General features: G+C 47.3%; 47 protein-coding genes (2 of these 47 cut by a window edge). 16 read left to right on the plus strand and 31 right to left on the minus strand.

Annotation, left to right across the window (positions count from 1 at the left end):
• The 4 genes in view from A7981_RS04920 to A7981_RS04935 are tightly spaced (each overlapping or abutting the next) and all read left to right on the plus strand, a layout consistent with a single transcriptional unit that may run on beyond the window.
• Window positions 1-372, plus strand: the end of a protein-coding gene (locus tag A7981_RS04920) for a YjgN family protein (RefSeq protein WP_067264796.1). Its footprint begins 789 nt before the window's first position; 372 of the gene's 1,161 nt are visible here — the last part of the coding sequence; its start codon lies off the left edge, out of view; it ends in the stop codon at window positions 370-372.
• Window positions 372-1,412 (plus strand): M48 family metallopeptidase, encoded by a 1,041-nt coding sequence (locus A7981_RS04925; protein WP_067264798.1) that lies wholly within the window; start codon window positions 372-374, stop codon window positions 1,410-1,412. The genes A7981_RS04920 and A7981_RS04925 overlap by 1 nt, the downstream gene beginning before the upstream one ends.
• On the plus strand, window positions 1,412-4,114 hold the full coding sequence (locus A7981_RS04930; RefSeq protein ID WP_067264801.1) for a PD-(D/E)XK nuclease family protein: 2,703 nt from the start codon (window positions 1,412-1,414) through the stop codon (window positions 4,112-4,114). The genes A7981_RS04925 and A7981_RS04930 overlap by 1 nt, the downstream gene beginning before the upstream one ends.
• Window positions 4,111-7,527 (plus strand): exodeoxyribonuclease V subunit beta, encoded by a 3,417-nt coding sequence (locus A7981_RS04935; RefSeq protein WP_067264804.1) that lies wholly within the window; start codon window positions 4,111-4,113, stop codon window positions 7,525-7,527. Before A7981_RS04930 ends, A7981_RS04935 begins: the two co-directional genes overlap by 4 nt.
• Here the strand turns inward: A7981_RS04935 and A7981_RS04940 are convergent.
• Window positions 7,524-8,147, minus strand: coding sequence for a DedA family protein (locus A7981_RS04940; RefSeq protein WP_067266577.1), 624 nt, complete (start codon window positions 8,145-8,147; stop codon window positions 7,524-7,526). The two genes, A7981_RS04935 and A7981_RS04940, sit on opposite strands and share 4 nt — an antisense overlap.
• A gap of 151 nt (window positions 8,148-8,298) precedes the next feature.
• On the opposite strand from A7981_RS04940, the gene A7981_RS04945 reads away from it, so the two are divergent.
• Together A7981_RS04945 and A7981_RS11990 are read left to right on the plus strand one after the other, a co-directional pair.
• Window positions 8,299-9,219, plus strand: a complete 921-nt coding sequence (locus tag A7981_RS04945; protein ID WP_067264808.1) for a choice-of-anchor A family protein — start codon at window positions 8,299-8,301, stop codon at window positions 9,217-9,219.
• Window positions 9,220-9,399: 180 nt separating this feature from the next.
• Window positions 9,400-13,953: an S-layer family protein gene (locus A7981_RS11990; protein ID WP_067264810.1), complete on the plus strand. Its 4,554-nt coding sequence runs from the start codon at window positions 9,400-9,402 to the stop codon at window positions 13,951-13,953.
• Between the two features lie 24 nt (window positions 13,954-13,977).
• On the opposite strand, the gene mfd is transcribed toward A7981_RS11990, so the two are convergent.
• The 5 genes from mfd to A7981_RS04975 form a co-directional block, all read right to left on the minus strand.
• The gene (gene mfd, locus A7981_RS04955) at window positions 13,978-17,394 is read right to left on the minus strand and encodes a transcription-repair coupling factor (protein ID WP_067266579.1); all 3,417 of its coding nucleotides are present in this window, start codon (window positions 17,392-17,394) and stop codon (window positions 13,978-13,980) included.
• A gap of 232 nt (window positions 17,395-17,626) precedes the next feature.
• Window positions 17,627-17,953 (minus strand): DUF2934 domain-containing protein, encoded by a 327-nt coding sequence (locus A7981_RS04960; protein ID WP_067264813.1) that lies wholly within the window; start codon window positions 17,951-17,953, stop codon window positions 17,627-17,629.
• A gap of 106 nt (window positions 17,954-18,059) precedes the next feature.
• The gene (tldD, locus tag A7981_RS04965) at window positions 18,060-19,535 is read right to left on the minus strand and encodes a metalloprotease TldD (RefSeq protein ID WP_067264817.1); all 1,476 of its coding nucleotides are present in this window, start codon (window positions 19,533-19,535) and stop codon (window positions 18,060-18,062) included.
• Window positions 19,536-19,634: 99 nt separating this feature from the next.
• On the minus strand, window positions 19,635-20,492 hold the full coding sequence (locus tag A7981_RS04970) for a carbon-nitrogen hydrolase family protein (RefSeq protein ID WP_067264820.1): 858 nt from the start codon (window positions 20,490-20,492) through the stop codon (window positions 19,635-19,637).
• 65 nt (window positions 20,493-20,557) lie between these two features.
• On the minus strand, window positions 20,558-24,403 hold the full coding sequence (locus A7981_RS04975) for a YhdP family protein (RefSeq protein ID WP_067264823.1): 3,846 nt from the start codon (window positions 24,401-24,403) through the stop codon (window positions 20,558-20,560).
• A 239-nt stretch (window positions 24,404-24,642) separates the two neighbouring features.
• Between A7981_RS04975 and A7981_RS04980 the strand changes: the two genes are divergently transcribed.
• Window positions 24,643-26,544 (plus strand): ATP-binding cassette domain-containing protein, encoded by a 1,902-nt coding sequence (locus tag A7981_RS04980; protein WP_067264827.1) that lies wholly within the window; start codon window positions 24,643-24,645, stop codon window positions 26,542-26,544.
• Window positions 26,545-26,590: 46 nt separating this feature from the next.
• Window positions 26,591-27,154 (plus strand): hypothetical protein, encoded by a 564-nt coding sequence (locus A7981_RS04985; RefSeq protein ID WP_254258502.1) that lies wholly within the window; start codon window positions 26,591-26,593, stop codon window positions 27,152-27,154.
• A 55-nt stretch (window positions 27,155-27,209) separates the two neighbouring features.
• On the opposite strand, the gene A7981_RS04990 is transcribed toward A7981_RS04985, so the two are convergent.
• Window positions 27,210-27,809: an EF-hand domain-containing protein gene (locus A7981_RS04990; protein WP_082889211.1), complete on the minus strand. Its 600-nt coding sequence runs from the start codon at window positions 27,807-27,809 to the stop codon at window positions 27,210-27,212.
• Window positions 27,810-28,017: 208 nt separating this feature from the next.
• The gene (locus tag A7981_RS04995) at window positions 28,018-28,596 is read right to left on the minus strand and encodes a Spy/CpxP family protein refolding chaperone (RefSeq protein ID WP_067264832.1); all 579 of its coding nucleotides are present in this window, start codon (window positions 28,594-28,596) and stop codon (window positions 28,018-28,020) included.
• Between the two features lie 221 nt (window positions 28,597-28,817).
• On the opposite strand from A7981_RS04995, the gene A7981_RS05000 reads away from it, so the two are divergent.
• Window positions 28,818-29,498, plus strand: coding sequence for a response regulator transcription factor (locus A7981_RS05000; protein WP_067264835.1), 681 nt, complete (start codon window positions 28,818-28,820; stop codon window positions 29,496-29,498).
• Between the two features lie 3 nt (window positions 29,499-29,501).
• Window positions 29,502-30,932 (plus strand): ATP-binding protein, encoded by a 1,431-nt coding sequence (locus tag A7981_RS05005; protein ID WP_067264837.1) that lies wholly within the window; start codon window positions 29,502-29,504, stop codon window positions 30,930-30,932.
• 1 nt (window position 30,933) lies between these two features.
• Here A7981_RS05005 and A7981_RS05010 read toward each other — a convergent pair whose 3' ends face one another.
• From A7981_RS05010 to acs, 6 genes are all read right to left on the minus strand, one after another.
• Window positions 30,934-31,434 carry a YchJ family protein gene (locus tag A7981_RS05010; RefSeq protein WP_254258503.1) on the minus strand — a complete coding sequence of 167 codons (501 nt, stop codon included), beginning with the start codon at window positions 31,432-31,434 and terminating at the stop codon, window positions 30,934-30,936.
• The gene (locus A7981_RS05015; protein WP_165595538.1) at window positions 31,388-31,876 is read right to left on the minus strand and encodes a hypothetical protein; all 489 of its coding nucleotides are present in this window, start codon (window positions 31,874-31,876) and stop codon (window positions 31,388-31,390) included. Before A7981_RS05015 ends, A7981_RS05010 begins: the two co-directional genes overlap by 47 nt.
• Before the next feature lie 197 nt (window positions 31,877-32,073).
• On the minus strand, window positions 32,074-33,105 hold the full coding sequence (locus tag A7981_RS05020; protein WP_067264845.1) for an aldo/keto reductase: 1,032 nt from the start codon (window positions 33,103-33,105) through the stop codon (window positions 32,074-32,076).
• A gap of 70 nt (window positions 33,106-33,175) precedes the next feature.
• Window positions 33,176-34,744, minus strand: a complete 1,569-nt coding sequence (locus A7981_RS05025) for a peptide chain release factor 3 (protein ID WP_371440341.1) — start codon at window positions 34,742-34,744, stop codon at window positions 33,176-33,178.
• A gap of 127 nt (window positions 34,745-34,871) precedes the next feature.
• Window positions 34,872-35,564: a lipopolysaccharide kinase InaA family protein gene (locus tag A7981_RS05030; RefSeq protein ID WP_217234055.1), complete on the minus strand. Its 693-nt coding sequence runs from the start codon at window positions 35,562-35,564 to the stop codon at window positions 34,872-34,874.
• Window positions 35,565-35,699: 135 nt separating this feature from the next.
• A complete protein-coding gene (acs, locus tag A7981_RS05035; RefSeq protein WP_067264858.1) occupies window positions 35,700-37,664 on the minus strand; it encodes an acetate--CoA ligase in 1,965 nt (654 codons plus the stop codon).
• 178 nt (window positions 37,665-37,842) lie between these two features.
• On the opposite strand from acs, the gene glnE reads away from it, so the two are divergent.
• Window positions 37,843-40,578 (plus strand): bifunctional [glutamate--ammonia ligase]-adenylyl-L-tyrosine phosphorylase/[glutamate--ammonia-ligase] adenylyltransferase, encoded by a 2,736-nt coding sequence (glnE, locus tag A7981_RS05040; protein WP_067264861.1) that lies wholly within the window; start codon window positions 37,843-37,845, stop codon window positions 40,576-40,578.
• A 26-nt stretch (window positions 40,579-40,604) separates the two neighbouring features.
• On the opposite strand, the gene A7981_RS05045 is transcribed toward glnE, so the two are convergent.
• From A7981_RS05045 to A7981_RS05115, 14 genes are all read right to left on the minus strand, one after another.
• Window positions 40,605-41,933, minus strand: a complete 1,329-nt coding sequence (locus tag A7981_RS05045) for a sorbosone dehydrogenase family protein (protein WP_067264864.1) — start codon at window positions 41,931-41,933, stop codon at window positions 40,605-40,607.
• 165 nt (window positions 41,934-42,098) lie between these two features.
• A complete protein-coding gene (locus A7981_RS05050; protein WP_067264866.1) occupies window positions 42,099-42,836 on the minus strand; it encodes a TerC family protein in 738 nt (245 codons plus the stop codon).
• A 332-nt stretch (window positions 42,837-43,168) separates the two neighbouring features.
• Window positions 43,169-43,513, minus strand: a complete 345-nt coding sequence (locus tag A7981_RS05055) for a hypothetical protein (RefSeq protein WP_067264870.1) — start codon at window positions 43,511-43,513, stop codon at window positions 43,169-43,171.
• Window positions 43,514-43,573: 60 nt separating this feature from the next.
• Window positions 43,574-43,948, minus strand: coding sequence for a hypothetical protein (locus A7981_RS05060; RefSeq protein ID WP_067264872.1), 375 nt, complete (start codon window positions 43,946-43,948; stop codon window positions 43,574-43,576).
• Window positions 43,949-44,005: 57 nt separating this feature from the next.
• Window positions 44,006-44,269: a hypothetical protein gene (locus A7981_RS05065; RefSeq protein WP_067264875.1), complete on the minus strand. Its 264-nt coding sequence runs from the start codon at window positions 44,267-44,269 to the stop codon at window positions 44,006-44,008.
• A 436-nt stretch (window positions 44,270-44,705) separates the two neighbouring features.
• Complete coding sequence (locus A7981_RS05075; protein WP_165595539.1) at window positions 44,706-45,158, minus strand: hypothetical protein; 453 nt, start codon at window positions 45,156-45,158, stop codon at window positions 44,706-44,708.
• A gap of 126 nt (window positions 45,159-45,284) precedes the next feature.
• Complete coding sequence (locus tag A7981_RS05080; RefSeq protein ID WP_067264884.1) at window positions 45,285-45,614, minus strand: hypothetical protein; 330 nt, start codon at window positions 45,612-45,614, stop codon at window positions 45,285-45,287.
• 64 nt (window positions 45,615-45,678) lie between these two features.
• The gene (locus tag A7981_RS05085) at window positions 45,679-46,209 is read right to left on the minus strand and encodes a hypothetical protein (RefSeq protein WP_082889212.1); all 531 of its coding nucleotides are present in this window, start codon (window positions 46,207-46,209) and stop codon (window positions 45,679-45,681) included.
• 47 nt (window positions 46,210-46,256) lie between these two features.
• Window positions 46,257-46,763 (minus strand): hypothetical protein, encoded by a 507-nt coding sequence (locus A7981_RS05090; RefSeq protein WP_131800937.1) that lies wholly within the window; start codon window positions 46,761-46,763, stop codon window positions 46,257-46,259.
• A gap of 122 nt (window positions 46,764-46,885) precedes the next feature.
• Complete coding sequence (locus tag A7981_RS05095) at window positions 46,886-47,254, minus strand: hypothetical protein (protein WP_067264889.1); 369 nt, start codon at window positions 47,252-47,254, stop codon at window positions 46,886-46,888.
• 74 nt (window positions 47,255-47,328) lie between these two features.
• Window positions 47,329-47,673: a hypothetical protein gene (locus tag A7981_RS05100; protein WP_067264892.1), complete on the minus strand. Its 345-nt coding sequence runs from the start codon at window positions 47,671-47,673 to the stop codon at window positions 47,329-47,331.
• Between the two features lie 56 nt (window positions 47,674-47,729).
• Complete coding sequence (locus A7981_RS05105; protein ID WP_067264896.1) at window positions 47,730-48,020, minus strand: Imm32 family immunity protein; 291 nt, start codon at window positions 48,018-48,020, stop codon at window positions 47,730-47,732.
• Window positions 48,021-48,041: 21 nt separating this feature from the next.
• Entirely contained in the window at window positions 48,042-48,482 is a 441-nt protein-coding gene (locus A7981_RS05110) for a hypothetical protein (protein ID WP_067264901.1), read from the minus strand.
• Window positions 48,483-48,557: 75 nt separating this feature from the next.
• Window positions 48,558-48,971 carry a hypothetical protein gene (locus tag A7981_RS05115; protein WP_067264902.1) on the minus strand — a complete coding sequence of 138 codons (414 nt, stop codon included), beginning with the start codon at window positions 48,969-48,971 and terminating at the stop codon, window positions 48,558-48,560.
• Window positions 48,972-49,110: 139 nt separating this feature from the next.
• Here A7981_RS05115 and A7981_RS05120 point away from each other — a divergent pair, with 139 nt between their 5' ends.
• From A7981_RS05120 to A7981_RS05130, 3 genes are read left to right on the plus strand one after another with little or no spacing between them, the layout of a single operon-like run.
• A complete protein-coding gene (locus A7981_RS05120; protein ID WP_067264904.1) occupies window positions 49,111-50,100 on the plus strand; it encodes an integron integrase in 990 nt (329 codons plus the stop codon).
• Window positions 50,097-51,821, plus strand: coding sequence for a PAS domain S-box protein (locus tag A7981_RS05125; RefSeq protein ID WP_067264907.1), 1,725 nt, complete (start codon window positions 50,097-50,099; stop codon window positions 51,819-51,821). The genes A7981_RS05120 and A7981_RS05125 overlap by 4 nt, the downstream gene beginning before the upstream one ends.
• A gap of 32 nt (window positions 51,822-51,853) precedes the next feature.
• The gene (locus A7981_RS05130) at window positions 51,854-52,495 is read left to right on the plus strand and encodes a response regulator transcription factor (protein ID WP_174545136.1); all 642 of its coding nucleotides are present in this window, start codon (window positions 51,854-51,856) and stop codon (window positions 52,493-52,495) included.
• Here A7981_RS05130 and A7981_RS05135 read toward each other — a convergent pair.
• From A7981_RS05135 to A7981_RS05145, 3 genes are all read right to left on the minus strand, one after another.
• The gene (locus tag A7981_RS05135) at window positions 52,492-53,160 is read right to left on the minus strand and encodes a hypothetical protein (RefSeq protein ID WP_067264909.1); all 669 of its coding nucleotides are present in this window, start codon (window positions 53,158-53,160) and stop codon (window positions 52,492-52,494) included. The two genes, A7981_RS05130 and A7981_RS05135, sit on opposite strands and share 4 nt — an antisense overlap.
• A 145-nt stretch (window positions 53,161-53,305) precedes the next feature.
• The gene (locus A7981_RS05140) at window positions 53,306-54,175 is read right to left on the minus strand and encodes a DMT family transporter (protein ID WP_067264912.1); all 870 of its coding nucleotides are present in this window, start codon (window positions 54,173-54,175) and stop codon (window positions 53,306-53,308) included.
• Window positions 54,172-55,278 (minus strand): SRPBCC family protein, encoded by a 1,107-nt coding sequence (locus A7981_RS05145; protein WP_067264915.1) that lies wholly within the window; start codon window positions 55,276-55,278, stop codon window positions 54,172-54,174. The genes A7981_RS05140 and A7981_RS05145 overlap by 4 nt, the downstream gene beginning before the upstream one ends.
• A 311-nt stretch (window positions 55,279-55,589) precedes the next feature.
• Between A7981_RS05145 and A7981_RS05150 the strand changes: the two genes are divergently transcribed.
• Together A7981_RS05150 and argF are read left to right on the plus strand one after the other, a co-directional pair.
• The gene (locus A7981_RS05150) at window positions 55,590-56,771 is read left to right on the plus strand and encodes an acetylornithine transaminase (RefSeq protein ID WP_067264918.1); all 1,182 of its coding nucleotides are present in this window, start codon (window positions 55,590-55,592) and stop codon (window positions 56,769-56,771) included.
• Between the two features lie 32 nt (window positions 56,772-56,803).
• A protein-coding gene (gene argF / locus A7981_RS05155) for an ornithine carbamoyltransferase (RefSeq protein ID WP_067264921.1) crosses the window boundary here: on the plus strand, window positions 56,804-57,671 show its 5' portion. It continues 53 nt past the right edge of the window; only the first 868 of its 921 coding nucleotides appear in the window; its start codon is at window positions 56,804-56,806; its stop codon lies off the right edge, out of view.

Consider the following 57,671-nt stretch of genomic DNA (forward strand, 5'->3'; position numbering starts at 1 on the left):
ATGAAAGCGTTGATCTTCGTGGGCGTTGTTCTGGTGTATGGGGTGATCCTGCTCGTACCTAGCGCATACCTAAAAGCCAGGTTAGGTAACCTGATTTGGAATACCACTTCTCTAGATCATCTTTCATTCAATAGTACATTGCAGGCAAGAGGCTTGATCTGGTTGTATTTCAGCAACTTCATTTTTATCCTGATTACTTTTGGTCTTTTTACGCCATGGGCCCATGTCCGCATGATCCGTTATCGTATCGAACACTTGGAAGTGTTAGGTGAAGCTGACCTTGACCGTTTTGTTGGAGATAAAAAGGCACAGGTCTCTGCAACAGGTGAAGAGATCGCTGATTTCTTTGATGTCGATTTAGCTTTTGGCTGATGGAATTCCAAGCCGATTATTTTGACGGTATCAGTCCGCGCGCCAGAAAAGTCCTTGTCACAGTTGGCGAGCGGACGATTTCTTTTATTGATACTGATATTGACGCCGATGGCGAGCAACAAGTCACTTTAGATTTTTCTGAAATCCATTTGCAGAGCCGCTTAGGCAAAGCGCGCCGTGTGATTGAGTTGGCTGACGGCAGCAGGCTTGAATCTGACGATATCAATGGATTCGATGCTGTTTATACTCGCGGAGTGCAATCTACATTCCGGCGCTTACTACATTACTTTGAAAATCACTTGGGCTGGGTCGCGGCAGCATTGTTATTGACCATTGCCTGTGGTTGGGGATTCATCAAATATGGTGTTCCGGTCATCGCGGAGTATGTTGCTTATGCCACACCAATTGAAACCGAGCGCAAGATGGGTGAGCAAGTGCTGGCTGGCATGGATCACCAGTATGGCTACTTTAAGCCGAGTGAACTTAAGCCTGAAAGAATCGCTGCCATCAAAGAGGCTGTCCATCATCTCTGTGACAAACAGCGTGAGGCTTGTCCTGATTATCGATTGGAGGTCAGGAACGGCGGCGTGATCGGTGCTAATGCATTTGCTTTACCTGGGGGTATCATCGTATTGACCGATGCGCTGGTTGACATGGCAAAGTCTGACGATGAAATCGTGTCTGTGCTTGCGCATGAGATCGGGCATGTGAAAAGACGGCATGCTTTCCGGCAAACATTGCAAGGAGCCCTTGCAGGGTTGATCCTCGTTGCTGTGACGGGGGATTTTGACTCATTTGCATCTGGTCTTCCGGCGATACTATTGCAGCTTAGCTATTCTCGCGACATGGAACGAGAGGCTGATTACTACGCGCTTGAATCTATGCATAGTGCATGCATTCAGCCACATGTGTTTATTGATATTCTGCAAAGATTGTCCGCGCAATCAGATTTTTCTGTGCCGGAGATCGTCTCATCACATCCTGATACCAATGCACGTTTGAAACCTTTTAAGGTGGAGTGGCTTGACTGTAAATCCTAATGGCTAGTGATGATTTTATGATTGTTTGCTCAACTGCACGGCTAGCCAATGGCTTGCGCTGGGTGCATGGCGCCGAGCAAGTCGCACAAGGTCAGTCGCAATGGCAGCCACTGCCAGCACTTACCTTGTCCCAGTGGCTGGATGGCCTGATCGAGCAGTTAGTGCTGCAAGGTGATATTCCCATTGAGCAATTGCCGCGCAAAGTGCTGACCAACGCGCAGGAACGAGTGCTGTGGGAGCGAGTGGTCGAGCGCATGCTGGATTCTGATGTTGCTTCGTTATTCGATTTATCTGGCCTTGCTGCTTCAGCGGTAGACGCGAATAGCCTGATGCAGGAATGGGATATCGTCATCCAGTCGGCCAACTATGCAGAAGAGGTTGAACAGTTCCTCAAGTGGCGAGATGAGTTCCGTTGTCAATGCAAGGCGGCTGGCTGGCTGGAACCTACACGGTATCTTGATTGGCAGATTGCGCATCTACCTGAAGATGTTGATAAGTTGCCTGCACAATTGTTCTATGCGGGCTTTGATCGTATCAGCCCGCAGGAGCAACGTTTATTCGATACCTTAAAATCACGAGGGGTAGCGGTTGAGCCGTGGCAACATTTGCATTTAGCGCCTGCCATTTCTGTAAAAGCAGGGTTGGCTGACAGCAATGCCGAATGTCGTGCAGCCGTATGCTGGGCTGCGGCCAGATTGGCTGAGAATCCACAGGCGCGATTAGGTATCGTCGTGCCGGAGCTGGATCGTTTAAGGCCATCATTGAGCGCGTTGCTTGATGATGTCTTTCATCCAGCGACGGTTTCTGCAGGCTTCGCTGAGACGCCACGTGATTATGATTTTTCACTGGGCGCGCCACTATCGCGTCATCCGCTGATTGCAACCGCGCTCGACATCCTAAGGCTTGCGGCCAACCGACGAAATGTGAATCAACAAGACTTTTCACGCATACTGCTGCAGCCGTATTGGGCAGCTGGATTTACAGAGGCTGATGCGCGTGCCCAGCTCGATGCGGCTATTAAGGCTCATCTGCCTATCAATATTACCTTAGAGCGCTTACTGCAGTTTACAAAGAAATATGTTGGGCGAGGTTTATTGCTAAATGGCTTTTATACGGCTCTCAAAACTTTGTTTGATGCGCTGCTTAACCTGCCTGTTCGCCAGTTGCCATCCGCTTGGGCGGTTTCGATATCTGCTTTACTTGCACAAGTTGAATGGTCAGCCGAAAGACCACTATCTAGCCATGAATATCAGGCCCGCAAGAAGTTCAATGAGGTGCTTGCTACACTAATCGATTTTGATCTTCTGTTGGGTAGTATCAGTTTTTCGCAAATAGTGCAGCGCTTAAGTCATCTATGCAATGAGCACGTATTCCAGCCAGAGACTGAAGGCGATCCACATATCTTTGTGATGGGCTTGCTGGAAACAGTCGCCAAGCCTATGGATGCGATATGGGTGATGGGCATGAACGACCATGTCTGGCCGCCGCCTGCGCGACCTAACCCCTTGTTGCCCGCTGCATTGCAACGTACGGAGCGTGCACCGGCTGCCGATGGTAACGTGCAAGCAGCGTTTGCCTTGAGCATACATCGCCGTTTGTTATTGAGTGCGGCAAAAATCGTATTCTCATATGCACATAAAGATGGTGAACGTGAGTTACGCCCAAGCCCTTTGATACTGGGCATAGAAGATATTGAGGTTTCGCCAGGCAAGTCTGCCACCCTTGCCGAACAGCTAGTGCTAAATAAGCAGGCGAAAGAATGGATGGACGACCACACTGCGCCGCCTGTGACAATAGGTGAGAAAGTGAGCGGGGGTGCCGGGCTGATTCGTGCACAGGCACTTTGCCCGGCATGGGCCTATTATCGCTATCGCTTGGGTGCTCGCCGACTGGAAGAACCAGTCGAAGGTTTGGATGCGATGGGGCGCGGTAACCTCTTACATGCGGTATTGCAAAGCTTCTGGCAAGGTCATGATTCAGCTTACCTGCATGATCTTGATGATATCGCATTGCATTCTGCGATTGCCCGCGCTGTGGATGACGGTGTGGTGAGATTCAGCGAGACATTAGAAGAACCGTTACTGCCTAATTTCTTAGCACTTGAAAAACAGCGCCTGCATCAGTTGGTTGAAGCTTGGTTGGCCTGTGAAAAAGAAAGGCACCCATTTGCTGTGGTGCATTGTGAGCAACGAGTCACCTTGGATGTTTCCGGTATGAGTGTCCAATTGACCTTGGATCGTGTCGATAGACTGGAAGATGGGCAGCTAGTCGTGATCGATTACAAGACTGGCACCACGGTAAGCCATAAAAGTTGGGCGGATGACCGTATCGCTGAGCCGCAATTACCTATCTATGCCGCAATCGCGCTTTCTGGCGAAAAGGTTGCTGCGGTTTGTTTCGCCCAAGTGCGGGCAGATGTGCAAAGATTTGTCGGCGTGACAGCCGAAAGCGATGTGTTGCCGGGAGTCAAGTCCTTGCAAGAGTCGTCTAAGCTTTTTAGCCCGGCGTCTTTTGCAGATTGGGATAGCTTATTGGATCACTGGCGAACCAGTATCCAGCAGTTGGCTAGTGAGATCATCTCAGGTGAGGCTGCCGTGACATTCTCGGATGAGGATGATCTGCGTGATTGCGACGTTAAACCTTTGCTAAGGCTGCCAGAAAGACAATTGCAGCAGGAAAAATTGATCGGGGCCGATACGTGACCACGCCTGATCTTTTGCAGCAAGATGCCCTCAATCGTGAACGCGCATTAGCGTTATCGTCATTTATAGTGGAAGCCCCCGCAGGCGCAGGTAAGACCGAATTGCTGACGCAGCGTTATCTTGGTTTGTTGGCCGTGGTCAATGAGCCGGAAGAGATCGTGGCGATCACCTTCACCAATAAAGCCGCAGCCGAGATGCGTGGACGTGTACTTGGCAGTCTGCAAGATGCTGCTGACGCAGCGCCGATCACACAACCGCATAAACGCAGGACACGAGAGCTGGCCTTGGCAGCACTTGGTCGATCAGCTTTACATCATTGGGATCTGCTCGCACAGCCTGGTCGGCTGCGTATCAATACCATCGATTCTCTCAGTAGTTTACTGGCGCGCCAGATGCCGCTCATGAGTCGCTTCGGATCACAGCCAGCACTGATCGATGATGCCACTGCACTGTATCAGGAAGCCGCTAGCCGTGCGGTTGCCATGCTGGAGCTTGAAAACACTGCCGGAGATGCGCCTATCAAAGCGGCATTGCAATATTTTGATAATGACGCTGGGCGTCTGACCCAGCAACTTGCGACCATGCTGGCAAAGCGTGACCAATGGCTGCAACATACCGGACAATCTGTGCAGGATGAAGCCCTTGCCGCATTGCGCTATCTGGTGGAGCTTGATATTCGTAGCGCCGCAGTATTGATCCCTGAATCCGTGCAAACAAAGCTTATGCCTATCGCGCGTTATGCGGCGAGTCATCTGCCCTGCGAACATTGCGTTTCACTATTGTTGGATTGGGAAACGCCTATCCCCGCGACACTTGAAGCCCTGCCGATGTGGCTTGCCGTATGTGATCTTTTACTGACCAAAGATGGGGATTTCCGTAGGGAAAAAGGCATCAATATCAAAAATGGTTTTCCCGCGACAGAGGAGGGGAAAACCTACAAGCAGACCTTGCTTGATGTGATGACTATGATTCCCGATGCCACGGCATTAGCTACTGTGCGTAAGTTACCGGATTTACGTAATAGTGAAGAAGATGGGCGTATGGTCGGCGCGTTGGCTAGCTTATTAAAACTGGCAGCCGCGCATTTAATTACCGTATTTCAGGAGTCTGGTGAAGTTGATTTTGTGGAGGTTTCGCAACGTGCATTGCAAGCGCTAGAGGACGATACTGGCCCCACAGACTTGGCATTACGGCTGGATTACCGTATCCAGCATTTGCTGGTGGATGAGTTCCAAGACACCAGCCCGACACAAGTGGCGCTACTGCAAAAACTGACCGCAGGCTGGCAGGCGCAAGATGGCCGTACATTATTCTGTGTGGGCGACCCCATGCAATCTATCTATCGTTTTCGCAAAGCCGATGTCGGTTTGTTCTTGCAAGTTGCAGCGTTCGGTATCGGCCATTTATCTCTAGAAAAGCTCTATCTCACCCGCAATAATCGCTCATGCCCTGCGGTGGTCGATTGGATCAATCATACGTTTGCCAAGGTGTTCCCTCTAAAGGATAGCGTGACACGCGGCGCTATCAGCTATCGCGAGTTTGCAGCCACGCGATCAAGCATGGAGGGAGAGGGCATCGAGATACATCCGGTCATTGCAGACCGGGATGCCGATACAGAAAATATTGCGCTAAGTGAAGCGCAACAAATTGCAGATATCATCGAACGTGAGCATGCCGAAGATGCAAGTCGTACGATTGCTGTATTGGTGAGGGCTCGCAGTCACTTGCATGCACTGGTCGCTGAGATTCGGCGCAATAGGCCTGGCCTTAAGTTTCAGGCAGTCGAGGTCGAAGCATTAGCTGATCGACAAGGGGTGCAGGATATTCTGGCCCTGACACGTGCTTTATTGCATCGTGCCGACCGTGTTAACTGGCTTGCCATCCTGCGCGCACCATGGTGCGGGTTGACGCTTGCTGATATGCATCTGCTTGCTGCCGATGACCATCGATCGACCATCTGGCAATTGATGCATCAGGCTGAGCGGATTGCAATGCTTAGTCAGGATGGTCAGACAAGGTTGCTGCATATTCGCGACATCATTGCGGAAGCTTTTGCCTACCAAGGACGGCAATCCATCCGGCGCTGGGTGGAGTCTGTTTGGCTCAAGCTTGGCGCGCCTGCATGCCTGTGGGATGAAGGTGATGTACGTGATATTCAGGCATTTCTTGACCTCATTGAAAAGCTGGATAGTGCTGGCAGGTTCGACATCACGGCGCTAGAAGCGGAGATGGCGCATCTATATGCAGCGCCTGACGTACATGCTGATGGTTGCTTGCAGTTCATGACAATCCATAAATCCAAAGGGCTTGAGTTCGATACGGTAATCTTACCCGGTCTGCATCGCCAGCCTAATAATCGTGATGCACCCTTGTTGCTTTGGGAAGAGGTTGCGATTGACGATGCAGAGCCCCAGCTAGTTGCCGCCGCATGGCGACCTAAGCATCTGCGAGACGAAAATCCCTCAGCCTATGATTATCTTCAGCGTTTAGAGCAGGAGCGCAGTCATAACGAATCTGCACGTGTGCTATATGTGGCAGCTACTAGGGCTATTCGATGCTTGCATTTGGTTGCCGCAGTCAAGCCCGATAGCAAAAACGAGATCAAACCGCTTGCCAATACCTTTTTGGAACTGCTCTGGCCTAATGTTGGCGGCGAATTTTTGCGTCAGGCTGAGCAAACCCAATCTATAGAATCTCATGATCCAGCACTCGCCGAGCAGGTACATGCTACTGATAGCATTGGTTTTATCCCCAAACTGATTAGATTGCAGTCGCCACGCATCGCTGAGGTATTGATGCACGATGCAGAGCTTAAAGTGAGAGTGAATTACAAGACCAATACGCCTGATGATGAAAGCCCGCTGCAATTCGGTAAACGCTTGGATGCTAGTATTGGTAGCCTAGCTCACCGTTATGTTGAGTTGATCGCTAAAGAGGGTGTGGATGCCTGGCCAGTGCATCGCATTGAATCTTTATCCTCAGTAATGCAATATTGGCTTACCGCACAGGGGCATAGCCATGAGGCGTCAGCACAAGGTGCTACCTTGACTATTCAGGCGCTCATTACTACGTTGAATAGTCAGCATGGGCGCTGGATTCTACAAAAACGTGATGACAATGCCGCTGAGCTTGCTATCAGTAGTCTTGGCAGTAATCTTGATAAACAGCTCCTTGCAACGCATATCATTGATCGTACATTTGTTGAAGATGGTCAGCGCTGGATCATTGATTATAAATCCGCCGCCATGGCTGGCATGAATACAGAAAATCCGGATTCACTAAATCTGGATTCACTAGCCGAGCAGTACCGACCTCAGCTCGAACGGTATGCTGCGCTCTTTAAGAATGAAGGCTTGCCAGTGCGTAAAGCCATCTTCTTCCTAAGTTTAGGCCGTTTGGTAGAGCTTGATTAAGTAGTCTCTTTGACCGATTTGAAGTGTCGGCGTACATACCATACTGCAAATACCAACCCCACAACAGCAATCACATAATGGAATTCGTGAAAGTACACTTCCAGACTTTTCCAATGTTCGCCGAGCTTCATTCCCGCGTAAGCAAGTGCCGCGCACCAGATCAATGAACCTGTGAAGGTGTAGATGACAAATCGTGGCATGTTCATTCTTGCAATACCGGCAGGAAAAGCGATGAACGTTCTTACCACAGGCAAAAGGCGGCCAATAAAGATAATCACCTCGCCATGTTTTGCGAATACCTTGTCAGCAAACTGTAAATCGTGATGAGAAATCAACACCCACTTGCCATACTTCTCAATCAGGGTTCTGCCACCATAGGCACCCAAATAATAAGCTGGAATAGAGCCGATCACACAACCGACTGCACCTGCCAAAGCAACCCCCCATAACGTCAGATCCCCAGTAAATACAAGGTATCCCGCAAATGGCATGATGATCTCAGAGGGCAGGGGGATGCATGCAGATTCAATCGCCATCAACAAGGCGATGCCGCCATAACCTAGTGTTGAGATCGTGACGATGATCCAGCCAGCCACGAGGCCTATTAACTTCTCCAGCATGATGCTCCCGAATATGTGGTCGTGATGAAAGCCGCTATGGTAGCGGCTTATAGCCATGAATGCCAATCCTGATTCCATGATTCAAATAGTTCTGGCATAGCCATTGCATATACCTATGCAATTAAATAGTACTTAAATTATGGGATCATTCATGAAGTTCGGAAAAGTCTTAACAGTTGCTGCCTTATTTTTTGCAAGTCATGTGTATGCTGAAACTATCGATCTAGGCGTTGCTAAAAATTACAACGCATTTGTCTTTAATAACTATCAAACAAGTGGCGGTTGGAGCAGTATCGCTGGAGCAGTCGCGGTTGGCGGCAATGCCAATGTATCCTCCTCTGGCATTGGCAGTTCAGCCACTAATGCTTACGGCTTGGTAGTTGGCAATAATCTTACTAAGTCATATGGTAATGTAACAGGTCAGACTTGGGTAGGCGGCACACTCACTGCACCTCAATATGACGCATACAACAATTACTCACATGCTTCTGCGCCCATTGATTTTTCAGCAACTAAATCATCACTGGTGAACTTGTCTAGCAGCCTTTCTGCGCATTCTGCAACGGGTGCAGTTGAGTATAAATACGGATCAAACGGCTACTTAACAGGTACTGGGTCTAATGTTGAGTATTTCACGCTCTCTGGCTCTGCGTTGTCATCCATTACCAACTGGACCTTCAATAACATCCTGACCGATGCAACATTGATACTGAATATCTCAGGCACCAATATTTCCCTCACTGGTGGATGGTCTGGTTTTAGTAGCTATAACACCCTGCTGAATTTGTATGATGCAACTACAATCAATCTAAGTGGCATCAACTTAAGCGCAAGCGTATTAGCTGTTGGCGCTACTATCACGGGTGGTAACGGTACTGTTACCGGCACGGTAATCGCCAATAATTGGGATAACTCTTTGACATTAGCAACAGGCAATTCATTTGATGCTGTGACTGTTACTAGCCCAGTGCCAGAACCACATACCTATGTGCTGTTGTTGATTGGTTTTGGCATGATGCTGTTTTTCTCACGGTATAGAAAACCACATAAATCAAAGCTAGTAAATATCTGATTTTGTAATTAAGCCTTAATAAAAACGCCGCATGTTTAACACAAAGCATGCGGCGTTTTTATTTCTTGGTATATGGGCTAGATATCTAGATATAAGTGAGTTAAATCACGCACTTCTATAAGAAAAACGATTAGAATTCAAGAAAATATAAAATAACAATAACCTTACTAGGAATAGTCCGTGCCCACATTTATCAGCAACTTTTTATCTTCTGATGCAATAAGGGAAGCCTTCGGAGGCATAGATGCTGTTGACGAGCAAATGGAGTCGCTTGGTGAGGCTCTTGATATTGCTTTCAGCGATGAATATCTTGGACCAGCATATGAAGTGGTGCCATCGTCAATATTGGCTTCAAATAATGCTATGAGCGGCAGGCTTGTTAATGGGGATTCATTCAATATAACTGGTAAAGAGTTGCTTGCTGACTACCCACATATATATAGTTTTATTTACAGATTTCACCAAGGAGGTTCGGTCTCTTTTTCCGGAGATATGAGCTATTACACTAATCCCAATAACTTGCCAGGCTATGAAAATACTTTTGATGGCTATGTGTCAAAATTAATTATTGAGAGTGGGCAGGGCTCTAAAGTAACTTATATTGGCCGTGGAAACATTGAAAGTAATGGGGATATTAATGAGTTTGTAGCAACCAGTATGCAACTCCAGATAGGCAAGCTTTCTTTGGTTGTAAATGGAGAAATAAACCTCTCATTTGTTGACGATATTGATGATGTTTCAGGAATTGTGACTGGCTTTAATCTCACTTCAGGAAAATACAGCTTCTCAATGTCAGGTTTAGTGCTAGATGCTGTGGACTTTGACGCTTACTCCGAATCAGGCTTTGATTTTCTTGATAACTTGCTTGCCGGAAATGATACTTTAGACGGCAACGTTAGTAATAATATGATTTATGGCCTTGTGGGCGATGACTCCATTAACGGCCTAAGTGGTAACGATATTCTCTATGGGGGTGAGGGCTCAGACACACTTGTAGGCGGAATAGGCAACGACACGTTAGATGGAGGCGATGGTGATGACTCTCTAGTAGGTGGTGCAGGCAATGACGTCTATATCGTCGGTGAGTTTGGCGACATCGTTGATGAGACAATTTCAGGATCGAGCGGTCTTGATAGGGTAAAGCTTGGTAGCACTTACGATATGACGCACTATGATCTCACAGACAACGTTGAGAACCTAGATGCCAGTGCTGTCACGACAGTCTGGCCATCAACTTGGCTGGAACTTTATGGTAATAGTCTCGCAAATGTCATCATCGGTAGTTCGAGCAATGACTATCTGATCGGTCTTGATGGCAATGATACCCTGATAGGCGGTGCTGGCGACGACATCCTCTTAGGTGGCGCTGGTGTCGACAATCTCCAAGGGGGCGCCGGAAATGACACCTACAACGTCAATCTCAAAACAATAGGCACAGGCGTCAATATTACTGCCGCACTGGAAGACACCATCACGGATACAGCAGGTACAGCTGACACCCTTGTTCTGTTAGGAGGTTTAGGTGCCAACAAGACCAGTACTATCACTCTGGTCGCGGCACTAGAGAATCTTGATGCCTCTAGCGCTGAAGTGAATAACACGATTGTGGGTGCAGTAGCCCTCAACCTTACAGGTAATGCATCAAACAACGAGATCATCGGTAGTAACGGCAAAAACACGATCTTGGGATTGGCTGGCAATGACACCATCGATGGTTTAGATGGAGATGACTCTATTGATGGCGGGGTTGGTAATGATTCTCTGTCTGGTGGTGATGGCGATGATACCTATGTCGTAGCCTTGAAACTGCAAGGCAGTGGCGCAGGGGCTAACGTCATTATTGAAGACACCATCGATGAAGCGCTTGATGAAGGTAGGGATACGCTAAGACTGGCAGGATCAGCCAAGCTAACGAATGCTTCCACCATCGAACTCACAGGTGATCTTGCCAATATCGAAAACATCGATGCCAGTTTAACGGGTTCCACCCTACTTAACCTCATCGGGAATGGATCAAGCAACTACCTGATTGGCAATAGTGCTGCCAACTGGCTTGATGGCGGTGATGGCGACGATACGCTTGATGGAGGAGGCGGAGCCAATACCATGATTGGAGGTTTCGGTAACGACACTTATGTTGTCAACAATGCCAAAGATGTCGTATTTGATGGTGTGAACCCTAGTATTTTGCGATTATCTATCGACTCGCAAGGCAATGAAGCCAACACGGGTGGGTTCAATGCAATATATTCGATAAATGATAGATATGTGATCTTCGTAAGTGGTGCTAGTAACTTGGTATCAAATGATAATAATCTGAGTGCAGATGTCTTTATTAAAGATATTCAAACTGGAAATGTTACTAGGGTATCAACTAATTCGGCTGACCAAGAGAGTAATCATGTATATGATGCCGTTCCTGAGCTTGCAATCTCTCTCGATGGTAAGTATTTAGTATTCTCTACCACTGACACAGGATTAGTTAATGGTGATGTGAATGACACAAGAGATATATATTTAAAGAACTTACAAACAGGCGAGATTAAACTAGTAGATGTATCTATAAATGGGGCTCATACCGACTCTCATGGATATGAAAGTTTTAACCCCTCTTTTTCTCCCGACAGCAAGTCAGTTCTATTTTCTAGCTTTGATCCTTTATTAGTCAATAACGGGAATGCTAGCAATGTAGGTGTTTATATTAAAAACATTCAGACTGGTGCTGTAAAGCTTGTTTCAACCAATTCACTTGGTGATTCTGCTAATGATGCAACATATGCATACGGATATTCAAGTGATGGCAAAAAGATTTTGTTAGTAAGTTCCGCTAATAATTTTACTGTTGGTGACAGCAATGGTTTTCAGGATGTCTTTATTAAAAATCTACAAACTAATGCTGTTCAACTAATAAATACTGATAAAAATGGGAATCAAGCAAATAATCATAGCTACAATCCACTTTTTTCAAAAGATGGGAATTACGTAGTTTTCGAAAGCCTTGCAAGTAATCTTGTTGAGGAATACACGGATTATGGAAAGCTGCAGATTTATATCAAAAATCTGCAAACAGGCGATATTCAATTAGTATCTAAGAATGAGTTGGGAGAGGCTGGATATGGAGATAGCCTAAATGCTTCGATTTCATCAAACGGCCGTTATGTCGTTTTCATGAGTTCTGCCAGTAATTTAGTGGTAGGTGATACAAATGGCATGTTGGACGTATTTGTAAGAGACTTATACACAAACGAAGTCAAGCGTATCTCAGTTAGTTTGAATGGGCAGGAAGGTAATGGAGATAGTTATACAAATTCTGCCTTGCTAGGCGGCAGTACATTTTCTAGTGATGGTGGCTATATACTATTTCATAGTAATGCTTCTAATCTGGACGCATCGGATAATAATTCAGTGGCGGATGTTTTTCGCGTCGCTAATCCATTTCTAATAGCGGATGGTATAGATATTGTGATTGCCGCTATTAGCTATACATTGGGTGCAGATATAGAAAACCTCACTCTAAGTGGCACTTCTGGCTTAAGCGGTCGTGGTAATGATTTGGATAACGTCATCACGGGTAATAGCGGCGCCAACAAGCTGCAAAGTCTGGTGGGTAACGACACGCTCTTAGGAGGAGCTGGTAGCGATACCTTAGATGGTGGTTTAGGAATTGATTCGATGGAAGGTAGTGCAGGCAACGATGTTTATATTGTTGACGATATCAACGACCTAGTCGTAGAAACTGATGTCAACAGCAAGAGTGGGGGTATTGACACCGTCAGAATAGCCAATACTTTTATTGGCGCATATTATGCTCTCATTGCCAATGTCGAGAACCTCGATGGTAGCGCCTATATTTCAGGCATCGACCTCCGAGGCAATGGGCTCGTCAATACGATTACAGGCGGTATCGGCAACGATACGCTCGCAGGTTCTGCATACGAAACTGATCAATATATCAATGATGGCCTAGTCGACACATTCAAAGGAGGTAAAGGTGATGACACCTATCACGTATTCCTCCAAACAACAGGCAGTGCCAACAAGGCCACTGTTTCCATACAGGACAGTATCGTCGAATCAGCCAACCAAGGTACAGATACTGTCATCCTGCATGGAAGCGACAATAATACGCTGACCAAGGCCAGCAAGATCACCTTGACAGCCAACCTAGAGCACCTAGATGCAAGCGATACTGATAGTACATGGCTCAACCTCACAGGCAATGTCGCAAGCAACCAGATTACTGGTAATGACGGACATAACATCATTCTTGGGCTAGGTGGCAATGATATCCTCTACGGCGGGAATGGTCATGACACGCTAGATGGAGGTATAGGAAATGATGTGCTTAATGGAGGTGCCGACGATGACAAGCTTATTGGAGGCCTCGGAAACGATACCCTGACGGGTGGCAATGGGAGTGATATCTTTCTCTTTAATACAGCCCTCAACGCAACGACCAATGTAGATACAATTACTGACTTTACAAGTGGGGAGGACCATCTCTATCTAGATAATGCGATCTTCAAAAAACTGACAAATGAAAGCGCATTGAGTGCAGATAACTTCTATGTCGTCGGCTCAGGAGCGCAAACAGCGCATCAATTCATTATCTACGATGGTGCGAGTGGTAATCTGTTTTATGATGCGGATGGAAGCGGCTTATTAGCACCAGTTCTATTCGCTAATCTTGAGTCAGCCCCAGCATTGACTGCTGGCGATATTCAAATAGTCTAACTAGAAAAGGCTTGTAAGTAAAAGTTAGCTTAGCTCTTTTAACAGGGCCTCAATAAAATCAGCACGTAAAGCTATCTCTTCAAGTCCTATGGTAATGCGTAGCTTATCTGGCCCATTCATCCGGCATCTTCGGTCACGTTGCAGCATCGCTACGAGTTTTGTAGGGTCTAGCTCGCTATTTTGATTAAAGTGTAGCTGAATCGCTGAATCGCTAGCGTCTATCTTATTGATACCTAGTGGTTTAGAAGTGATGCGCAATCGATGGCAGGCTATCAGCGTTTCACCTTGTTCTGGCAGCAAGCCAAAGCGGTCGATCAACTCTTCCTGCATATTATCCAATTGATCTTCGTCAGTGCAATTTGCTAGGCGTTTATATAAAACTAAACGCTCATGCACATCTGGGCAGTAGTCGTTTGGTAGTAGGGCAGGTGCATGCAGATTAATCTCTGTCGTCACACCTAATGGCGATGATAAATCCGGCTCTTTACCTTCTTTTAAGCGCTTTACTGCATGGTTTAGCATCTCAGAATAGAGAGTAAAGCCAATCTCCTGCATTTCGCCGCTTTGGTTATCGCCTAATAGTTCACCTGCACCGCGTATTTCCAAATCATGCATGGCTAAATGGAAGCCTGCGCCCAAGTCTTCAAGCAACTGGATGGCGTCCAGACGTTTTTGTGCTTGTGGTGTGATGTTGCGATCCGGGTCGGTCAGTAAATAAGCATAAGCCTGATGATGCGAACGCCCTACGCGGCCGCGTAGCTGATGGAGCTGCGCCAAACCAAACATATCTGCGCGATTCATGATGATCGTATTGGCGGTTGGTACATCGATACCAGTTTCGATGATGGTAGTACATAAGAGTAGGTTAAAGCGTTGCTGGTAGAAATCACGCATCACATGTTCCAGCTCACGCTCGCGTAATTGGCCGTGTGCGATGCCGATACGTGCTTCTGGCAGAATACGCTCCAGCTTCTCTTTCATGACAAAGATGGTATCGACTTCATTATGCAGAAAATAGACCTGACCACCACGTTTGAACTCACGCATGGCGGCTTCACGGATAATACCTTCTGAATAGTCCGTAGCAAATGTCTTGATGGCAAGGCGTTTCTGCGGTGGTGTACTAATTACGGAGAACTCGCGCAAACCTTCCATTGCCATGGATAATGTGCGTGGAATTGGGGTTGCAGTCAGCGTCAACACATCGACCTCGGCACGCATGGCTTTGAGCTGTTCTTTTTGGCGAACACCGAATCGGTGCTCTTCATCCATGATGACCAAGCCCAGGTTCTTGAACTTGATGTCTTTCTGAATCAGCCTATGGGTACCGATGATGATGTCTATGCTGCCATCTTCCAGCCCTTTCAATGCTTCAGCTTGTTCTTTTGCGCTGCGGAAACGTGAAATCTCGGCGATCTTGATCGGCCATTCAGCGAAGCGGTCATTGAAGTTGTTGAAATGCTGTTCTGCTAGCAATGTGGTTGGTACCAATACAGCGACCTGTCTACCACCCATGACCGCGACAAACGCAGCACGCAAGGCGACTTCTGTTTTACCAAAGCCCACATCACCACAGACCAGTCTATCCATTGGGCGGCCCGATTGCATGTCACTGATAACCGCTTCGATGGCGGAAAGCTGATCGGGCGTTTCCTCGAATGGAAAGCCTTCCGAAAAGGCTTCATAGTCTTGTAGGCTGAGTTTGAATGAGTGACCACGTCTTGCCGCACGTTGTGCATAGAGGTTAAGCAATTCAGCGGCGGTATCACGTATCTGTTTGAGGGCTTTTTTCTTGGCTTTTTCCCAATGTCCGCTACCTAGGCGATGCAAGGGCGCTGATTCTGGCGGGCCACCTGAATAGCGTGAGATCATGAATAGTTGTGAGACAGGCACGTATAACTTGTCATCGCCCGCATACTCAAGCAGCAGGAACTCTGTCTCGCCTTCACCGAAATCCAGATTGACCAAACCACGGTAACGACCTACCCCATGCTGCTCATGCACTACTGGGTCGTTTTCACGGAGTTCGGAAAGATCTTTGAGCATGCCTTCTGCATTACGCGCTTTTTCTTTTTCGCGGCGGCGCTGCTGGCGTACTGTGGCAGCATATAGCTCGGCTTCTGTGATTAACGCAAAATCGTCAGTGATAAATCCGGCATGCAATGGCGAGATGCCAAGCATGACATGCGCTTGGCTCGCTTGAAAATCAGCCCACGTTTCACCTGTTTCTATACTGATCTGATGATCTGTAAGTAACTGTGAGATGGTTTCTCTACGACCAAGACTCTCTGCCGCAATTAGGATGCGACCTTTAAATTTTTTAAGGAATGATTGCAGTTTATGCAGAGGTTGCTCGGCGCGTCTCTCAATATCTAATGCAGGCAAGCTCTTGATTGAATTATCGATAGTGATCTGCAGGCGTGCATATTTGTGTGTCTGGCTAAAAAAGTCTTCGGCTTTAATCAGGAGCGTCTCAGGTTTGACGATAGGGCGCTCGACATCATGTGCTAGCAGGCGATATCGCGATTGCGCTTCATGCCAGAAACTTTGCGCTGCAAGATCAAGGTTGCCATGCAGACACAGGATCGCATTGTCCGGGATATAGTCTAAAAATGCAGATGTCTGCTCGAAGAATAAGGGGAGATACCATTCGATCCCGCCTGTGGCGATACCTTTGCTGACATCTTTATAGATACGGCTGCGTGATGGGTCGCCCTCGAATGTTTCGCGGAAGTTTTGCCTGAACCGGCTGATGCCATCGTCATCCAGTGGGAATTCACGGGCAGGTAATAAGCGAATCTCGTTGACCGGATAAAGGCTACGCTGATTATCGACATCAAATGTGCGGATTGTTTCGATCTCATCATCAAACAAATCCAGACGATATGGCAGGGCACTACCCATCGGGAATAGATCGACCAAGCCACCACGCACACTGAATTCACCAGGGCTCATCACTTGGCTGACATGATGATAACCCGCTTCTGCACATTGCTTACGCAGGGCATCAAGGTCTAACTTTTGCCCTTTTTTCAGCATGAAGGTATTTGCCGCCAGATAGGCTTGTGAAGGCAGGCGCAATAATGCGGTACCAGCAGGCACAATCACAATATCGCATGCATTCTGGTTGATCTGATAAAGCGTGGCCAACCGCTCTGATATTAGATCAGGGTGCGGCGAAAAATGGTCGTAAGAGAGTGTCTCCCAATCAGGCAGCAGATTAACGACGAGCGATGGTGCGAACCATGGGATTTCTTCAAGCAGGCGTTGGGCATCAAACGCGCTGGCGGTGATGATGACTAAAGGCTGTTTTTTTGAGCCAGCAGATTGCTTGGTCAGCGCGAGCGCGTAGTTGGCTAATAAAAGGCTGTCTAAGCCGTTGGATATAGGCGAAACGCGTTCAGATTGCCCTTGAGCTGGAATGGGCAGGGAATGCTGCATCAAAGAAAAGCCATCGATAATAAACGCCATATTATAGCCGTTGCGCAGCAGCTACGGCTATGTTGGTCAGGCTTTAATATGGGTTTGAGTAGGTTGGCTTTTAGAAAGTGAGCTTTTAGAAAACTGGTTAGCCAAGCGACAAGCCATCTAAAGCGAAGCTAAAACGACTTTCTAAAACAAAGCTAATGGCCTATAAAGCAAGGCGAAAAACTACTTAAAGCAAAGCGCTCGGCTACTTAAGTAGTGCATTAATTTGAGCTTCAGCTTTTGTCCAATACTCAACTGGGTTACCTGCAAAGCCATTCTTTTCAGCAAGAAAGTAGGCCGCAACCTCTGTCATCTTGTAGCGTTCATGCGGGCTGATTTTTGATGGCTTGGTCTTGGTTGCTTTACTTGCCGTTTTTGCTTTAGCTACGGTTTTCTTGGCAGGTGTTTTTTTAGCAGCAGTTTTTGCTGTGGTAGTTTTTGCTGGCACAGCCACTTTTTTAGCGGCTGTTTTTGTTTTGGGAGCAGTCGCTTTGGTTTTTACAGGAGTACTGGTCTTTGCAGATGTAGCCATTTATGTTCCTTTCGTTAGGGACTTTCAATGCTTCATAAACGTGATAATACTTTGTTCCTAATCATAAACCTTTCATTCCTGTTGGGCTACAGTTCGAGCTTTAATTCTAAACCGTACCGCCAACAGTCAAACCTTCAATCTTGAGTGTTGGCTGGCCAACGCCGACAGGAACGCTTTGGCCTTCTTTGCCGCAGGTGCCCACACCGCTATCAAGCGCCATGTCATTGCCGATCATGGATACACGCGTGAGAACATCGGGCCCATTGCCGATAAGCGTGGCACCTTTAACCGGATACGTGAGCTTGCCATCTTCGATCATCCACGCTTCAGCAGCAGAGAATACGAACTTTCCGCTGGTGATATCTACTTGGCCACCGCCAAAATTCGCTGCGTAGAGCCCTTTTTTGACAGACTTGATGATTTCTTCAGGTGCCATATCACCGTTGAGCATATAGGTATTCGTCATGCGCGGCATTGGGATGTGCGCATAAGACTCGCGGCGCGCATTACCTGTAAGCGGCATGCCCATTAGACGCGAATTAAGACTATCTTGGATGTATCCACGCAATATGCCATCTTCAATCAGCACTGTACGTTGGGTAGGGTTGCCTTCATCATCTATGTTAAGTGAGCCGCGGCGGTTGTTGATCGTGCCATCATCCACAACCGTCACACCGCGGGAGGCAACCTGTTTACCGATCATGCCGCTGAACGCAGAACTGCCTTTGCGGTTAAAGTCACCCTCAAGCCCGTGACCGATAGCTTCGTGCAGCAATATGCCAGGCCAGCCGGCACCAAGTACCACAGTCATGCTGCCTGCGGGTGCAGGACGGGCATCAAGATTGGTTAATGCCTGATGCACGGCTTTCTGCGCGTAATCGTGCAATACCTCATCGGTGAAATAGCTATAGTCAAAACGTCCACCACCACCAGCAGAGCCTTGTTCGCGACGTCCATCCTGTTCGGTAATCACCTGTATGGAGAGCCTTACCAATGGGCGCACATCAGCAGCCATGACACCATCGTGGCGTGCCACCATGATGACTTCATATTCGCCAGCGATAGAAGCCATCACTTGCGTTACGCGTGGGTCGGCCTTGCGGGCATAGGTTTCTAGTTTTTCAAGTAGCCTGACCTTTGCATCTGCACTTAGAGATGCGATAGGGTCTTGGGGGACATAAAGTTGTGGCGCTTCTATCTTTTTAACGACTTGGCCTGCTTGCTCGTTCCCGACAGCAGCAATTGCACGTGCTGCTTTTGCAGCCTGCTCAAGCGCTGGAAGATTGATATCATCCGAGTAGGCAAACGCTGTTTTTTCACCGCTCACCGCACGCACGCCAACGCCTTGATCGATACTGAAGTTGCCTGATTTGACTTGGCCTTCTTCTAAACCCCAACTCTCGGCGCGGCTATATTGAAAGTACAGGTCAGCGTAGTCGACCTTATGCGACATGATGCCATTCAGCACGCCTTGCAGTGCAGGGACATCCAAGCCCGAGGGGGCAAGTAGCGTCTCTGTAGCAGTGCTAAAGTGCGAGCCTGTTTCAGGGCTGGAACTTGTCGGCAATTGATCTGGCTTCATGTAAGACTTTCAGTTAAGTGCATATACTTAATATAACGATGATTCGGGATAAAACAACTAGTGAAATTCTGTAATTTCATCTAATTACGGTGTGATGTTCTAAATAGTACGATGTTTAAGTGCCGGTAAGCTATTTCTCAGACTTTCCTGATAGCCAGAGTTCACTGAGGCTATCACGACACCAGAGCCACGTGGCAATCTATCCAGAATGACGCCCCAGGGATCTACAATCATACTATTGCCATGTGTTTCACGCCCCGAAGCATGGTAACCACCTTGTGCGGGTGCTAATACATAACTTAAGTTCTCAATCGCGCGTGCGCGAATCAGGCTTTCCCAGTGCGCTTTGCCAGTGGTTTCAGTGAATGCAGACGGTACGACGATGATATCTACTTCACCCATCGCGCGATAAAGCTCAGGAAAGCGCAGATCGTAGCAAATGGATAGACCGATCTTTCCAAATGGAGTTTCGACGACGGTGATCTGGTTGCCGGGTTCTATCGTATTCTCTTCACGGAAATGCTCGTTGCCAAGATTCAATCCAAACAGGTGGATCTTGTCGTAGCGAGCGACTTGTTTGCCTTTATCATCAAATACCAGTGTCGCATTTCGCACTTTTTTCGGTGAGTCGCATTCAAGTGGAATTGATCCGCCGATGATCCAGACCTGATGTTTTTTTGCTGTCTTTGAAAGAAAACGCTGGATGGGGCCATTGCCTTCTTTTTCACGTGCCGCAACCTTGTCGGTTTCCTTCAGGCCCATGATGGCAAAGTATTCTGGAAGTGCGATCAGCTTGGCACCTTGCCCAGCGGCGATTTCAATCAGGCGCTCCGCTTCACTGAGGTTGGCCGAGACATAAGGCCCTGATGCCATCTGGATGCCTGCAATCTTGACGATTCCAGGTGTGGCGACCTGTTTTGGTGATTTAATTATCTTTGCGCGCGACTTGATTGGCATCTTCTTAATTTCCAAGTATGACTGGATTATCTAAATATAACGTACTGATTATACTGCTAATAACTTTAATTCCCTGGAATTCCGCTGGCTGGTGTTGGTCCGATCTGTTTCGGTTTCAGGCCGGATTTTAGTTCTTGCGGATTATCCCAAGTGCCGACAATCTCGTAATTATCCGCAGCGAGTTTGTTGATCGGGTCCTTGAGTACTTTTTGCGCGACATAGGCAGCAGCGCCGACAATCGGGCCGCCTGCGAGTGCTGCGATTGACAGGCTATCGCTGATGTAGGGGGTGATATTGACGTAAAGATGCTGTGTTTCTTTTTGCAGGTCGGTTTCGCCCTTTATTTCTACCAGTGCGGTCGGGCCTTCCATCTTAAAATCATCACTGCGCATCACGCCACGGTCGATCTTGACGCTGGCACCTATTTTGTCGAAAGTGAAGCCACTGCTGAATACATCCCTGAAGTCAAAAGTCAGGCGCCGCGGCAGGTTTTGTAGGCTGAGCACACTAAATAGCCGCCCAACCCCTGGTTGAATCTTTAAGATTTGGCCGTGCCGTGCATCAAGCTGCAGATTACCGGCAAGCCCCGGGATGTTAAACTCGTGTGGGCTACCCGGCCATTTGAGCTGTCCTGATAGGTCTGCCTCACCACCTTTAATGGTGTTGGGGTAACCAAAACGCTCCAATGTCTTGCCTAGGTCGTTGATGTCCCAGCTGACATTGATGCGGGTATTGGGGTTGCGTTTCCAGTTATGCCATTCGCCTTCAGCGCTTAAGGTGCTTTCAGGTGTAATCAGCTTTAGTTTTTCAATGCTCCAATCGTCATCCTGTTCGCTTGCCTGAAGCTCAAGTCGGCCAAGTTTCTTTTTGCCGATCTCGAAATTATCAGCAGTGATGTCGAGTGCAGGATATTGCTGCTCCTGTTGTTTAAAGTCACCTTGCGTGCGCAGTTCAGCAGTGCCGGGAACTGCGCTAGGGGCAATCAGGTTCTTCAACTTAGCGGTAACCTTGCCATTGCCTTGGCGATGCCACTGCACATCACCAGTGATCTCCTTGCTTTGCATCGTCATTGCCCAACCATCAGCAGTGGGTTTGGCAAGCAATTTGAGATTGTTGATGCGTTTGTCGAATGCATCTAATACGTTGACTGATAGATCCACTCTGGCGATATTGATCGCATTGTTTGACGGGCTGGATGCAGGCATCTTATCGAAGATATTACGCCACTCATCGACATCCAGATTGTCGAGTGAGCCTCGCACACCAATGCCTGCCTGCGCTGGGATCTCCGGCGCGACATTCAGGCCGATCTCACCTTTGTCTGCATGGAAAGCGCCATTCTGTTGTGACCGTTGAATCTTGGCGGCAATCAACGTGCCAAGGCTGACATTGATAAAGTCTTGATTAGCCGAGGGCTGTTTTTTCTCAAACTTGAGATATAAGGGATCGTTAGCCGATTTGATCAGCGGTGGTGGCAGTGTCGATGCCATGCCAACCAGACTGGATGCGATATTGATATCGACTTTTCCTTGCAGGATGTTGATATCGCCTGACCACTCCGCACTGCCAGTCAGTCTGTCAGTAAACCCAGGACCGAATGCTTGTTTGAGTCCGCTGTCGGTGACACGTCCGCGCGTGGATATCCTGATTGCGTGGTCTTTGCCTGTTGCCAGACTGAATTGCGCTGGGCCACCATAAGCCCATGTGTTTACATTTTGTGCGGATAGAGATGATTCAGTAAAATCGAGTTTGCCATTGATGCGCGAGAGTGCGGGGATGGCATCACTTGCCATCGTGCCATTGCTCACTACATAGCTACCCTTGACCTTGGTAGCTTCGATGTCATGTAAGGGAATGTTTAATCCAAGCGTTAAGTTGCCATTGCCGGATGTCTGCAGGTCATTAGTGAAACCTTCAGTTAATTTGGAGATCGGGCTGTGGTTAATAAATTTGATGCCTTCACTTACGGGGCCGCTTGTTTCGCCGACCACGGTTAATACTGGCTGCTCGACATGTAATTCGGCTATTGCGATCTTGGCTTTTTTGATCTGGTTGCCAAATATCTTACCTTGAGTGGCATTCAACTCCATGCGCATACCCTCGAAAAGCATATCCAGTTTGATGTCTTCAATCTTGGGCCAGTCGATGCCGTACTCGAGCACAGCGTCTGATATCTTGGCGGTTACTTTGAATAAACCCAGCTTGTTGTTAGGGTAGGGGAATTCATCCAGATTGCCTCTTACAATGACATTGATGTCATCCCCTTTGCCGGCGAGGATAGAGGTATCCAGCCAGTTAAGCGTATGTTCACCCAGTATCTTCGGGTAGTAATAGTGGGCATACTTTGCATCTGCATGACCAAATTTAGCGGAAAGATCAAGGTAGCCACCTTTGATGTGGTTGTGCAGGTAAGAGCCGTTGATGGTGCCTGCAAGATGCGCGTTCGATATGGCTAGGTTGCTCAGTTGGACATTTGTGTTACCTTTGTCGTTCTGCCATTGAACCTGCCCCGTGAGTTTGTCGGCAGGAATAGGCCAACGCATGATCTGCTCAAGATTCAGGTCTGCTTTTTGCGAATTGATGTTGAGCGTACCGCTTTTCTCATCCGCATCGATATTGCCACTTAAATTACTGAAACCTGGTATTTGCTTGTAAGGGTTCATGCCTAGGCCGCTGAATTTGCTTCTCACACTGTATTTGCTGAGCGCGGATTGATTGCCTTTCCAACTCACATTGAGATTCTTCAGCCTACCTACCGCGGCAACCTCGGCGACTTGTTTCAAGGTGTCTGCTGGTAATGGTAGGTAGTTTGCAAAGGTGCTGACCGATGCGAGTTCGATATCATCCAGCTGTACTTTTCCTTCTACCCATTCTTTTTCGCCTGAAGCGCGTTCGCGGATACTGATATTGCCATTCTCAAGACTAGGGCCATTCTCAGTGGTGAGTTTGATATGCTCTGCGTTGAACTCATTGCCATCGTCATGCTGAATCCACTGTAACCGACCCTTGAGCTCACCCAAGGCAGCAAGTGGACTGTTTTTCGAGATGCGTGCTTTTACCCGGCTCAAGATCACATCGCTTGTGACACTGTTTATCTTGCCTTTAGAGAATTTCATCCAGGTTTGCGCCGCGCCATAACCTTGGCGCAAATCGAACTCATAAGTTACCCAATGGCGCCATGCTGCGATATTGGTGCCTTCTGCTTTTGCATAGATGGTACCGCGCCAATCATCGAGGTCGCTTACATCCTTACCATAGACATTGCCGCGAATATCGATTGGATAAGATGAACCAGCGGAAGGCGTGGCGCGAAGACCGAAGCGGTGGTTACCGATCAGGCCTTTCCATGCCGGGCTGATGATCTGCAAGTTGAGGTCATTCAGTGTTAATGGCGGTGCTTTGCGCATGTCATCCTGCCAAAGAATGGTGGCTGATAGCACATCGATCTGCGATTGACGTAATAGCCAGTTGGGGAATTCAGGTCGTGATGGGCCGCCCATTGCAATGCCAGCTATAAATATAGTGCCATCTGTTTCACGACGTATAGTGAGCTCGGGTTTATGCACTGTGATGGATGATAAACGCGGCTCAAGTAATGGAATGCTTAACCAGGATAGGCTGGCTTCTATATGGCTCAGCGACAATGCTGGCCTATCTTGCGTATCGTAAAGCTGCACATCGAGGAGTGAAAAGTGTGGGTTTAATCCGTCCCAGCTCGCATCGATATTGCCTATCGTGACTTTTTGCCCGGCTGCAATACTGGCTTCATGCGCGATTTGGTCTTTGTATTGATCGATGTTGGGCAGTATCAGGTAGCGTAGCGACAAGACCGAGATAGCGAGAACGATAATGATCGTCCACAAGGTGACTAATGTGGCACGATAGAACCAGAGGAGAGACTTTTTGACCATATTTTCTAATTGTTATGCCAAACGTTTTGGCATGATGGGCGAGAGGGTTCGCCCTATATACATACACAGTTACATACACACCGGAGTATTTCATTACCTCACTGGTTGGTCAACGTTTAGAAGCAGAAAGTTCGTTAATTTAGCCTGCCAAATGCTTTAGAATGTCAGTCGTTGTAAATATAGCAATTTTTCATGCGTGACCAGTCGATAATGTTGGTCATTGCATAGCAGAGGCAAGCTTGATCCAGTTTAAAAATCTTACTTTGACGCGCGGTATAAAAGTGCTTGTCGAAGGCGCGTCATTCCAATTACATCCCGGACATAAAGTTGGCCTGACCGGTGCCAATGGCGCGGGGAAATCGAGTCTTTTTTCCATGTTGCGTGGTGAGCTGCAACCTGAGATCGGTGATCTTGATATTCCATCACATTGGGTGATAGCGCATGTGGCGCAAGAAACACCAGCATTGGCAGATGCGGCGATTGAATTCGTGCTGGATGGGGATAGCGAATTACGCAGTATCGAGCATGCATTAGTGCTTGCCGAGGCAGAAAACAAGGGCGAAGTAGTCGCGGAGTTGCACGCGCGCTTGGGCGAGGTCGATGGATACTCTGCGAAGGCGAGGGCTGCCGCTTTGTTGTCTGGTTTGGGTTTTACTCATACCGATATGACGAGACCTGTGTCTGATTTTTCCGGTGGATGGCGTGTCAGGCTTAATCTGGCGCGTGCATTGATGTGTCGCTCTGACCTATTGCTTTTAGATGAGCCGACCAATCACTTGGATCTCGACGCGGTGATCTGGCTTGAAAGCTGGTTGAAAGATTATCGCGGAACATTACTTTTGATATCGCATGACCGTGACTTTTTGGATGAAGTCATTAACCATATTGCGCATATTGAACAACAACGTTTAACTTTATATCGTGGTGGCTATAGCGATTTTGAGCGCCAACGCGCAGAAAAACTGGCGCAGCAGCAATCGCTTTATGAGCGGCAACAGCGTGATGTGGCCCATCTGCAGAAATACATAGACCGCTTTCGTGCGCAGGCAACGAAAGCCAGACAGGCGCAAAGTCGCATCAAAGCGCTGGAGCGGATGGAGCTGATTAGTGCTGCGCATGTAGATAGTCCGTTTGGATTTAGTTTTAAAGCACCGCTCTCTGCCCCAGACCCACTATTGGTGCTAGATGATGTGGATGCTGGCTACGGTGACCAACCAGTATTAAAAGACATCGCCCTCACTATCCGCCCAGGGGAGCGGCTTGGATTACTTGGACGTAACGGTGCAGGCAAGTCTACATTGGTCAAATTGTTGGCAGACGAATTGAAACCGATGACCGGCAAGCGTGTGGAAGGTAAAGACCTGAAAATAGGATACTTTGCCCAACATCAGCTTGAACAGCTACGCCCAGAAGAATCACCTTTGCAACACATGCTGCGTCTTGACCCACAAACGCGCGAGCAGGAGCATCGCAATTATCTCGGTGGATTCGATTTCCGTGGCGATATGGTGACAAGTCCTTGTGCGCCATTCTCTGGGGGTGAAAAATCCCGTTTAGCGCTGGCATTGTTGATATGGACACGGCCGAATCTGTTACTGCTAGATGAGCCGACCAACCATTTAGACCTAGAAATGCGGCATGCGCTGACATTGGCGTTACAGGAATACGAAGGCTGTGTAGTGCTGGTATCACACGATAGAGCCTTATTGCGAGCGAGTTGCGATAAATTCGTTCTGGTCGCAGATGGCGCAGCCAAGGTCTTTGATGGTGATCTTGATGATTACAGTAGCTGGCTTGCAGAGCAACGCAGTAAAGAAAAAACGCAGGAAACAACATCGAATCCGACAGTGCAAAAGAATGATCGCGCGCAAAATAAGGCAGACCGTCAGGCACGCCAAGCCGAACGCAGGCCGTTAGTGAAAGAGATTGAGCAGCTGGAGAGTAAGATGGCTATGCTGAACGATCAAAAGAGCCGGTGCGATGAACGTTTAGCCAGCCCTGAATTATACGAATCACAAGATAAGGCAGAGTTGCAGCAACTGCTAAAAAAACAGGCCGAATTAGCACAAGCATTGGAGCAGGCCGAAGATAGCTGGTTGCATATTCAGGAGCAGTTGGAAGCATTGCCACTTATCAATTAACTCGCCTCAATTAATTATTGCCAATTCAAATATCGCTGGAAACCTTATGGACATGACTTATTCGCAACGCCTTTCTTTTCTCTATGCGCTTAGCTTTAATGAGCTAAGGCAGTCGCAAGGAGATCAGCCAAATACTGATCTTGATGACTATGCGCCGCTCGATGCGGCTACCTACCTCGCTTGTTATATCACTTTCAAGGCGATCCAGCAGGCAGAGCGCTCACCAGCGGATGAACGTATAGAGAATTTTGACATGCTGAGTGTCTATCAGGCCTATGCGATGCTGGTATATACCTACCTGACCTTGCCTTTGGGTGAAGAGGGCATTGAGCCGGAATTCGATCAGGCGGCGATTACGATTGCCAAATCATTATTCTCTGCATTATCGAATGAAGAGTTAGTCGAGATCGTCGAATCTGGTAACCGTAAATATCAATTGATTGGCGATGCAGAGCAAGAGCATTGGATGGATTATCGCGAGGATCTGGATAAAACAGTCGTCGCATTTATCGTGGCGGGGACGGATGAGAATGCACCATTCGACCAAGATGACATTATTCCGTTATTAGGTGCTTTACTGAGCATGTTGTGTGAGGCTTTTTCCAGCTAGCACAGGCTGGTCGAATCATTCGACGCAGTCTGTACATGCTAGCTTATCTTATAGCTTAAACTGACTCGGAGATGGTACTTAATGTCGTGCTGTTATCTCCATAAGCTGCAATCAATTTCTTAAGGATTTCCGCCAGATTGCTGGATGAAGCTTCGCTGGTATTGTTGCTTTCTTCCTGTTTATCCTTGTATGCGATTGCTTCCTCAGCATTCACTTTGCCATCCTTGTTCGTATCTGCCGCTTCAAAGTTCTCCGCCAGTGTGCTCATCAGGTCTGATAATTTTGAGTCGTCAGTGGTGGAGGCGATGCTACTCAATTCATCCTGTGTGTAACCTTCATCCTCTCCATCAGCCGGAGGTGGGGGAGGTGGTGGCATTGCACCTTGCATGCGCATACTATCGTACTGGCTATTCAGTTGCCCTACCAAGCTCTCAAGGCCACTAGACATCTCATCTTCAGTGACTTTGCCGTCACTATCACTATCCAGCGTATTGAATAACTCGCTGACATCTACATCGGTACCAGAGTCACTAAGACTATCAAGGGCGCTCTGTAGTGTTGTGGAATCGATATAGCCTTTATTTGACGTATCCAGTTTTGAGAATATCGAACTTGCAGTCTGGGAGATACTGCTTGAAGTGGCACTTATCATCATGACTCCTTACATTCGTTAAAGTTTAATTAAGTTACTTGATCTATTATCGACACCCTATGAATGGAATTTCTACTACATGGTGTAAAGATGCGTAAAGCTATGTAAAGACGATTTATTGCCGGATAAAATGGAAAAGCGCCATCAGTAAAGGTGCTGATGGCGCTTTTCCAAGAGACCAATATGTCGCTGGTTTGTCGATGACCTATGATTAAGCTTTAATGAACTTGCCTGTATGGAGCGATGGCAGTTTAAAGTTAACCGGCCGGTCATTTTTACGTTGATCTGGACCATTGTGATCTGAACCATGGTGATCAGGTCGCTTGTCCTTAAGCTCCAGCGCTTTGCTACGCTGGTCAGGCGTTAATAAGCTGAATATCTTGTATTCGGTCACTGTGCGATTAAGCACAGCTTCTTTGGTTAACGCAGCAAGCTTATCAGCAAGCTGCTGTGCTTTTTTTTCATCAAAAGTAGCAGAGCGTGTTAATCCTGCAAGTTCATCCATGGCTTTGCGTTTCTGCTTTTCGTTGTCGCGCATGATGGGTACCTGTGCATATACCATCGCGAATACCTTATCTTCTTGCGCTTCACTCAAGGCGATGTCTCTAAGGTAGGGAGGGAGCCTTGGTTTATCGTCAAACTGTGGGGGCATTGGGCGATGCTCATCGCAATGGGGCGGTGGATTGCCACCAAGCTCGCCGCGTGGGCCTGGTTCGGCTTGTGCTATCGCAGGCAAGACAAGTATCAGTTGGCTGATGATGAACAAGCTTTTGAGTGATGGTGTTTTCATCTTGTATCCTTTACTGTTAAGGTGATTCTATTGTTAGTGTGATTCGTTATCACCTTCAGAGATGGCTCATCTGGCGGTTAAGCAAGCAACCCTATTTTGGTCTTTCCGCCTGTAAATTGCTGTTAAGGCAAAGTAAAGTTACGTAAATTCAGCACCAATTAGTTGTAAGGGCAATATGAGAGTAGATATGATTCACTCATCGAAAATCCAGATGGTCCCCTATGGCTAAAGTCTTATTAATTGATGATGATGTTGAGCTTGTCAGCTTGCTGAAAGAATACCTTGTGCGTGAAGGGTTTGAAGTAGACCTTGCTCATGATGGCGAGGCTGGTGCAACACTAGCACTCAGCGGTCAGTATGCATTGATCGTGCTGGATGTGATGATGCCGAAATTGAATGGTATTGAAGTGCTACGCCGCATCCGTGCGCAAAGTAGCATTCCAGTATTGATGTTGACTGCAAAAGGCGATGATGATCACCGCATTAGTGGTCTGGAGTTGGGTGCAGATGATTATGTGCCTAAACCATGCCAGCCACGTGAGCTTGTTGCACGTATCCGTGCGATATTGCGTCGACTTGCCCCTTCTGATGATGAGCCCGTGCAGATATCTGTGGGCGAGCTATCCATCTGGCCTGAGCGCCGGCTCGCTGAGTGGGCGGGCATTAATATGGAGCTAACCAGTACCGAGTACAACCTGCTTGAAGTGCTGGTGCGTCAGGCAGGACGTGTCGTCAGCAAAAATGACCTCTCAACGCTTGGTTTAGGTAGACCGCTGGCCCGGTTTGACCGCAGCATTGATGTTCACTTAAGTAGTATTCGCCAAAAGATCGCCGCATTAGCGGATGGCCATCAATGTATCCAGACCGTCTATCGCATGGGTTACCAGTTGGTTAAAGAGTAATATATGGGTCGGTTGTTCTGGAAGTTCTTCTTCTTCTTTTCGTTTGCGCAGATCACTTCGATCATTGCTGTTAGTTTTATATTCTGGTTGAACAGTCCCGTGCCGTCTGCACATAATGTTGCTATCGAAGACAGCCCGCCAGCGCGAATGATGGTCGATGCTGCTACCGAGACTTTAAGGTTTGGCGGTGAATCAGCGTTAAAAAGTCTCTTGACTCAATGGGCTAATGAACCTAGACCGCAGGTATATGCGGTTGATGCTACAGGTAAAGAAATACTCAAGCGTAGCGTGACGCCTACTGTACTTCACGCGCTTGGTGAAATTGAAGACCCACGCGCTGTGCAGAATGTAAAAATTGATACAGGTGGTGAATATACTTTATTTGTTCCATCTAGAAATGCGGGTATCGCTGAGATGGATTCGCCACCTAGCGCTGAGACAGCCCCGCCTAATTTTAATAGTGCAGAAGTGCGTGGAGAACAGCCTCGTCCTAGGCATCGCATATTTCCATTTTTGCCTATGTATGTCGGCTTGGTGGCGAGTCTGATATTTGCAGGTCTACTAGCCTGGTATTTCTCGAAGCCGATCAAAATACTTCGCCGCGCATTTGAGCAGGCAGCAGGTGGCGACTTGAAAGCAACGGTAAGCACGGCAATGGGTGCACGTCGAGATGAGCTTGCCGATCTTGGCCATGGCTTTGACCAGATGACGGCGCAACTGGATGCGCTGATATTGGGGCAGAAAAGATTGCTGCACTACGTATCTCATGAGCTGAGATCGCCACTTGCAAGATTACAGGTGGCGATTGGTTTGGCTAAACAAACACCAGAAAAGCAAAGCCCTGAACATCTGGAATCCACGCTTGATCGTATCGAGCTGGAGTCTATGCGGATGGATACGCTTTTAGGTGAGGTGTTGGAGCTCTCAAGGCTAGAATCGGGCGTGATGAGCCTGAAGAAAGAGCGCGTTTTACTGAATGACCTGCTGGCTACGGTGGTGGATGATGCCCGTTTTGAAGCGAATGCAAAACAGGTTGATATCGCCTATATAGAAGATGCCCACTATGAGCTGGATGCGCAGCCAGACCTGCTTTACCGTGCGATTGAAAATGTGGTGCGTAATGCGATCAAATATAGCCCCCCTAACAGTCGTGTGGTGGTCGAGACGCTGGCGAATGAGCAACTTAACCAGCTTCAGCTGATCATCTCTGACCAAGGAATTGGTATTCCAGAGACTGAGTTAGCCGATATTTTCAAGCCGTTCTATCGGGCAAGCAGTTCAGATGCTAGTGTGACGGGGCATGGCATGGGGCTTGCAATTTCCAGGCATATTATTGAAATGCATGGCGGCGCTATCTTGCTGAGCAACCGTGCAACAGGGGGGTTGCGGGTCAATATCTCATTAGGTTACGCGGCAAGGCATGCATTAAGCTAGGCTAATCTGCAATCTCGCCATCGATATATAACCACTGTTCATTTTGTTTGATGAATCTGCTGATTTCATGCAGTTTATGTGCTTTACCATTGAGTTTATAGCTAGCGATAAACTCTACGATAGCCGTACTGCTATCCAATACTTCATGGCATTTTACTTTCAATCCGATCCATCGCGTGGTTTTCGCATCATTGGTTAAATCTAGTGAAGCAGGGCGCGTATCCGCATGCCATGTACGTAAAAGATAGGCTTCCAGCCCTAATACATAGGCCGAATAACGTGAGCGCATCAATTGCTCTGCTGTTGTAGTGAGTTCATCTTCGTGCAAGGGCTTGCAGCATGCAGCGTAAGGCTTGCTACTTTCGCAATAGCAGGGGAGTTGAGCCGACTGTGGTTTCTTTTTCATCGATTTGTGGATGTGATGTAGCTTGACGATCATTTTACCAGCAAGTACTTCATGCCTGAGGTCTCGGTGGTGATTCTGTGATGATGGTTTGTACATGCTCCATCAATTCGCTGGCTAATAATCGCCCTGATTTTGATTCGCGCATCGCCATATGCCATTGAGACACGCATGCTTTGATCTCAATATGATTGGCCGCATCGAGTATATCTTTTTTGATACTTCTGCCCATGATACCTAAGTGTTCATCAGCGCTGGAAGCCACGATGTGTTTGATGTTTTCCATCTGCGCATTATCAAGATGGATATCTGGTTCTGGCGGGAGTATTTGGGCGATGGGTTCTGCATGCGGTAAGACGATGTCTTCTGTGCGCTTGATATATCCAAGACTTTCCAGCGCTTGGGCAATAGAAGCCACATCAGATGTTTTCAGGTAGTTTTCCAGATGCTCAAGCGTGCGTTGACCATCGATCAATATCAAAACTTGCCGTTGCCTGGCATTTAAAGTGCGTTTGGCCGCAGATATCTCTGCGAGTCCCATATCTGATTTTTTGTAGATGACCAAAGTGTATATTCATTTGAATAACGAATTGAATAGCACACTAATCTTGGATTGTTGCAGGAGTGTGCAAATCTCAGATTTTCGAGATCACATTTTATTTAAAGTATGTTTGATTACAGAGTACGAGGGAAGTCGATATCAGGATAATGACTTCCCTCGGGGATAGAAAAAGCTATTTACCAAGCGGTAGGTTTGGGATTACGTTCATTGAAATCCTTTTGATGCCAGTACGGATAGATAGGTGTCTTGTGGCTGGCTTTGTCAAGAATCGCAATCTGCTCCGTTGTAAGATTCCAGCCGATAGCGCCGAGATTCTGCTTAAGTTGCTCTTCATTACGTGCGCCTATCACGATATTTGAGACAGTCGGGCGTTGCAATAGCCAGTTCAAAGCCACTTGCGGAATCGTTTTACCGGTTTCTTTTGAAATCAGGTCTAAGGCATCTACCACGGTATAGAGATATTCATCATCGACAATCGGGCCACCCGGTGCACCGCCTGATTTAATGCGGCCATCAGGTAGCTCCTGATCACGACGGATCTTGCCTGTTAGGCGTCCCCATCCCAGCGGGCTCCACACCATTAAACCTACACCTTGATCGACACCTAGTGGCATTAACTCCCACTCATAATCGCGTCCGATCAGTGAATAATAGCCTTGATAGACCACATAGCGGGCAAGGCCGTATTTCTCTGAGGTGGCGAGAGATTTCATCAAGTGCCAGCCAGAAAAGTTTGAGGCACCGATATAACCAATCTTGCCGCTCGAAATGAGATCATCCAGCGCACGTAATGTTTCATCTACTGGCGTCAGCGCATCGAAGCCATGCATAAAATACAGGTCAATATAGTCTGTGCCTAAACGTTTTAAACTGGCTTCACAGGCGCGAATGATATGGTGACGTGAAGAGCCCTTGTCATTTGGGCTATCACCCATGGTAAAAGTACCTTTGGTGGAAATTAGGACTTTATCGCGTCGGCCTTTGATCGCTTGGCCTAAAATCTCTTCAGAGGCACCTCTGGAGTACACGTCAGCGGTATCAAAGAAATTAACACCTGAGTCTATGCAGAGATCCACCATACGGCTTGCCTCAGCAACGTCCGTCTCACCCCATTTTTTAAAGAACTCATTGGTGCCACCAAAAGTTGCAGTGCCAAAACTGAGTGCCGGTACTTTTAATCCAGAACGTCCAAGTTGCCTGTATTCCATATGAGACTCTCCTTAAACTAGCGTTTGTTTGTGATATCACTCAATGCAAAAGAACGTTGTTGGATACCGATTAAAAAATTTCGCGCGTTTCCAAAAACTGGATGTCTGGATAACGTTCTTGTGCCATTTGCAGGTTGACGCGATTAGGTGCGAGATAGACATACTCTTCATTACCGTCTATGGCGACATTAAAACCGTATTTGTCGGCAATTGCCCTCAAGTCTGCATCAGAACCGCGTAGCCAGCGAGCGGTTGAGCAATCATAACTTTCAAAGGCGACATCAACACCGTACTCATGCTCTAGTCGATGTGCTACCACATCAAATTGCAATGTACCGACTGCACCTAAAATCATGTCATTCGAGAGTAAGGGACGGAAAAGCTGCGATGCACCTTCTTCGGCTAATTGCTGCAAGCCTTTTTGTAACTGTTTCATCTTCAATGGATTTTTTAGACGCGCGCGACGGAAATGCTCTGGTGCAAAAGATGGAATACCAATGAATTTCAGGTCTTCGCCCTCGCTGAATGTATCACCTAACTTTACCGTACCATGGTTAGGAATGCCGATAATGTCACCAGAATATGCCTCATCCGTGGTATTGCGGTCTTGTGCCATGAATGTGATGGCGTTATTTACGGCTAACATCTTGCCTGTGGCCACTTGCTTGATCTTCATGCCGCGTTCAAAACGGCCCGAACATACACGTAAAAAGGCGATACGGTCACGGTGTTTAGGGTCCATATTGGCTTGTATCTTGAATACAAAGCCTGAGAACTTACCTTCATCTGGTGTCACGCTTCTGCTCGCTGTATTACGCGCAAGTGGGGCAGGGGATAATTCCACAACGGCATCCAGCAAAGACTGCACGCCAAAGTTATTGATGGCAGAGCCAAAGAATACAGGTGTTTGCTTGCCTGAGAGGTACGCGTCTTTATCAAATGCATTTGAAGCCCCACGCACCAACTCTATATCGATGCGTAAGTCTTCAGCTTGGCTGCCGATTAATTCGTCCAAGCGTGGGTTATCGAGGCCTTTGATGGTTTCAGAAGTGCCTTTTTCTGCATGTGGATCAAAGAACGAGATGCTATCGTTGTAGAGGTGATATACCCCGCGAAAGCTTTTACCCATGCCGATAGGCCACGTCATCGGCGCACATTGCATACCGAGTGTGGATTCGATCTCATCTAATAATTCGATAGGTGCACGTGATTCACGATCAAGCTTATTGATAAAGGTCAGAATAGGCGTATCACGCATACGGCAAACGTTTAATAGTTTGATCGTTTGCGCCTCAACACCATTCACAGAGTCAATTACCATCACAGCAGAGTCGACAGCTGTTAATGTGCGATAGGTATCTTCAGAGAAGTCATCATGCCCCGGAGTATCCAACAGATTGATCATGTGATCGCGATAGGGGAACTGCATCACAGAGGATGTGACCGAGATACCGCGTTGTTTTTCCAGCTCCATCCAGTCAGATGTCGCATGACGTGCTGCTTTACGTCCTCTCACTTCACCTGCTACCTGAATAGCACCCCCGAACCAGAGTAGTTTTTCTGTAAGGGTTGTTTTACCCGCATCGGGGTGAGAGATGATCGCAAACGTGCGGCGCCGTTTTATTTCCTGAATACTCATTGTCATTCAAATAGTCATTACGTTAAGCACGCTATTGTACCGCCAGATGGCTTAAACGGATGACTTAAATGCTTGCCCATGAACCTCGTTTATCTATCTCAATCTGGATATTTTAAGGCTTGTACGCCTACTCACGGCCTTCAAAAAACTGAATGATTTTGCGTACTTGCGCTTTGTGCTTGCTATCAAGCGATGGTTGCTGAATATAATTCAGGTAAAAACGTAATCGCTGCATTCTGCTTAGATGATGTTTTGCAATCTTATCCAAACAGGCGATATCTTTGATGATGCGGTATTCAAGAAATTTCCCATACCAAAAATTGCCTGAAGGGCAGTCAATCAAGTAAAGATGGTTTTGCGCATCAACAAGCAGGTTACGCCATTTCAGGTCGTTGTGTGTAAAGCTCTGAGCATGCATTGTGCGCGTGATTTTTGCTAATTGCGCACTGATATTTCGTACCCAGCTTTTATCTTTCAGGCGCGCATCATTGGTTTGGGAAAGTATGGCCAGATCGGTCGTCTCAGGAATGCCCAGCGTGATCATGGCGCCTCGACGGCCGTGTGATAGATTTTTCCAAAAGGGCTGCGTTTCCATTCCCCATGCGACTACTGTTGCGGTGGGGATTCCCCATTCGGAAAAACGTTGCAGATTGAGCGCTTCACCTTTGATGCGTGGGCGACCAAACCATTTTCTTAGGCCTTTTCCCGCTGCATAATAGCGCTTGATGTAGTACTGGGTACCATGATGTTGGACACGGATCACTTCCGAAATTCGGTCATGTGTCAGTGGTTCGCCTTGTAACTTGAAGACGGCATCCAAGCTGCTGAATGTTTGCTTTAAATTTGGATAATTTGAATGAATGTGCCAAAAGGTCATACGTATTTTGTCAGGTCGTTATGCAAAAAAATCAGAAGCAGACTTATACGCATGCTTCTGATTCAATCGGGTTTTATCTCAGGAAATGACCTGTTTCAGTTGTTCAAGCACCGCAGGATTATCCAGTGTGGAGATATCTGAAGTGATTTCTTCACCCTTGGCTAAAGAACGTAACAAGCGGCGCATGATCTTGCCTGAACGTGTTTTGGGAAGATTATCACCAAAACGGATTTCATCGGGCTTGGCGATCGGGCCGATCTCTTTACCTACCCATTCACGCAGCTCTGCAATGATCTTTTTTGCGGCTTCGCCTTCAGGGCGCTGACCTTTGAGCACGACATAGGCGACAATGGATTCACCTTTGATCTCATGCGGCTTGCCCACAATAGCGGCCTCCGCCACAAGCGGGTTGGAAACCAAGGCGGATTCGATCTCCATCGTACCCAAGCGGTGGCCCGATACATTCAATACATCGTCGATACGACCCATGATCCAGAAATAACCATCATCATCCCGATGTGCAGAGTCGCCTGCAAGGTAATAGCCTTTTAGTTCCTCAGGGAAGTAAGACTTGATGAAGCGTTCTGGATTGTTCCAGATGGTGCGTATCATTGAAGGCCAAGGTTTTTTTACGACGAGCAAACCGCCGCCTGTGCCATCGATATGGCTGCCATCTTCATGCACGATATCCATGATGATGCCGGGTAGGGGACGGGTGCATGAGCCAGGTTTCAGATCGATAGCGCCCGGGAGCGGGGCGATCAAGTGAGAGCCGGTTTCAGTTTGCCACCAGGTATCCACGATAGGGCAGCGCTCTTTGCCGACTGTCTTGTGGTACCACATCCATGCCTCAGGGTTGATAGGTTCACCCACTGTGCCAAGCAGGCGTAAGCTGGATAGATCATATTTGTTAGGTAGATCGCCCCCAAGTTTGATGAGGGAACGAATGGCAGTGGGTGCCGTGTAAAAAATACTGACTTTGTGTTTTTCGATGATCTGCCAGAAGCGGCTAGCATCTGGGTAAGTAGGGATGCCCTCGAATACGACCTGAGTCGTGCCAACAGCCAGCGGGCCGTAAGTGACATAACTATGCCCCGTGATCCAGCCGACATCAGCCGTACACCAGAATATATCGGTGGCTTTGTAATCGAATACCCATTTCATGCTCATGATGGCGCCAAGCAGATAGCCACCTGTTGAGTGTTGTACGCCTTTTGGCGTTCCAGTGGAGCCTGATGTGTATAGAATGAATAATGGGTGTTCTGCACTGACCCAAGTCGGTTCGCAATAGTCTGATGCTTCCGCTTCTAACTCATGCCACCAAAGGTCTGTGCCGCTAATCCAATTGACAACGCCATCGGTTCTTTTGAATACAATCACTTTTTGTACGGCATCACAGCCACCTAAGGCGAGTGCTTCATCCACAGCCGATTTGAGTGCAACGGATTTTCCGCCGCGCACGCCTTCATTTGCCGTGATGACGAGCTTTGCACCGACATCGGTGATGCGCTCGTGCAAACTCTTGGCTGAAAATCCGCCGAAAACGACCGAATGTATGGCGCCAATACGTGCACATGCTTGCATCGCAATGATGGCTTCTATGCCCATCGGCATATAGATGATGACGCGATCGCCAAGCGTAATGCCTTGTGTTTTTAATGCATTGGCAAAACGACATACGCGCTGGTGCAGTTGCTTGTATGTGATATGACTTGAGCTGCCATCATCCGCTTCGAAGATGAGCGCGGTTTTGTCGCCGCGTGAAGCGAGATGTCGATCAATACAGTTGTAAGATGCATTTAACTCACCGTCCTCAAACCAGCGAAAAAAAGGTGCTTCAGAGTCATCAAGTGTTTGGGTGAATGGCTTATGCCAAGCGATCTCTGTGGCGGCTAATTTGCCCCAAAAGCCTGCATAATCGCTTTCGGCTTCTGCACATAAGGCATTGTATGCATCCAATCCTGAAACGGTGGCGGCCTGTTTGAATGATTCTTGTGGCGCAAATATTCTGGTTTCGGTGAGAACCGATTCAATCGACGACATGCTATTTCTCCGACAACATATAGTTTTATTGATACTTAAAAACCAAAGATGATATCCGTATACTTGCTAGAACTATCTTTTGGCATAAGTATCTTTATGCGTGGCACGCTCTGTTTTTATTGCGTATGCTTGTTTTATTCAGCAGGACTAATCATAACATTAGCAACAACGATTTTAGATGCTCACACTTACCCAAATTCTCGAAAATAATGATCTTTCTGATGCTACTGGCGCGCTAATCCGATATGCCGTGCTTTGTAGCCCGTTCGTCAAACGTCTGCTCGTGGCTGACGCTGATTTGCTGAATGAGCTTGTAGCGCAAATCAATCAACCTATTACCGAGCAAGAGATGCGCGATTGGCTAACGGCAAATGAGATAGCTGATGAAGTCATGCTCAAGAAAGTGCTGCGTAAGTTAAGGCAGCGGGTCATCTTGCGTGTGATATCGCGTGATTTAAATGGCTTGGCTGATTTGCAGGAAGTCGTGCAGACCATGACTAGCCTGGCGGAAGTGACGGTACAGTTCGCTTTGCAATGCATCACTCCATGGCTAGAGGCTATTTATGGGGAACCGATTGGCGAGACTGGCGAGAAACAGTCGCTGATCGTAGTCGGCATGGGCAAGTTAGGCGGGAAAGAGTTGAATGCTTCCTCAGATATCGACCTGATATTCGCCTTTGAAGAGGATGGCCAAACCAATGGTACAAAAAGTCTGAGCAATCATGAATTCTTTACGCGGCTTTCAAAAAAATTCATTGCAGCGATTGACGAGATCACGGCGGATGGGTTTGTCTTTCGCGTTGATATGCGCCTGCGGCCTTATGGCTCTGATGGACCTTTGGCATGCAGTTTTGCCATGCTTGAAGAGTATTACCAGAATCATGGGCGAGAGTGGGAGCGTTATGCCTGGATCAAAGGGCGTGTTATTGCCGGTGAAGAAAAGAATCTGGCAGCTTTATTAAGGCCCTTCGTCTTCCGTAAGTATCTCGATTTCGGCGCATTTGCCTCCATGCGCGATCTAAAAGTACAGATACAACGCGATGTAAATCGTCGTGATATGCACGACAACATCAAGCTTGGCCGGGGCGGTATCCGCGAGATCGAGTTTATCGCGCAGGTTTTCCAATTGATCCGCGGTGGGCGAGATACGGGGCTGCAAGTACGGCCAACGCTAAAAGTGTTGCATCTGCTTGGCATCAAAGGGTTGTTGCCGCAAGAAACGGTAGATGAATTGACTGCGGCCTATATTTTCTTGCGTAATCTTGAGCACCGTTTGCAGTATGTCGATGATATGCAGATTCAGGATCTACCCGTGAATGAGGAGGGGCGTGCCCGTATCGCTTTAGCAATGGGTTATGCCGATTGGCCTGCCATGCTTGTCGAGCTTGAGAAGCACAGAACGCAGGTGCAATTTCATTTCGATGAGGTATTCAACGACCCGCAAGCTAGCGAAACACCGCAGGATAAATCGCGCTTAAGTAAAACCAAGGATATCTGGCTGGGTGCGGTTGCCGAGCCTGATGCAATCGCCGGTTTGACGCATCTTGGCTACAGGAATGAGGTAGAAACCTTAAGGCGTTTGCGCAGCCTGCACGCCAGCCCAAGATATAAGGCATTGCCTGATCTAAGCCATCAGCGTTTTGATGTATTGATGTCGATGGTTATCGAGCTTGCCGCTCAGGAATCCAACCCTGAAGATACCCTGATGCGAGTTTCTGACCTGATGGATAGCATCTGCCGTCGCGCTAGTTATCTGGCTTTGCTCGCTGAATATCCGGCAGCGTTGAGTATGCTCATCAAGCTCGCGAGTGCGAGTCCTTGGCTGGCACAATATCTCACCCAGCACCCTATATTGCTGGATGAATTGCTTGATATGCATAGTCTATATGCCGTGCCAGATTTTGCGGCGATGCGTGTCGACTTGGCGCAGCGTTTGGCTGAGGTGGAGGGCGATGTCGAACGGCAGATGGATGTCATGCGTCATTTCAAGCATGCTGCGGTATTCCGTTTTGCCGCTCAAGATATCGCTGGCGAACTTCAATTGCAAACGCTGTCGGATTACCTGAGTGAATTAGCCAACCTGATATTGCAGGCAACGATGGATACGGTATGGCGTAATCTAAAAAATAAGCATCGTGAGCAACCGCAGTTCGCCGTGATCGGTTACGGCAAACTTGGCGGAAAAGAGTTGAGCTATGCATCCGATCTCGACATCATCTTTTTATATGATGACGAAGCAGCCGGTGCCGGTGAAGTTTATGCGCGCTTTGGTCAACGCATCAGTAATTGGTTAAATAGCCTAACTTCTGCCGGATTATTATATGAAACTGACTTGCAGCTAAGGCCAGATGGCGCCAGTGGCTTGCTTGTCAGTTCCGTGAAAGCTTTTCAGAGTTACCAGCAACATAAAGCTTGGGTATGGGAGCATCAGGCGTTGACGCGAGCAGGATTTAGCGCGGGTGACTCCAATATCGGAGAGGCTTTTGAGAAGATACGTCATCAAGTGCTGGTGCAAAAACGTGACCTGAAGACATTGCGCGCTGAAGTGGTAGAAATGCGGCAGAAGATGCGCGATGCGCATACATCCAAGCCCAGTTTATTCGATTTGAAGCAAGATGTCGGCGGCATCATCGATGTTGAATTCATCGTGCAATATCTCGTGCTCGCCTCTGCATCTGATTATGACGCATTAACAGAAAACATCGGCAATATCCGATTATTGGAGCGGCTGGCATCGCTTGGTTTGGTAGATGCAGTAAAAGCTGAAGGTGCTGCAACCGCTTATCGAGAGTTCAGACGATTGCAGCACGTTAGCCATTTGCAGGGCAGGTATCAAGCGTATGTTGCCATTGAATCTGTTCAGCCTCATGTCGAGGCTGTTCGTGATCTATGGCAAACTATATTCCGCGAATAACACTCGGGTAAGTGTAGTCCTGCTTGTTATTTTGCAGCCTCTTTTGTGGCCGATGTGACTTTCCAGATGGTATTGCCTACATCATCAGCCACCAGAAGTGCCCCGGCCTTATCGACTAATACACCTACCGGACGGCCTTGCGCTTCACCTTTGTTGTTCAGAAACCCTGTCAATATATCTACGGGTTCACCAGAAGGCTTGCCGTTTGCGAATGGTACAAAGATCACTTTGTAACCGCTGCTCGGGTTTCTGTTCCATGAACCATGTTGTCCGACGAACATACCATTATCGAACTGCACTGGTAGGCTGTTACCTTTGGCGCTAGTTAGCCCAAGCGAGGCAGTATGTGGGCCTAATGCGTAATCCGGCACGATCGCTTTTGCAACCAGTTCAGGTTTCTGGGGTTTGACGCGCACATCGACATTCTGGCCATAATAGCTATACGGCCAGCCGTAAAATCCGCCATCCTGCACGGATGTGATGTAGTCCGGCACTAGGTCGCTGCCTATCTCATCACGTTCGTTTACGGTCACCCAGAGCTGCCCGCTTTCAGGCTCCCATGTCATGCCGTTAGGGTTACGTATGCCGGATGCAAAGATGCGGTGCTCACCGGTTTTGGCATTCACCTCCCAAATGGCGGCACGGCCTTCTTCTATATCCATGCCATTCTCACCGACATTGCTGTTAGAGCCTACGGTCACATAGAGTTTGCTGCCATCTTGGCTGGCAATGATATTCTTTGTCCAGTGATGGTTAAGTGGCAGGCCGGGCAGGTCTGTTAGTTTGATTGGTTCGGCGGTGATTTCCGTTTGCCCTGTCTGGTAGCGGAATGTCACGACCGAATCTGCATTCGCCACATAGAACGTATCCCCGATCAATGCCATGCCAAATGGGGAATGCAGGTTCTTGATGAAAACGGAGCGTGCATCCGCCACGCCGTCTCCATCGGTATCGCGTAATAATGTAATGCGATCAGCGCTTGGTACACCTGCACCCGCTTTGCTCATTAGTTTGCCAGCTATCCAACCTCTAAAGCTAAAGGTGCCACCACCAGTTTCTGGTTTGTTACTTTCAGCAACCAATACATCACCATTCGGTAATTGATAGAGCCAGCGTGGGTGGTCAAGGTCATTTGCAAACACCGCTACGGATGTGCCTGGTGCCGTCAAGGGTTTATCTTCTCCATGCCAGCCTACAACGTTGGCTACATTGACTGTAGGAATGAGTGTCTCGTGTGGTTGAGGTAGTTCGGGTTTGGGTCCGATGCCTGCTGAAACGGGTAGCTTGGCAACATCGCCACATGCACTAAGTGTCATGGCGAGTAATGCTGGCAAAATCAGGTGGTGGCTGCGCATTAGTTTTACTCCTCGAATTGTTTGCAGCGATATTGCTGTGGCAATGATTGAGTAAATTAGTCAACATTCAGTAGTGACAGGTTCAATGAAATTTAACAATATCAATATCCAGCCTAATATTGATCTAAATTAGGCTGGATATTGAGTGTGACTAATGGGTAAAAACTATGGCGTATTTTTGTGCAGCTTGGTTGACGTATGTTTCTTGCGCATGCGGATATTGACCATCTCAACCAGTACCGAAAATGCCATTGCAAAATAGATATAACCCTTCGGCACATGTACATCCAACCCTTCGGCAATTAGCGTAAAGCCGACTAACATGAGAAATGAAAGAGCCAATATCTTGATGGTGGGGTTGGCATCGACAAAGTCACCAATTGATTTTGCTGCCAGCAGCATCACGCCCACTGCAATGATAATGGCAATCGCCATGATAGAAACATGATCGGCAAGCCCCACTGCAGTGATGACTGAGTCTAGTGAGAATACGATATCCAGCAACCCAATCTGTACCAATACCATGCCCATGGTGGTAGCAGCGGTGGGGGTTTCTGATTCCTCCGCACCTTCAAGACTATTGTGAATCTCATGGGTAGCTTTTGCCAGCAAGAATAAGCCGCCGCCGATCAGGATGATGTCTCGCCCTGAAATGCCCTGATTAAACACAGTAAACCAAGATTCAGTCAGCCCCATTACCCATGAAATAGAGAATAGTAAAGCTAAGCGTGCGAACATCGCCAACCCTAGTCCGGCTCTGCGTGCAAAGGCACGCTGCTTTTCTGGCAGGCGACCAACTAAGATCGAAATGAAAATGATGTTATCGATACCAAGCACAATCTCAAGTGCAGTTAATGTACCTAGTGCAATCCAAGCCTCAGGGCTTGCGAACCATTCAAACATCGTGTCTCCAATGAGGGTGATTTAAAAGAGGCTAATTTATTATAGGTTGGTGCGGAATAGGTGCTGTTTGGTTACTGCTAACGCATTCCTCCGCAAGCTGTATGGTAAACCTCTTTAGGAGAGGTTTCCAATCTCTTATGTATGTGTGCTTATTGCATCAACGGGTTTTATCTGCGCTTCCAATCAGTGGCTCACTTTTGCGTTGATCTGGGTCGCTCTCACATTAAACCGAGCTGCTTTAGCAGCGATTTGAATGTCGACACTCCTTGAGGTTGCAGCGGCCATCTCGGCGGGGAATATCCTTGCGGTCTGTGATGAGTTAGGCCGTAAACCTATTGGTACCATTCCGGCTTCCTTGCTTTCTTGCAGAATTGCCGTGCCGCTAATTTGTTTTTTGGTTCAATCTCTAATTCCAGCGCATTTAGTTTTGCAAGAATGTTTTCTTGGTTCTTATATTTGTGTTTGAGTTTTGCTAGCTTTGCATCAGTTCCTGGGCATGCTTGGCAAATTGACCAGTTAATATCGGCTTGCCTTTCTTCATCATAACCATCCTCACCTCGCCAGTGATCGCATGATTCGCGCAGCTTTAAGAAGTTTGAGACATCCCTCGGTAATGCATCGGCTGCTAAGGCAGAGACGCAAACAAAAAGCAGGGTAAATAAACAAAAAAATCTCATATGGCCTAACGTTTGAGTGAAGGGGCACAATACTTTAGCGCGTCCCGCTTGAATGATGGGTTAGGCAACATAGCTAATTTGCTCCAAAGTAATATATTTTTCTTCACCAACACCGGTAACGATTAACTCGATTAATACACTAATCTCTTCGTTTATAGCCGTGACACACTCTACCAATGCATAAAGACCTGTGTCGTTAGATTTGAAGTATTTAACTTGAATTGATGTTGATTTTCGACTTGATGATTTTTCAGCTTCTGAAAGGCACTCTTCAAAATCTTGTTGAATTGCTAAAACTACATCTCGCCCAAATGCGAGGGCGTATCCAAAACGTTCAGCGAGTAATGAGAAGTTCTTGTTAGCAACCAAAGCAACAACCTCCGCCCCAAAACCCGAAAGGGTATTTTCATCTGTTTGTGCGGACGAAATTCTCATATTGCCTAACGTTTGACATAAGGGGCGCGCTTTAGCGCGTCCCGCTTGATGGATGGGTTAGGAAGCATTAGAAAGAGAAGCTAACCCAGAGAGCAAAATACCAAGCAACAAAAGTATAAGAGCTACTTGTGATGCACGAAGCCAGCAGTTTTTAATTTCGACTTTTGGAACACCCTCGAAATAAGCATCTTTATTTTCGGTGATGCTTAGACCATAGAATGAAAATAGAGCTAAAACTAATGTGCCTGAAACTTGCAGAGCTGTGGCTAACAAAGTGATGCAAAACATATGGCTTTTCACAAACTCGAATAACCCGCACATATTGTGTTCCTAACGTTTGAATTAAGGGGCGCCGTTAGGCGTCCCGCTTGAATGATGGGTTAGGCTTATTTTTTTAGGTAGAGAAATTGCATAGAGTAATAAACCAATGGTTCCAATAAATTTAGCTATTAGAGGAGCTAGACCGAATAAAGGCGGATAACTGACAGTGCGAAAGTTTATTGCAAGTTGGAACATGATAAGCGGAGAAATAGTAGCTACTAAAGCTCCAAAGAAAAACATAGCGGTGGGTATGGTTCTTGAGCGCCAATAGAGAATGCCTGCGCCACATAAGAGAACATATTCCACAGTGTGACTTATGAGAAGCATTAAGTAGTTCATTATAGTTATCAAAATGATCATAATTTTTAAAGCCTAACGTTTGAGGTAAGAGGCGCGCGCAAGCGCGTTCTGCTTGACCGAGGGGTTAGCCATTTTTTTATTTAAAAAGTACATGCAGCTCATAACCTTTTCCCGTAGGCCAATTGTCTCGAGTAATTTCGATAGTTGATTTTCCAAGTTTAGCCTGGATTGGTTTGCCAGATTTAATTGCGGTAGAAATTGAAGAGGGCAATTTCTCTCCAGTAATTTTCTTGCTCAAGACCTCTGATGAGTTGATAAGCTCGGAATAAGCAGAAGAAGTCTCTGATTTATTATTTATGTTTAATACTAATTTAGCTTGAGTAGCTAAACTACTTTCGCCTTCTACATAATATGCTAGGTTGTTTGCCATAGGAAAACCCGTACCAATTTCTTTATATCGACTACTGCAGCTAAATTGGTTTTCATATAGATTTTTCCAGCCTCGTGTAGCAAGCCCCACCTCTTTTAAAAATGAGCACACTTTGATTGGAGAGGTTTCTACAAGAGCAGCATTTGCAGTGGCAACCATGAATGAAGTTAGAGTGATTAGTAAGGTTATAAAACTACGCATTGTGGTTCCTGAAATGGCTAACGTTTGAATTAAGGGGCGCGCTTTAGCGCGTCCCGCTTGAATGATGGGTTAGGGAACATAACCTTACCGCCACTCATGAATAGATGGAATTGGCCCGAAAGTTTTTGCCAGTACATAAAATGCGAGCAAGAACAGGGCTGCCAAAAAGACTAGGCCTACAAAAAAGTAAAGCATATCAATTGCAAAATGTTTCGCGCTAAGTCGCACAGCACTTACAAACCCTTTTTGCTTTTTGACTTCTGATTCATAAGAGAGAGAATCAGTTTTTGGGAAACTAATTATATTTAATGAAAGCAAACGTAGAGCAAAGCGACCAATGTCACTCACCCATTCTAGAAGAACAAAATAGAGAGCTCGATCAATAGTTCGAGACTGCATTTTTCTCGTTTCCATGCTTATTATTCCCTAACGTTTGAATTAAGGGGCTGGCTTTAGCCAGTCCCGCTTGAATGATGGGTTAGCCAGCATGCCGAGCCTTGAGCAAAGCACGCAGACCAAGTATAGCCAAAGCAGCCAAGGCCGAGAATACACAAAACAGATGTAACTCTCTGAGCGGGACAAGCTGATAAAGGGCGTTTGTTTCACTGAACGGTGAAAGTGGGACGATATCAGAGTGCATGACACTATCTAGCACGATATGAGAATAGCTACCTGCTGCTGCACCTAACCAAATGGGTATTGGCTTTAAGCTTTGCCAATGAAATAAATTAGGTAACTTTAAACGGGAGGCCAGCTTTAGGGAGAGCATGAAAATAAGGGCTGTAAGCACCATGATGATGGTAGCGCCAACATAGGTATGAAAGAACCGATGCAATGGATATTGGTGAGTAACTATGAAATATAGCGGCTCAATATCAATGAGTATATTAGCTGAACAGAAAGCTAGGAAACTGACATGCTTCGGTGCAACCGCATGAAGTGCAGCGCCAGGGCCAAAATGAAAAGGGGTAAATGGCATCGTTGGTTTTAGAGGGCTAACGTTTGACATAAGGGGCGCGCTTTAGCGCGTCCCGCTTGATGGAATGGTTAGAGGTTTTAAGCCGCATGATTTGTAAAAGGCTTGGTAATGAACTTGGCAATTGAATGAGCCCTAAATAAGAAGGCTAAAGCAATAATTAACTCTATCAATATAAAGCTGACATCTGCTTTGCCTTCGGCACCTAAAGTATCAAGGATTGAGGCAGAACCAGCTTTTAAGCTCGTTTGAAACAGGTACGATACTAAATCGGGTGCAGCATCGACGACTTTCCATAACCCTAGCATTGCAATGCCTACGGTTGCAACTTCATCTGGACGTGTATTGAGCCGATTTTCGAAGGTGGTTTTTGGTACTAGTTTATGAGAGATAACCATCGGGAAAAACCAAGAAAGCACTGCAACTGATAAATATATAGTACCAATAACTAACGAGGCCGAGGCTTTGTCATCCATTCCATGGGACCACAATGCATTGGGCATTCCTGAAAGGTAAGGAATTGAAAATAAAGCCATCGTTATTGAAAACATACGTATAGCCAAACCGACGAATTGCTGCGGAGTCATATTTTCACCTCTAACGTTTGAATTAAGGGGCACGCTTTAGCGTGTCCTGCTTGAATGATGGGTTGGGGCGCTCATAGATTCTGGCTGAGTTTCGAGTTTGCAGTTGTTCTAAAGACGCGAAGCTACCGATGCTTCTTATGGCCAAAAGAAAACAACGCAACGAAACCTGAGAGCCAATAAGTGATTATGCTAAAGGCAAGCAACATTACACGAGACGGATCATTGCTTGCGTGGAATCCCCACTGGATTAAGAAGCCGACAAGAATCGATGTCCACGCGCAGCTAAGTGCAATAGAACGTTCAGATCCGCGAAGTACCGCAACGAACACTGTAAGAAGGGGGGCAGCCGATACGACGGCGAAGACCACTACCGCAGATAAAAAGCCGTGACCACCTTCCGGCAGATTTGATGCCACAAGTATCTCTCCTGCCATAAGTACAAGCAAAAGTACCGCTGTGGTCTTGGTCAACACGTTCGTATCAGTAGACATGTGCGCCCCAACGTTTGAATTAAGGGGCGTGCTTTAGCACGTCCCGCTTGAATGATGGGTTAGACGACATAATTTTACAATGGTGGTGAAGGTGGAAACCCACGATGTAGAAACCAATCGGCGGCGAAGAAAATAAGTGGCGCTACAATAATTGAGATGGTGCATGCAACAAAACGGAATAATTTAGTCTGTTTTTGACCGCCACGGTAAAACAACCAGAAGAAAAACGTACTAAGCCATATAACAAGAGCCACATAAGGCAGTACACCACTTAAAACAACCCATTGCTCTGTATAGTTACTAACACCACCACCAACATTAAGCCAATTGTACATAAAGGCGCTGTATGCACTGCAATACGCAGAGAGAGCTGCAGCAATGTTGGTATAAAATAACAACTTAAATGCTCTATTCTTCATGGCGTTCTAACGTTTGAATTAAGGGGCGCCGCTAGGCGTCCCGCTTGAATGATGGGTTAGAGCTCATGTTTAACTCTCCACTCTTCAGTCCAGGAGTGAATTTTGACGTGATGCACTTGCTTCGAGTTATCAGTACGTTCACTTTTTAGCATGGAGGTAGTTAATTCATTGCTGCCCCAATCTTGAGTAAAAAGATGATTATGGTCGCACACGCCTTTCTCAAGCTTTTGCAGCATATTGGAAAGGGACTTTTGTAAAAGCTCAATTCCCTCTTTATTTGCATGAATATTGACCGTATCACCTTCTGGTGATGTAACAAAACTTAAAAGAGGAGCAACTTTAGTCATTGGTGAGCTCTAACGTTTGAATTAAGGGGCGCCGTTAGGCGTCCCACTTGAATGATGGGTTAGGCCATAACTTTGCTCAGCCATGTTTGCTGAATTTACGACGAGCCACCCAGCGTGCGCCCAAAGTGCGATAGAGATAAAAACCAAAATACCGCCAGAGAAAAATGCCGTAAAGAGCGACGCAAGATTTAAAGCGAGAACTGCGTTACCCAGACTAGGTTTGCTACTGGATGCTAGCTTGTAGGCAAGAACAGTTAGCAAGATGCCGGGGTATATGCCAAGAGTAAGTACGGTGAGAAGTAAGCCCATGCTGGGAGTTGGGAAGTTTGCTTTGTATAGTTTGCCAATTGAACCAGCTTTGAAAACCACCCAGATGGCACCATACAACCCTAAAGTAATACCATTGGCAAAGTAAAACTTTCCACGACTGTGGTTGATATTGCTGAGTAAACCATCGCTCATTTTCTGCCTAACGTTTGACATAAGGGGCTTGCGATAGCAAGTCCCGCTTGATGGACGGGTTAGAGCTCACGCCGTTTAGACCCATTTGGCAATTCCATAGACGATGGTTCCTATGCCAAAGGCAAGCTGCATACCAAAGAGAACACGGAACGCCACTGTATAGCGGATGACGCCCGTGTGGCGCTTGGCGTCAAGCGCAAAGAGGCGGGAGTGCTGTGGAAATTGCTTTTCGTATTCCTTGAGCCCTGGTACGGCAAGCTTAAGAAGACTCTGGCTTCGTACATCGATTACAGCGAACACTACCGAGAGTACGACAACAAAGCCGCCGATGAGGGCGAATACGGCACCATGCGAAGACTTCTCTACGGCGGCAAATACGCCACCATTAGCGAACACCGAAAAGACAACGAAGAAGTTAAACGCTTTCAGTCGCTGCTCGGCGTTGAACGCAAAATGTTTCCAGAGATAATCGAATTCTTCGGTGTTCATATTTGGGCTCTAACGTAAAGTAGACATCCTATTTGACGCTTTATTTTGCGTCAAATAGTGAATTGTCTTGTAATATTTAAATGAAGAGTATAATGAAATCATGTGATTAAATATTTTTAGTACATCCTAAATTTAAAATATGAATACGTCAAATATAGAGCCGCCTAAGCTGTTAGAGCAAGTGCGTGGAAAAATCCGGCTTAAGCATTACAGCATACGCACTGAGCAAGCTTATGTTGATTGGATTAAACGATACATTTTGCATTTTGACAAGCGGCACCCAAAAGACTTGGGGGCGGCAGAAGTGGAGCAGTTTTTAACGCACTTGGCGGTGCATGGAAAAGTCGCGGCATCCACACAAAATCAGGCAAAAAGTGCGCTGCTATTCTTGTATAAAGAGATTTTAGCGCTTGAGCTGCCTTGGTTGGATGATGTGGAACGCGCAAAAACGCCCAAGCGCTTGCCCGTGGTGCTTAGCCAAGCTGAAGTCCAGCAAATACTCTCGCATTTGGAAGGCACGCATCACCTGATTGTAAGTTTGCTTTATGGCACAGGCATGCGGATTATGGAGGCGTTGCGTTTGCGCGTGAAAGACATTGATTTTGCCCGCAAAGAGATTTTGATACGTGATGGCAAGGGTTATAAAGACCGCATTACGATGTTGCCGCTAAGTTTGATCGCGCCGCTGCAAGCGCATATCAAGCGCGTAAAAACTGTGCATGAAAAAGATTTGAATGATGGCTATGGTGCGGTCTATATGCCGTTTGCGCTGAACAAAAAATATCCATATGCAGCACGGGATTGGTCTTGGCAATACATATTTCCTTCTGGCAAGTTATCGGTTGATCCGCGTGCTACAGAAGAAGCGCCTGAAAGCCGACGCCACCATATTCAAGATCAGGCGATTCAACGTGCAGTGCGGCAGGCAGTGATGGACGCAGGCTTAACCAAACCCGCCACGCCGCATACGTTTCGTCATAGTTTTGCTACGCATTTGCTCGAAAGCGGCTATGATATTCGCACTGTGCAAGAGTTACTTGGGCATAGTGATGTGGCAACCACCATGATTTATACGCATGTATTGAATAAAGGTGGTCGCGGGGTTGCCAGCCCATTGGATAATCTATGAGTCTACGGTTCCGTTTAAACTTACTGATCACCTTGATCTTGCTGCTATTTATGCTGGCGGTGGGGTTTGTCGTCATCAAGGGCATGAAAAGTACTACGCAAGAGGGCGTCGAATCCGCAACGCGGGTAACGATACAGCTACTTGATACGGTGATCCTGAGTTCTTACCAGAATCCCGAATGGGGATATACGCATGAAGTCATGCACCGTTTTCTTCAATCACTTGGGCATGTGCGTAGTAATGAAATCACTTTGTCCGATTTACATGGCAACTTGATCTATCGATCCCCATCATCCAAATATCGGGAAGAAGAAACTCCACCACAGTGGTTCATTCACTTGCTGGCACCGGAGCAGGAGGTTGTGATCAGGCGCATTCGCTTTGGTTTGCTTGAAGTGGCTTCTAACCCCGGTGGTGCGATACGCGAGGCTTGGAGCAGGTTTACTTCATTGCTATGGATAGGGGCAGGGTTCTTTCTGGTGCTAAACATCGCGGTTTATTGGATGCTTGGGCGCTGGCTAAGGCCTATTCAGCCGATGCTTGAGGCGATCAGCAAAGTCGAGCAGGGTGATCTGACGACACGATTGCCCGACTTCAAATTGCCTGAGTTCTCACGCATGGCGCGAAACTTCAATCTCATGGGCGAATCTTTACAGGCGAGTACTGAAGAAAGCCGTCGGCTTGCATTGATCGTTAAGCAGACTGCCGATGCCATCATGATTCATGATCTAAATGGCAATATCTCTTTCTGGAACCCCGCCGCACAAAGGATGTTTGGCTATGGCCCGGAAGATATCATTGGAAAATCGGCAGCATTGCTCATACCGCAGGGAGCGGAGGACGAGTTGGCGCAGAATCTTGCGGTGATTGCGGGCAAGCGCCCGGTAGAGCAGTATGATACGCAACGGGTAGCACGTGATGGAAAGCTTAAGGATGTCTCGCTTTCAGCTGCGCCATTGATCGACCCGCATACGGATGAAGTGATTGGCGAGATATGCAGCATGCGCGATATCACTGAGCGTAAACAGGCGGAAGAAACCGCGCAGCAGCTAGAAGAAAATCGCCAGTTAACGTATTTGATTCAACGGCATATCGAAGATGAGCGCCGTAGCCTTGCGCGTGAATTGCATGACGAGCTAAGCCAGTACGTTACAGCAATCAAGACTTTTGCGGTGGGTATCGCCAATAAGACCAAGACGCAGATGCCCGATATCGAGGCCAATGCACAAACTATCGTGGCTGCAGCGAATCATATCTATGATGGGATGCATAATATAGTTCGCCAATTACGCCCCGGCGCGCTTGATAATCTTGGATTGTCCGAGACCTTGCGAGATAGCGTGAATAGTTGGCAGGCGCAAAATCCTAAAATCAAGTTCACCCTACAGCTGTCTGAGAATTTCGATACGTTGGGCGAGACGCTGAATATCAATTTGTATCGTATTGTGCAGGAGGCAGTGACGAATGCGATTCGCCATGCGGAGGCCAGCGAGATCGATATCGCCTTATCCAGAGTCGAAGACACTGTACTTCAGTTGACGATTAAGGATAATGGCTTGGGCATGAATATCTGTAATGTGGATCAGACGCAGCATTTTGGATTACTAGGTATGCGCGAACGCACGCAAGCTTTGCAGGGTAGTTTTACCGTAGATTCGATGTTGCAACAGGGGACTTTGATCAAAGTGCTGGTTCCTGAAATAATCAATTCCCTGAAATAATTAGTTCAAAGTGATCAAATAGAAAGCATGCGATGAGTGGTGTGATTAATGTGATGTTAGTAGATGACCATGCCGTGGTGCGTATGGGATTCAAGATGTTGCTCGAGTCTGCGCCTGACATCAAGGTGGTGGCCGAAGCTGAAAATGGCGAGCAAGGGGTGAAGATGTACATGGAGCATCACCCCGATGTGGTCGTGATGGATATCACCATGCCAGGAATCGGCGGTTTGGAGGCAATCGAACGCATCATGGCGAAAGATAGTCATGCGCGCCTGCTCGTACTTTCAGCGCATGAAGATTCCGTACACCCTAAACGCGTGTTGAATGCAGGGGCACTCGGCTATCTGACTAAGCGCAGTGCAGCTGAAGAGTTAATAAAAGCAATTCGTACTGTCGCAGGCAGAAAACGATATCTTGAGGCAAGCATTGCCCAGCAAATGGCGATTCAGCAACTCTCCGGTGAGACGAATCCGGTAGATGTGCTGTCTGATCGTGAGTTTGAGGTGTTTATGGCCTTGGCAAAAGGCAAGACTACCAATGATATTGCTGAGACACTGAGTCTATCGCCGCGCACTGTGGGTACGCACTTGTATAACATCAAACAGAAACTCAATGCCAATAATTCTGCTGAGATCGCACTTATTGCGATGCGGTCAGGCCTGATAGACCCTTAGTTAGAGGCCAGATATCGTGCGATACTGATTTCGCCTGCGCCCGCAATTTCGACTACAGTATGTGAACCGCTACGTATCTTGCCGAAATCAGGCGGTATCAAAAAGATCACTTGCTTGTTGTTCTCACCGTTCAATGCGCCACTAGCCATTTGCCAGCGAGCCCATTCATTTTCCGGTGGTAAGCTTGTAGCGCCCATCAGGCGTGCTTTTTCAAGGATCGCCTGTTTCTCTTCTCCAAGTATCATGCCCCACACCTCAACTTGTACAAGCTGATTTCCCTGGATTAACCCTGCGGGATAACTGTTTGCTGCGATATCCCGCGTTGGCCTGATCATTTTGATCGGTGGTTGCTCTGCTTCTGCTTTATTGGCAGCAGCATCTTCAATTGGCTGAACGGTTCTGAACCCAGAGGTGACAAATACTGCCCAATATTCATCCGGCACGGTATCTTTCAATTCCACATGCTGATAACGATTCTCTTCTGCCTGCTTTAACAGTCTTGCGTCATAGGCATCTGATATCTTCTGGTCAGCAACGTGTGAAATGATCGATGACGCGACTTGCTGCGCGATGCTGCCACCCATACAGCCTGATAGCGGTACCATAGGCAATAAGACCCAATATTTTTTCAGATCCCAATATTTTTTCAGATCAAGTCTAGCCATGATGCGTAAACGGAAGGTTGCGTTATTAACGCGGGAAGGTAAGCGTATGCCTTCCCTAAGCCCTTGTCTACTAAAAGTAAATCTTTATGTAAGGGTGACAAAAATCGTCACAGAAATAACCACTTTACAATAGCCGCTTTTATGATTAACGCGCAGCCGCTTTAACGCTGATGATGCCACTGATGATAATGAGGCCGATGGCTAACCAGCTATCGAAAGACAAAGTCTCACCCCATAGAACGATACCAAACAAGCTAGCTAGTACGACGGTGGTGTAGGCTAGGCTACCAACGACCAGCGGATGCCCTGTGCGATATGCGCGCGTCAAGGCAAGTTGGGCGATAGTGGCTACCAATCCCAAGCTTAGAAGCAATAATGCATCTAAGCCATCAATAGGCGTAAACCGATGTAGCAGCATCCATAAAGCCCCGCCTATCGTGCAGACTAGTGTGAAATAAAATACGGTGCGCCAGTCAGGCTCGCCTGCACGCCCAAGCTGCGCTACATGAATGTACACGATGCCTGCCAGAATGCCAGAGCACAGGCCTAGTGCCCCGGCGATCAGTTGATCAATATGTAATGTTGGTTTTAGCAGCAATGTTACGCCGATGAACCCCAGAATGATGGCCGCAAATAGTATCTTTTTTGGCCGTTGGTTTAAGAAGAACGGCGTCAAGCTGGCCATAAACAATGGCGATGTGTAATTGAGTGTCACGGCTGTAGCGAGTGGTAATTCGCTTATCGCGTAAAAGAATAACAATAGGGAGATAAAGCCTAATACTGCGCGCCACATATGCTTGCTGAGTAAAGGCGTTGCTAGCGGTAATCTGCGAATACGTGTCAGTGCGTAGATGAAGACCAGACCGAAGAGTGAGCGATAGAAAACCAGCTCAGCGGCACTGAATTTTTGCGCGCCTATCTTGACCAATACGCCCATGATGGCAAAAAAGAATGCTGCGACCAGCATCCATAAGCTACCGAGTTTTGCGTCTTTCAGTTTTGTGAGAATGCTCACAGATGTGGTTCTAGCTGCTTACGCATCCAGATATGAAAATGTTCCAAGCCTGTTTCCATGGGGTGTTGATATGGGCCGCGCTCATCGACACCTAACGCGTACAACGCTTTACGGCCATCATGCATGCGCTGACAAATCTCTTTATCTTCAACCGCGGTTTCATTGTAAGCGGCTTGTTGTGCTTCAACAAATGCGCGTTCAAATAAAGCGATATCTTCAGGATAATAGAACTCAACCACATTCGTGCAAGCATCTGTACCACGGGGGATGATATGTGAAACAACCAATACGTTGGGATACCATTCAATCATCAAAAACGGGTAATACACCATCCAGATCGCGCCATGTTTGGGCGTTTTATTGTTGCCGTATTGCAATACCTGCTCTTGCCATTGCTGATAGATAGGTGAGCCCGATTTCCCTAGTGATTGATTAACACCAATGGTCTGCACGCTGTAGTTCTCGCCAAACTCCCATTCGAGTTGTTTACAGTCAACGAACTTGCCTAATCCTGGGTGGAAAGGGCCTACATGGTAGTCTTCCAGATAGACTTCGATAAATGTTTTCCAGTTGAAATCGTATTCCTCGACCATCACTTTATCCAGCATGTAGCCAGTAAAATCAAAATCCTGCTTACAACCAAGCTGGGCAAGTTCTTTTGATATATCGCGTGAGCTATCGAATAGCAGGCCGTTCCAGTTTTTGAGGGTAGTCTTATTCAGATGCAGGCATGGGTTCTCTTCAAAATGTGGCGCACCCAGCAACTCGCCTTGCAGGTTATAAGTCCATCTATGCAAAGGGCATACGATATGCTTCGTTTGCCCGCGGCCATTCAACATGATGGCTTGCCTGTGACGGCAAACATTGCTGACCAAAGAGACTTGCTTGCCGTTATTTACAAGTGCTTTCGCTTGCTGCATCCAATCCAGTGTATGGTAATCACCCTGATTTGGTACCATGCGCTCATGACCAACGTATTGCGGCGCATTGGCGAATAATACTTTTTGTTCTAAAGCGTAAATATTTGGGTCTGCGTACCACGAGACGGGGAGCTGCGGTAACGATGGTCTTTTCAGCGCGGTAACGGATGCCAATGAAATCATAAGAAGAAACTATTTAAGCGTGTGATCTACAGAGGGAATGGCTGATTCCAGTATTAAATCAGCATAGCCTTTAAAGCCAAATCGGCGTGAAGCTGGAATTTTGCCCTAACCGGATTTTTTTTCAAGCATATTTTATAATTATGCGTATTTTGAAATAACCGTGCAGGCTTGTGTTGGCAGTGTTTCAAGCGGGTTTTTCCTTGCTAAATTCCTTGTTTTAAGATACCCTCCACACTCTTGATGCAAAACGATTTTTTAACTGTAGACGGTGGCATTGGCCGCCGTTTCTGTTTTTAACTTTAGAGTAAAAAATGTCGCAACATTTAATGAATACTTACGCTAGGCAACCAGTCACCTTTGTTAAAGGTGAGGGTGCGTGGTTATGGGATGCGCAAGGTAATAAGTACCTTGATGGTTTGGCTGGCGTTGCTGTCAACGGTTTGGGGCATGCGCACCCAAAACTGGTTAAGGCAATTAGCGAACAGGCTGCAAGATTGATCCATGTGTCTAATCTGTATGAGATCGCGGAGCAATCTGCGCTTGCAGATAAGCTTTGTGCGATTGCCGGTATGGACCGCGTGTTCTTTAGTAATTCCGGCTGCGAAGCCAATGAGGCCGCAATCAAGCTTGCGCGCCTGTATGGGCATCAAAAAGGGATAGAGAACCCTGAGATCATCGTGATGGATAAGGCTTTTCATGGCCGTACTTTAGCTACGTTGTCAGCAACAGGTAACCGCAAGACGCAGGCAGGCTTTGAGCCTCTGGTTAGCGGTTTTGTGCGTGTGCCGTTTGATGATCTTCAAGCAGTTAAGCAAGTTGCTGCACATAACCCCAACGTGGTGGCGATTTTGGTCGAGCCCATACAAGGTGAGGGCGGCGTCAATATCCCTCAGGATGTAAAAGCATACCTAGAAGGCTTGCGCGATATATGTAATGAAAAAGGCTGGCTGCTGATGCTCGATGAAGTGCAGAGTGGCATTGGTCGCACTGGCGAGTGGTTCGCCTTTCAGCACACAAGTATCACACCGGACGTGATGACTTTGGCCAAGGGCTTGGGCTCAGGCGTGCCTATCGGCGCCTGTGTCGCGCTGGGTGCAGCAGCGGATGTATTTACTTATGGCAAGCATGGCTCTACCTTTGGTGGTAATCCATTGGCTACAGCGGCTGGTTTGGCTACGCTGAATATCATCGAAGAAGAAGGTCTGCGTGCCCATGCCGATCAGCTAGGTGCGTGGATTAATCATGCGCTTAGTGGGCAACTTGCCGATGTGAACGGTGTTGTGAAGATACGTAATGCTGGCTTAATGGTCGGTATCGAACTTGACCGCCCATGTGCTGAGCTCGTCAAACAGGCCCTTGAGGCAAAGTTGCTGATTAACGTCACTGCCGATAAAGTGGTGCGCTTATTACCGCCGCTTGTGCTGACGCAGGACGATGCCAAGCATCTAGTGGATACCCTTGTTGGGCTCATTAAGAAATTCTTGAGTCAATAATTCTGGCCTGTAATTAAATTTAGCTGAAAAATATGGCGATCAAACATTTTCTGCAATTTAAAGACTTGGCGCGAGATGAGCTCGAGCATGTGTTTGCGCGCGCGCTGTGGATCAAAAATCAGTTCAAGTCCTACCAGCAATACTGGCCTTTATCTGACCGCACATTGGTAATGATTTTTGAAAAAGCCAGTACGCGCACTCGCCTGTCGTTTGAAGCCGGTATACAGCAACTAGGTGGTTCGGCGATCTACCTGAATACCCGCGATTCGCAATTGGGGCGCGGCGAGCCGGTTGAAGATGCTGCACAAGTGATTTCCCGCATGAGCGATATCGTGATGATTCGTACATTCGAGCAGGAGATCATCGAGCGTTTTGCTGCTAACTCGCGTGTGCCGGTAATCAATGGGCTAACTAACGAATATCATCCCTGCCAGATATTGGCGGATATTTTGACTTTTATCGAGCATCGTGGCCCGATTCAAGGGAAGACAGTTGCCTGGATAGGCGACTCTAATAACGTCTGTAATACATGGCTTCAGGCAGCAGAAGTGCTTGATTTTAATGTGCATGTATCCACCCCGCCGGGATATGAAGTTGAGCCTGAGCGTGCTGGTTTATACGGGCATGCGCATTATGAAGAGTTCGCTGATCCGATGGAAGCTGCGCGTGATGCCGATATGGTCACTACCGATGTTTGGACGTCGATGGGCTTTGAGGCTGAAAATGAAGAGCGCATGCGTGACTTTGCTGATTGGCAAGTCGATGCCGACATGATGCGTATCGCAAAACCAGATTCTCTATTCATGCATTGCCTGCCAGCCCACCGTGGTGAAGAGGTGGCTGCTGAAGTGATTGATGGCCCGCATTCCGTGGTGTGGGATGAAGCTGAAAATCGACTGC

Origin of the sequence: Methylovorus sp. MM2 (assembly GCF_001648895.1) — a bacterium.
Classification (GTDB): Bacteria; Pseudomonadota; Gammaproteobacteria; order Burkholderiales; family Methylophilaceae; genus MM1.

Bases quoted from the DNA above. Each gene is read 5' to 3' on its own strand.
- A7981_RS04990 (WP_082889211.1), bottom strand. From the start codon at position 27,809: ATGATGATAAGTGCCACTTCAAGCAGTATCTCCCAGACTGCAAGTTCG.
- A7981_RS05110 (WP_067264901.1), bottom strand. From the start codon at position 48,482: ATGAGCGATGGTTTACTCAGCAATATCAACCACAGTCGTGGAAAGTTT.
- acs (WP_067264858.1), bottom strand. From the start codon at position 37,664: ATGTCGTCGATTGAATCGGTTCTCACCGAAACCAGAATATTTGCGCCA.
- A7981_RS05060 (WP_067264872.1), bottom strand. From the start codon at position 43,948: ATGAGAATTTCGTCCGCACAAACAGATGAAAATACCCTTTCGGGTTTT.
- A7981_RS05120 (WP_067264904.1), top strand. From the start codon at position 49,111: ATGAATACGTCAAATATAGAGCCGCCTAAGCTGTTAGAGCAAGTGCGT.
- A7981_RS05080 (WP_067264884.1), bottom strand. From the start codon at position 45,614: ATGGAAACGAGAAAAATGCAGTCTCGAACTATTGATCGAGCTCTCTAT.
- A7981_RS04985 (WP_254258502.1), top strand. From the start codon at position 26,591: ATGGACATGACTTATTCGCAACGCCTTTCTTTTCTCTATGCGCTTAGC.
- A7981_RS05045 (WP_067264864.1), bottom strand. From the start codon at position 41,933: ATGCGCAGCCACCACCTGATTTTGCCAGCATTACTCGCCATGACACTT.
- A7981_RS04975 (WP_067264823.1), bottom strand. From the start codon at position 24,403: ATGGTCAAAAAGTCTCTCCTCTGGTTCTATCGTGCCACATTAGTCACC.
- A7981_RS05135 (WP_067264909.1), bottom strand. From the start codon at position 53,160: ATGGCTAGACTTGATCTGAAAAAATATTGGGATCTGAAAAAATATTGG.
- A7981_RS05055 (WP_067264870.1), bottom strand. From the start codon at position 43,513: ATGAGATTTTTTTGTTTATTTACCCTGCTTTTTGTTTGCGTCTCTGCC.
- A7981_RS05090 (WP_131800937.1), bottom strand. From the start codon at position 46,763: ATGACTCCGCAGCAATTCGTCGGTTTGGCTATACGTATGTTTTCAATA.
- A7981_RS05005 (WP_067264837.1), top strand. From the start codon at position 29,502: ATGGGTCGGTTGTTCTGGAAGTTCTTCTTCTTCTTTTCGTTTGCGCAG.
- A7981_RS04960 (WP_067264813.1), bottom strand. From the start codon at position 17,953: ATGGCTACATCTGCAAAGACCAGTACTCCTGTAAAAACCAAAGCGACT.
- tldD (WP_067264817.1), bottom strand. From the start codon at position 19,535: ATGAAGCCAGATCAATTGCCGACAAGTTCCAGCCCTGAAACAGGCTCG.
- A7981_RS05105 (WP_067264896.1), bottom strand. From the start codon at position 48,020: ATGACTAAAGTTGCTCCTCTTTTAAGTTTTGTTACATCACCAGAAGGT.
- A7981_RS04970 (WP_067264820.1), bottom strand. From the start codon at position 20,492: ATGCCAATCAAGTCGCGCGCAAAGATAATTAAATCACCAAAACAGGTC.
- A7981_RS05130 (WP_174545136.1), top strand. From the start codon at position 51,854: ATGAGTGGTGTGATTAATGTGATGTTAGTAGATGACCATGCCGTGGTG.
- A7981_RS04995 (WP_067264832.1), bottom strand. From the start codon at position 28,596: ATGAAAACACCATCACTCAAAAGCTTGTTCATCATCAGCCAACTGATA.
- A7981_RS05010 (WP_254258503.1), bottom strand. From the start codon at position 31,434: ATGTACAAACCATCATCACAGAATCACCACCGAGACCTCAGGCATGAA.
- A7981_RS05125 (WP_067264907.1), top strand. From the start codon at position 50,097: ATGAGTCTACGGTTCCGTTTAAACTTACTGATCACCTTGATCTTGCTG.
- A7981_RS05075 (WP_165595539.1), bottom strand. From the start codon at position 45,158: ATGGTTGCCACTGCAAATGCTGCTCTTGTAGAAACCTCTCCAATCAAA.
- A7981_RS05025 (WP_371440341.1), bottom strand. From the start codon at position 34,744: ATGAGTATTCAGGAAATAAAACGGCGCCGCACGTTTGCGATCATCTCT.
- A7981_RS05020 (WP_067264845.1), bottom strand. From the start codon at position 33,105: ATGGAATACAGGCAACTTGGACGTTCTGGATTAAAAGTACCGGCACTC.
- A7981_RS05150 (WP_067264918.1), top strand. From the start codon at position 55,590: ATGTCGCAACATTTAATGAATACTTACGCTAGGCAACCAGTCACCTTT.
- A7981_RS05050 (WP_067264866.1), bottom strand. From the start codon at position 42,836: ATGTTTGAATGGTTCGCAAGCCCTGAGGCTTGGATTGCACTAGGTACA.
- A7981_RS05095 (WP_067264889.1), bottom strand. From the start codon at position 47,254: ATGTCTACTGATACGAACGTGTTGACCAAGACCACAGCGGTACTTTTG.
- A7981_RS04925 (WP_067264798.1), top strand. From the start codon at position 372: ATGGAATTCCAAGCCGATTATTTTGACGGTATCAGTCCGCGCGCCAGA.
- glnE (WP_067264861.1), top strand. From the start codon at position 37,843: ATGCTCACACTTACCCAAATTCTCGAAAATAATGATCTTTCTGATGCT.
- A7981_RS04945 (WP_067264808.1), top strand. From the start codon at position 8,299: ATGAAGTTCGGAAAAGTCTTAACAGTTGCTGCCTTATTTTTTGCAAGT.
- A7981_RS04930 (WP_067264801.1), top strand. From the start codon at position 1,412: ATGGCTAGTGATGATTTTATGATTGTTTGCTCAACTGCACGGCTAGCC.
- A7981_RS05085 (WP_082889212.1), bottom strand. From the start codon at position 46,209: ATGTCAAACGTTAGCCCTCTAAAACCAACGATGCCATTTACCCCTTTT.
- A7981_RS05145 (WP_067264915.1), bottom strand. From the start codon at position 55,278: ATGATTTCATTGGCATCCGTTACCGCGCTGAAAAGACCATCGTTACCG.
- A7981_RS04940 (WP_067266577.1), bottom strand. From the start codon at position 8,147: ATGCTGGAGAAGTTAATAGGCCTCGTGGCTGGCTGGATCATCGTCACG.
- A7981_RS05115 (WP_067264902.1), bottom strand. From the start codon at position 48,971: ATGAACACCGAAGAATTCGATTATCTCTGGAAACATTTTGCGTTCAAC.
- A7981_RS05065 (WP_067264875.1), bottom strand. From the start codon at position 44,269: ATGTGCGGGTTATTCGAGTTTGTGAAAAGCCATATGTTTTGCATCACT.
- A7981_RS05000 (WP_067264835.1), top strand. From the start codon at position 28,818: ATGGCTAAAGTCTTATTAATTGATGATGATGTTGAGCTTGTCAGCTTG.
- A7981_RS05015 (WP_165595538.1), bottom strand. From the start codon at position 31,876: ATGGGACTCGCAGAGATATCTGCGGCCAAACGCACTTTAAATGCCAGG.
- mfd (WP_067266579.1), bottom strand. From the start codon at position 17,394: ATGCAGCATTCCCTGCCCATTCCAGCTCAAGGGCAATCTGAACGCGTT.
- A7981_RS05100 (WP_067264892.1), bottom strand. From the start codon at position 47,673: ATGAAGAATAGAGCATTTAAGTTGTTATTTTATACCAACATTGCTGCA.